Source organism: Mycobacteroides saopaulense (assembly GCF_001456355.1).
GTDB classification, from domain to species: domain Bacteria; phylum Actinomycetota; class Actinomycetes; order Mycobacteriales; family Mycobacteriaceae; genus Mycobacterium; species Mycobacterium saopaulense.
Genome location: NZ_CP010271.1, coordinates 228,571 through 284,341 on the forward strand (window position 1 = coordinate 228,571; position 55,771 = coordinate 284,341).

56 protein-coding genes, 2 tRNA genes and 1 other RNA gene (2 of these 59 running past the window's edge) are annotated in these 55,771 nt (G+C 65.4%); 35 read left to right on the forward strand and 24 right to left on the reverse strand.

Going from position 1 to position 55,771, the window contains the following annotated elements:
* The 3 genes in view from MYCSP_RS01135 to MYCSP_RS01145 are tightly spaced (at most 1 nt apart) and all read left to right on the forward strand, a layout consistent with a single transcriptional unit that may run on beyond the window.
* A protein-coding gene (locus tag MYCSP_RS01135; protein WP_070912214.1) for an ABC transporter ATP-binding protein crosses the window boundary here: on the forward strand, positions 1 to 404 show its final stretch. It extends 703 nt beyond the left edge of the window; 404 of the gene's 1,107 nt are visible here — the last part of the coding sequence; its start codon lies off the left edge, out of view; its stop codon occupies positions 402 to 404.
* Between the two features lies 1 nt (position 405).
* Positions 406 to 1,059, forward strand: coding sequence for an ABC transporter permease (locus MYCSP_RS01140; protein WP_083015281.1), 654 nt, complete (start codon positions 406 to 408; stop codon positions 1,057 to 1,059).
* Positions 1,056 to 1,814, forward strand: a complete 759-nt coding sequence (locus tag MYCSP_RS01145; protein ID WP_083015277.1) for an ABC transporter permease — start codon at positions 1,056 to 1,058, stop codon at positions 1,812 to 1,814. Before MYCSP_RS01140 ends, MYCSP_RS01145 begins: the two co-directional genes overlap by 4 nt.
* On the opposite strand, the gene MYCSP_RS01150 is transcribed toward MYCSP_RS01145, so the two are convergent.
* The gene (locus MYCSP_RS01150; protein WP_083015274.1) at positions 1,746 to 2,408 is read right to left on the reverse strand and encodes a winged helix-turn-helix transcriptional regulator; all 663 of its coding nucleotides are present in this window, start codon (positions 2,406 to 2,408) and stop codon (positions 1,746 to 1,748) included. The two genes, MYCSP_RS01145 and MYCSP_RS01150, sit on opposite strands and share 69 nt — an antisense overlap.
* Positions 2,409 to 2,502: 94 nt before the next feature.
* On the opposite strand from MYCSP_RS01150, the gene MYCSP_RS01155 reads away from it, so the two are divergent.
* Both MYCSP_RS01155 and MYCSP_RS01160 read left to right on the forward strand, forming a co-directional pair.
* Complete coding sequence (locus tag MYCSP_RS01155) at positions 2,503 to 3,312, forward strand: class I SAM-dependent methyltransferase (RefSeq protein ID WP_083015271.1); 810 nt, start codon at positions 2,503 to 2,505, stop codon at positions 3,310 to 3,312.
* A gap of 98 nt (positions 3,313 to 3,410) precedes the next feature.
* Positions 3,411 to 3,959, forward strand: coding sequence for a putative glycolipid-binding domain-containing protein (locus MYCSP_RS01160; protein WP_083015391.1), 549 nt, complete (start codon positions 3,411 to 3,413; stop codon positions 3,957 to 3,959).
* Here MYCSP_RS01160 and MYCSP_RS01165 read toward each other — a convergent pair.
* The gene (locus tag MYCSP_RS01165) at positions 3,956 to 4,915 is read right to left on the reverse strand and encodes a prephenate dehydrogenase (protein WP_083015267.1); all 960 of its coding nucleotides are present in this window, start codon (positions 4,913 to 4,915) and stop codon (positions 3,956 to 3,958) included. The genes MYCSP_RS01160 and MYCSP_RS01165 overlap by 4 nt on opposite strands.
* Positions 4,916 to 4,986: 71 nt before the next feature.
* Between MYCSP_RS01165 and MYCSP_RS01170 the strand changes: the two genes are divergently transcribed.
* Together MYCSP_RS01170 and MYCSP_RS01175 are read left to right on the forward strand one after the other, a co-directional pair.
* On the forward strand, positions 4,987 to 5,517 hold the full coding sequence (locus tag MYCSP_RS01170; protein WP_070912221.1) for a tRNA adenosine deaminase-associated protein: 531 nt from the start codon (positions 4,987 to 4,989) through the stop codon (positions 5,515 to 5,517).
* Positions 5,514 to 5,972, forward strand: coding sequence for a nucleoside deaminase (locus MYCSP_RS01175; RefSeq protein ID WP_070912222.1), 459 nt, complete (start codon positions 5,514 to 5,516; stop codon positions 5,970 to 5,972). Before MYCSP_RS01170 ends, MYCSP_RS01175 begins: the two co-directional genes overlap by 4 nt.
* A gap of 61 nt (positions 5,973 to 6,033) precedes the next feature.
* Here MYCSP_RS01175 and MYCSP_RS01180 read toward each other — a convergent pair whose 3' ends face one another.
* A complete protein-coding gene (locus MYCSP_RS01180) occupies positions 6,034 to 6,405 on the reverse strand; it encodes a hypothetical protein (protein WP_088413038.1) in 372 nt (123 codons plus the stop codon).
* Between the two features lie 187 nt (positions 6,406 to 6,592).
* On the reverse strand, positions 6,593 to 6,889 hold the full coding sequence (locus MYCSP_RS01185) for a hypothetical protein (RefSeq protein ID WP_083015264.1): 297 nt from the start codon (positions 6,887 to 6,889) through the stop codon (positions 6,593 to 6,595).
* A 295-nt stretch (positions 6,890 to 7,184) separates the two neighbouring features.
* Here MYCSP_RS01185 and MYCSP_RS01190 point away from each other — a divergent pair.
* A tRNA-Ser gene (locus MYCSP_RS01190) sits at positions 7,185 to 7,275 on the forward strand.
* Positions 7,276 to 7,299: 24 nt separating this feature from the next.
* On the opposite strand, the gene MYCSP_RS01195 is transcribed toward MYCSP_RS01190, so the two are convergent.
* Together MYCSP_RS01195 and MYCSP_RS01200 are read right to left on the reverse strand one after the other, a co-directional pair.
* Complete coding sequence (locus tag MYCSP_RS01195) at positions 7,300 to 7,680, reverse strand: hypothetical protein (protein WP_235629510.1); 381 nt, start codon at positions 7,678 to 7,680, stop codon at positions 7,300 to 7,302.
* 98 nt (positions 7,681 to 7,778) lie between these two features.
* The gene (locus MYCSP_RS01200; protein ID WP_070912225.1) at positions 7,779 to 8,330 is read right to left on the reverse strand and encodes a DUF4334 domain-containing protein; all 552 of its coding nucleotides are present in this window, start codon (positions 8,328 to 8,330) and stop codon (positions 7,779 to 7,781) included.
* Between the two features lie 52 nt (positions 8,331 to 8,382).
* On the opposite strand from MYCSP_RS01200, the gene tgt reads away from it, so the two are divergent.
* Both tgt and MYCSP_RS01210 read left to right on the forward strand, forming a co-directional pair.
* On the forward strand, positions 8,383 to 9,603 hold the full coding sequence (gene tgt / locus MYCSP_RS01205) for a tRNA guanosine(34) transglycosylase Tgt (protein ID WP_083015257.1): 1,221 nt from the start codon (positions 8,383 to 8,385) through the stop codon (positions 9,601 to 9,603).
* Positions 9,604 to 9,647: 44 nt separating this feature from the next.
* Positions 9,648 to 10,877, forward strand: coding sequence for a cytochrome P450 (locus MYCSP_RS01210; RefSeq protein ID WP_083015253.1), 1,230 nt, complete (start codon positions 9,648 to 9,650; stop codon positions 10,875 to 10,877).
* Here the strand turns inward: MYCSP_RS01210 and MYCSP_RS01215 are convergent.
* Genes MYCSP_RS01215 through MYCSP_RS01225 form a run of 3 tightly spaced genes read right to left on the reverse strand, consistent with a single transcriptional unit; the run spans position 10,874 to position 14,289 of the window.
* Entirely contained in the window at positions 10,874 to 12,307 is a 1,434-nt protein-coding gene (locus MYCSP_RS01215) for an ABC transporter permease subunit (protein ID WP_088413039.1), read from the reverse strand. The two genes, MYCSP_RS01210 and MYCSP_RS01215, sit on opposite strands and share 4 nt — an antisense overlap.
* 45 nt (positions 12,308 to 12,352) lie before the next feature.
* Complete coding sequence (gluQRS, locus tag MYCSP_RS01220; protein WP_070912228.1) at positions 12,353 to 13,228, reverse strand: tRNA glutamyl-Q(34) synthetase GluQRS; 876 nt, start codon at positions 13,226 to 13,228, stop codon at positions 12,353 to 12,355.
* Positions 13,225 to 14,289: an ATP-dependent DNA ligase gene (locus tag MYCSP_RS01225; protein ID WP_088413040.1), complete on the reverse strand. Its 1,065-nt coding sequence runs from the start codon at positions 14,287 to 14,289 to the stop codon at positions 13,225 to 13,227. The genes gluQRS and MYCSP_RS01225 overlap by 4 nt, the downstream gene beginning before the upstream one ends.
* A gap of 18 nt (positions 14,290 to 14,307) precedes the next feature.
* Between MYCSP_RS01225 and ligD the strand changes: the two genes are divergently transcribed.
* Genes ligD through MYCSP_RS01240 form a run of 3 tightly spaced genes read left to right on the forward strand, consistent with a single transcriptional unit; the run spans position 14,308 to position 17,092 of the window.
* Positions 14,308 to 15,336, forward strand: coding sequence for a non-homologous end-joining DNA ligase (gene ligD, locus MYCSP_RS01230; RefSeq protein ID WP_070912473.1), 1,029 nt, complete (start codon positions 14,308 to 14,310; stop codon positions 15,334 to 15,336).
* The gene (locus MYCSP_RS01235; RefSeq protein ID WP_070912229.1) at positions 15,336 to 16,595 is read left to right on the forward strand and encodes a glycosyltransferase 87 family protein; all 1,260 of its coding nucleotides are present in this window, start codon (positions 15,336 to 15,338) and stop codon (positions 16,593 to 16,595) included. The genes ligD and MYCSP_RS01235 overlap by 1 nt, the downstream gene beginning before the upstream one ends.
* Complete coding sequence (locus MYCSP_RS01240; protein WP_070912230.1) at positions 16,592 to 17,092, forward strand: hypothetical protein; 501 nt, start codon at positions 16,592 to 16,594, stop codon at positions 17,090 to 17,092. Before MYCSP_RS01235 ends, MYCSP_RS01240 begins: the two co-directional genes overlap by 4 nt.
* Here MYCSP_RS01240 and MYCSP_RS01245 read toward each other — a convergent pair.
* From MYCSP_RS01245 to MYCSP_RS01255, 3 genes are all read right to left on the reverse strand, one after another.
* Positions 17,089 to 17,766 carry a hypothetical protein gene (locus MYCSP_RS01245; protein ID WP_088413041.1) on the reverse strand — a complete coding sequence of 226 codons (678 nt, stop codon included), beginning with the start codon at positions 17,764 to 17,766 and terminating at the stop codon, positions 17,089 to 17,091. The genes MYCSP_RS01240 and MYCSP_RS01245 overlap by 4 nt on opposite strands.
* Before the next feature lie 25 nt (positions 17,767 to 17,791).
* Positions 17,792 to 17,880, reverse strand: a tRNA-Ser gene (locus MYCSP_RS01250).
* Between the two features lie 5 nt (positions 17,881 to 17,885).
* On the reverse strand, positions 17,886 to 19,064 hold the full coding sequence (locus MYCSP_RS01255; protein ID WP_088413042.1) for an MFS transporter: 1,179 nt from the start codon (positions 19,062 to 19,064) through the stop codon (positions 17,886 to 17,888).
* Between the two features lie 137 nt (positions 19,065 to 19,201).
* Between MYCSP_RS01255 and MYCSP_RS01260 the strand changes: the two genes are divergently transcribed.
* From MYCSP_RS01260 to MYCSP_RS01295, 8 genes are all read left to right on the forward strand, one after another.
* Complete coding sequence (locus MYCSP_RS01260; protein WP_322788552.1) at positions 19,202 to 20,581, forward strand: alpha/beta hydrolase; 1,380 nt, start codon at positions 19,202 to 19,204, stop codon at positions 20,579 to 20,581.
* 66 nt (positions 20,582 to 20,647) lie between these two features.
* Positions 20,648 to 21,622 carry an NADPH:quinone reductase gene (locus MYCSP_RS01265; RefSeq protein ID WP_088415351.1) on the forward strand — a complete coding sequence of 325 codons (975 nt, stop codon included), beginning with the start codon at positions 20,648 to 20,650 and terminating at the stop codon, positions 21,620 to 21,622.
* A gap of 124 nt (positions 21,623 to 21,746) precedes the next feature.
* On the forward strand, positions 21,747 to 22,295 hold the full coding sequence (locus MYCSP_RS01270) for an SRPBCC family protein (RefSeq protein ID WP_083015239.1): 549 nt from the start codon (positions 21,747 to 21,749) through the stop codon (positions 22,293 to 22,295).
* Positions 22,292 to 23,857 carry an AMP-binding protein gene (locus MYCSP_RS01275; protein ID WP_083015236.1) on the forward strand — a complete coding sequence of 522 codons (1,566 nt, stop codon included), beginning with the start codon at positions 22,292 to 22,294 and terminating at the stop codon, positions 23,855 to 23,857. The genes MYCSP_RS01270 and MYCSP_RS01275 overlap by 4 nt, the downstream gene beginning before the upstream one ends.
* On the forward strand, positions 23,857 to 25,062 hold the full coding sequence (locus MYCSP_RS01280; RefSeq protein WP_083015232.1) for an FAD-dependent monooxygenase: 1,206 nt from the start codon (positions 23,857 to 23,859) through the stop codon (positions 25,060 to 25,062). Before MYCSP_RS01275 ends, MYCSP_RS01280 begins: the two co-directional genes overlap by 1 nt.
* Positions 25,063 to 26,991 (forward strand): FAD/NAD(P)-binding protein, encoded by a 1,929-nt coding sequence (locus tag MYCSP_RS01285; protein WP_083015228.1) that lies wholly within the window; start codon positions 25,063 to 25,065, stop codon positions 26,989 to 26,991.
* Positions 26,988 to 28,370, forward strand: a complete 1,383-nt coding sequence (locus MYCSP_RS01290; RefSeq protein ID WP_083015225.1) for a lyase family protein — start codon at positions 26,988 to 26,990, stop codon at positions 28,368 to 28,370. The genes MYCSP_RS01285 and MYCSP_RS01290 overlap by 4 nt, the downstream gene beginning before the upstream one ends.
* A 190-nt stretch (positions 28,371 to 28,560) precedes the next feature.
* Positions 28,561 to 30,348, forward strand: coding sequence for a helix-turn-helix domain-containing protein (locus tag MYCSP_RS01295; RefSeq protein ID WP_070912242.1), 1,788 nt, complete (start codon positions 28,561 to 28,563; stop codon positions 30,346 to 30,348).
* On the opposite strand, the gene MYCSP_RS01300 is transcribed toward MYCSP_RS01295, so the two are convergent.
* On the reverse strand, positions 30,244 to 31,530 hold the full coding sequence (locus tag MYCSP_RS01300) for an IS701 family transposase (protein WP_070912243.1): 1,287 nt from the start codon (positions 31,528 to 31,530) through the stop codon (positions 30,244 to 30,246). The genes MYCSP_RS01295 and MYCSP_RS01300 overlap by 105 nt on opposite strands.
* 313 nt (positions 31,531 to 31,843) lie before the next feature.
* Between MYCSP_RS01300 and MYCSP_RS01305 the strand changes: the two genes are divergently transcribed.
* Genes MYCSP_RS01305 through MYCSP_RS01330 form a run of 6 tightly spaced genes read left to right on the forward strand, consistent with a single transcriptional unit; the run spans position 31,844 to position 38,894 of the window.
* Positions 31,844 to 33,469, forward strand: a complete 1,626-nt coding sequence (locus MYCSP_RS01305; RefSeq protein WP_088415353.1) for a carboxylesterase family protein — start codon at positions 31,844 to 31,846, stop codon at positions 33,467 to 33,469.
* Positions 33,470 to 33,485: 16 nt separating this feature from the next.
* Entirely contained in the window at positions 33,486 to 34,667 is a 1,182-nt protein-coding gene (locus MYCSP_RS01310) for a 3-deoxy-7-phosphoheptulonate synthase (protein ID WP_070912244.1), read from the forward strand.
* Positions 34,661 to 35,419: an SDR family oxidoreductase gene (locus tag MYCSP_RS01315; protein WP_070912245.1), complete on the forward strand. Its 759-nt coding sequence runs from the start codon at positions 34,661 to 34,663 to the stop codon at positions 35,417 to 35,419. The genes MYCSP_RS01310 and MYCSP_RS01315 overlap by 7 nt, the downstream gene beginning before the upstream one ends.
* A gap of 3 nt (positions 35,420 to 35,422) precedes the next feature.
* On the forward strand, positions 35,423 to 36,058 hold the full coding sequence (locus MYCSP_RS01320; protein ID WP_088413043.1) for an isochorismatase family protein: 636 nt from the start codon (positions 35,423 to 35,425) through the stop codon (positions 36,056 to 36,058).
* Positions 36,055 to 37,911: an anthranilate synthase family protein gene (locus MYCSP_RS01325; RefSeq protein ID WP_070912247.1), complete on the forward strand. Its 1,857-nt coding sequence runs from the start codon at positions 36,055 to 36,057 to the stop codon at positions 37,909 to 37,911. Before MYCSP_RS01320 ends, MYCSP_RS01325 begins: the two co-directional genes overlap by 4 nt.
* A gap of 5 nt (positions 37,912 to 37,916) precedes the next feature.
* A complete protein-coding gene (locus MYCSP_RS01330) occupies positions 37,917 to 38,894 on the forward strand; it encodes an amidohydrolase family protein (RefSeq protein ID WP_083015380.1) in 978 nt (325 codons plus the stop codon).
* Here the strand turns inward: MYCSP_RS01330 and MYCSP_RS01335 are convergent.
* Positions 38,885 to 39,349, reverse strand: coding sequence for an acyl-CoA thioesterase (locus MYCSP_RS01335; protein WP_209435422.1), 465 nt, complete (start codon positions 39,347 to 39,349; stop codon positions 38,885 to 38,887). The two genes, MYCSP_RS01330 and MYCSP_RS01335, sit on opposite strands and share 10 nt — an antisense overlap.
* 107 nt (positions 39,350 to 39,456) lie before the next feature.
* On the opposite strand from MYCSP_RS01335, the gene ffs reads away from it, so the two are divergent.
* Both ffs and MYCSP_RS01345 read left to right on the forward strand, forming a co-directional pair.
* An RNA gene (ffs, locus tag MYCSP_RS01340) (signal recognition particle sRNA small type) lies at positions 39,457 to 39,551 on the forward strand.
* 49 nt (positions 39,552 to 39,600) lie between these two features.
* On the forward strand, positions 39,601 to 40,884 hold the full coding sequence (locus MYCSP_RS01345; RefSeq protein ID WP_070912249.1) for an aminotransferase class I/II-fold pyridoxal phosphate-dependent enzyme: 1,284 nt from the start codon (positions 39,601 to 39,603) through the stop codon (positions 40,882 to 40,884).
* Here the strand turns inward: MYCSP_RS01345 and MYCSP_RS01350 are convergent.
* Together MYCSP_RS01350 and MYCSP_RS01355 are read right to left on the reverse strand one after the other, a co-directional pair.
* Positions 40,881 to 41,537, reverse strand: coding sequence for a hypothetical protein (locus tag MYCSP_RS01350; protein WP_088413045.1), 657 nt, complete (start codon positions 41,535 to 41,537; stop codon positions 40,881 to 40,883). The genes MYCSP_RS01345 and MYCSP_RS01350 overlap by 4 nt on opposite strands.
* Before the next feature lie 33 nt (positions 41,538 to 41,570).
* Positions 41,571 to 42,296: a hypothetical protein gene (locus tag MYCSP_RS01355; protein ID WP_088413046.1), complete on the reverse strand. Its 726-nt coding sequence runs from the start codon at positions 42,294 to 42,296 to the stop codon at positions 41,571 to 41,573.
* Between the two features lie 95 nt (positions 42,297 to 42,391).
* Here MYCSP_RS01355 and MYCSP_RS01360 point away from each other — a divergent pair, with 95 nt between their 5' ends.
* Positions 42,392 to 44,380: a DNA polymerase III subunits gamma/tau gene (locus tag MYCSP_RS01360; protein WP_088413047.1), complete on the forward strand. Its 1,989-nt coding sequence runs from the start codon at positions 42,392 to 42,394 to the stop codon at positions 44,378 to 44,380.
* Here the strand turns inward: MYCSP_RS01360 and MYCSP_RS01365 are convergent.
* The 5 genes from MYCSP_RS01365 to MYCSP_RS01385 all read right to left on the reverse strand — a co-directional run bounded on the left by MYCSP_RS01365 (position 44,377) and on the right by MYCSP_RS01385 (position 50,034).
* Positions 44,377 to 45,687, reverse strand: coding sequence for a class I SAM-dependent methyltransferase (locus MYCSP_RS01365; RefSeq protein ID WP_070912252.1), 1,311 nt, complete (start codon positions 45,685 to 45,687; stop codon positions 44,377 to 44,379). The genes MYCSP_RS01360 and MYCSP_RS01365 overlap by 4 nt on opposite strands.
* Positions 45,684 to 47,054: an FAD-binding oxidoreductase gene (locus MYCSP_RS01370; protein WP_088413048.1), complete on the reverse strand. Its 1,371-nt coding sequence runs from the start codon at positions 47,052 to 47,054 to the stop codon at positions 45,684 to 45,686. Before MYCSP_RS01370 ends, MYCSP_RS01365 begins: the two co-directional genes overlap by 4 nt.
* Before the next feature lie 76 nt (positions 47,055 to 47,130).
* Complete coding sequence (gene eno, locus MYCSP_RS01375; RefSeq protein WP_088413049.1) at positions 47,131 to 48,405, reverse strand: phosphopyruvate hydratase; 1,275 nt, start codon at positions 48,403 to 48,405, stop codon at positions 47,131 to 47,133.
* A complete protein-coding gene (locus tag MYCSP_RS01380) occupies positions 48,402 to 49,376 on the reverse strand; it encodes a phosphotransferase (protein WP_083015199.1) in 975 nt (324 codons plus the stop codon). The genes eno and MYCSP_RS01380 overlap by 4 nt, the downstream gene beginning before the upstream one ends.
* Complete coding sequence (locus MYCSP_RS01385) at positions 49,363 to 50,034, reverse strand: TetR/AcrR family transcriptional regulator (RefSeq protein ID WP_209435423.1); 672 nt, start codon at positions 50,032 to 50,034, stop codon at positions 49,363 to 49,365. Before MYCSP_RS01385 ends, MYCSP_RS01380 begins: the two co-directional genes overlap by 14 nt.
* Positions 50,035 to 50,125: 91 nt before the next feature.
* Here MYCSP_RS01385 and MYCSP_RS01390 point away from each other — a divergent pair, with 91 nt between their 5' ends.
* The 3 genes from MYCSP_RS01390 to MYCSP_RS01400 are packed head-to-tail and all read left to right on the forward strand — an operon-like array spanning position 50,126 to position 52,650.
* On the forward strand, positions 50,126 to 51,319 hold the full coding sequence (locus MYCSP_RS01390) for an acyl-CoA dehydrogenase family protein (protein ID WP_083015196.1): 1,194 nt from the start codon (positions 50,126 to 50,128) through the stop codon (positions 51,317 to 51,319).
* Positions 51,320 to 51,332: 13 nt separating this feature from the next.
* Positions 51,333 to 52,154, forward strand: a complete 822-nt coding sequence (locus MYCSP_RS01395; protein ID WP_083015193.1) for an enoyl-CoA hydratase/isomerase family protein — start codon at positions 51,333 to 51,335, stop codon at positions 52,152 to 52,154.
* Between the two features lie 49 nt (positions 52,155 to 52,203).
* Positions 52,204 to 52,650, forward strand: a complete 447-nt coding sequence (locus MYCSP_RS01400) for an SRPBCC family protein (protein WP_083015189.1) — start codon at positions 52,204 to 52,206, stop codon at positions 52,648 to 52,650.
* On the opposite strand, the gene MYCSP_RS01405 is transcribed toward MYCSP_RS01400, so the two are convergent.
* Positions 52,647 to 53,399, reverse strand: a complete 753-nt coding sequence (locus tag MYCSP_RS01405) for an Rv3717 family N-acetylmuramoyl-L-alanine amidase (protein ID WP_083015375.1) — start codon at positions 53,397 to 53,399, stop codon at positions 52,647 to 52,649. The genes MYCSP_RS01400 and MYCSP_RS01405 overlap by 4 nt on opposite strands.
* 205 nt (positions 53,400 to 53,604) lie before the next feature.
* Between MYCSP_RS01405 and MYCSP_RS01410 the strand changes: the two genes are divergently transcribed.
* Together MYCSP_RS01410 and recR are read left to right on the forward strand one after the other, a co-directional pair.
* Entirely contained in the window at positions 53,605 to 53,949 is a 345-nt protein-coding gene (locus tag MYCSP_RS01410; RefSeq protein WP_070912259.1) for a YbaB/EbfC family nucleoid-associated protein, read from the forward strand.
* Entirely contained in the window at positions 53,942 to 54,550 is a 609-nt protein-coding gene (recR, locus tag MYCSP_RS01415) for a recombination mediator RecR (protein ID WP_005063138.1), read from the forward strand. The genes MYCSP_RS01410 and recR overlap by 8 nt, the downstream gene beginning before the upstream one ends.
* Before the next feature lie 17 nt (positions 54,551 to 54,567).
* On the opposite strand, the gene MYCSP_RS01420 is transcribed toward recR, so the two are convergent.
* Complete coding sequence (locus tag MYCSP_RS01420) at positions 54,568 to 55,281, reverse strand: type 1 glutamine amidotransferase (protein WP_083015186.1); 714 nt, start codon at positions 55,279 to 55,281, stop codon at positions 54,568 to 54,570.
* Positions 55,278 to 55,771, reverse strand: partial view of a Mur ligase family protein gene (locus MYCSP_RS01425; RefSeq protein WP_088413051.1) — the 3' end only. Its footprint extends 775 nt past the window's final position; the window shows 494 of its 1,269 coding nt (coding positions 776-1,269); the start codon falls outside the window, past its right edge — the gene reads right to left on this strand; the stop codon is at positions 55,278 to 55,280. The genes MYCSP_RS01420 and MYCSP_RS01425 overlap by 4 nt, the downstream gene beginning before the upstream one ends.

Consider the following 55,771-nt stretch of genomic DNA (forward strand, 5'->3'; position numbering starts at 1 on the left):
GATTCATCGGGCGCGACCGCGGATATCGCGGGCTGCAGTTTCGGGAGGCGGGAGAGGTGCCGCTGCACGCGATCAGGCAGATCACCGAAACCGAGGTGCCCACCGCGATCATCGCACCGGGTGACTGGGTGCTTGTCTGCAACCCGGACGGCACACCGTTCGGGTGGATGGACGATGCCGGCGTAGACGTCTATCGGTCCGGGAAATCGTTGTACGACAGTGTGATCGCGGGCGGGTCGTTGTTCGGTCCGGACGGGACTCTGCGGCAGGCGCTCGATGCCGCGCTGTCCTCGCCGTCGGGCCTGGGTGTGGCCACCGACGAGGAAGGCCGGGTGCGCGGCGGTGTTCGCGGCGACGACGTGCTGATCGCACTGGACCGCCAGCGCCGTAACGGGCATCGCTGACATGCGCTATCTTTTCACGCACCTCGGCGACGCCTGGGAGCTGACACTGATCCACCTGCGGCTGTCGCTGGTACCGATTCTCATCGGCCTGGCCATCGCGATCCCCTGCGGTGCAATGATTCACCGGCGCCGAACCGTACGGCGGGTGACGACGGTGATCGCCAGCATCGTGTTCACCATCCCCTCGCTGGCTCTGTTCGTGGCGTTACCGCTGATCATCCCGACCCGGATACTCGACGAGGCCAACGTGATGGTCGCGCTGACGCTGTACACCACGGCGCTGCTGATCCGAGCGGTGCCCGAGGCGCTCGACGCCATCGCGCCGCAGATACGCGACGCCGCGACGGCGGTGGGATACCGCTCGCTGGCCCGTCTTGTCCGTGTTGAGTTGCCGCTGTCCATACCGGTCTTGGTGGCGGGCCTGAGAGTTGTGGCGGTCACCAATATTTCGATGGTGTCGGTGGGTTCGGTGATCGGCATCGGCGGCCTGGGCACCTGGTTCACCGAGGGGTACCAGGCCAACAAGAGCAGCCAGATCGTCGCTGGCATTGTCGCGATCTTTCTGCTGGCCGTGATCGTGGACTCGCTCCTGGTCATCCTGGGCCGCGCGGCCACGCCGTGGACCAGGGCGACGAAAGCCGTTGGTGCCGTATGAACTTTCTCTCCGATGCGCTGGGCTACATCTTCACCGCATCCAACTGGACGGGCAGCAGCGGCCTGGGCATGCGGATCGGGGAACATCTGCAGTACACGGTGATCGCCGTCCTGGCCGCGGTCGTCATCGCGGTGCCGATTGGTCTGCTCATCGGGCACACCGGGCGCGGAACCTTCCTGGTGGTCAGTGCGGTGAACGCCCTCCGCGCGCTGCCGACACTGGGTGTACTGCTGTTAGGCGTGCTGCTGTGGGGCCTGGGCCTGGTGCCTCCGACCGTCGCGCTGCTGCTGCTGGGCGTGCCGCCGCTGTTGGCGGGAACCTATTCGGGCATCGCGAACGTGGACCGCACCGTGGTGGAGGCCGCACGCGCCATGGGGATGACACAGCGCCAAGTGCTGTTCGGTGTCGAGCTGCCCAACGCGCTGCCGCTCATCCTGTCCGGGCTGCGTACGGCGACCCTGCAAGTCGTCGCGACCGCGACCGTCGCCGCCTACGCCAGCCTGGGCGGGCTCGGTCGGTATCTCATCGACGGCATCAAGGTGCGGCAGTTCCATCTGGCACTGGTCGGTGCCCTCATGGTGACCGCGCTCGCCCTGCTGCTCGATGCCGTCCTGGCCCTGGCGGTATGGCTGTCGGTCCCGGGTACCGGACGGCTGCGACCGGTACCGCGAGATCTCGTCGGCGATTCAGGGGCGCGCGACGCCGGCGTAGAGGGGCGGGTCGAACCAGCTCGGCACGCCGCGGCACAAACCTGATGGCCCGCTGAACGACACCTCACCGGATCTCATCACCTCCGACCATGTGGAGTCGCCGCGCCACACGCGGGTCAGGCTGCGCAGCCGGGCTGCTACGTCCACGCCGATTTCGAACCCCGGGTCGGCATCGCAGAGATCGGCGGCCTCGGGGGTGATGATCAGCCACCAGTGCCGCTTGTCGGGGGTCACGTCGTCGAAATGGAAGTGCAGCACGGTACGGCCCTCGGGAACCGCGCTGCCGATGACATGGCGACGCATGTCCCAGAGCAGCAGTTTCGGGTCCAGGTCCTCGTCCCCGATCTCGCCGATCCACCGGATTCCCCACTGGCTCAACATCTCGACCACGGGCCGGAGCTCGCTGCCGGCGGCGGTGGGCATGTACCGATTGCCGTGCCGTTCGGCGATGCCGGCCCGCACCAGCCGGTCCAGTCTCTTGGAGAGCAGAGTCGGCGACATGCGCGGCACGCCACGCCGTATGTCGTTGAAATGCTCACTGCCCAAGAGTAATTCGCGCACAATCAGAAGTGTCCAGCGCTCGTCGAGCAGCTCCATCGCCTTGGCGACGGGGCAGAATTGGTAATACGACGCACCCATGGATGAACGGTAGGCCGCCGACGTCGTCGTGAACAGCCCTAGTACAGATCTTGTACTAGCCAGCGGTGGCGCGATCTTCCTACCGTCTACAGGCATGAACACAGAAACAGCCCAAAGAGTTTCGCTGTGGGCATTGGGCAATTATGCGGCCGTGGCCTCCGAGGTGATCGCGTCGCTTGGTCCGGTGCTCGTTGAAGAGTCGGGCATCGTGTCCGGCATGCGGGTGCTGGATGTCGCGGCCGGATCCGGGAATGTGGCGATTCCGGCGGCGAACGCCGGGGCGACGGTGGTGGCTTCCGACATCACGCCCGAGCTGCTGGAGGCGGGGCGTGCGGCGGCCGGTCGGGTCGGGGCGGATATCGACTGGCAGGTGGCGGACGCGCAGGCGCTTCCCTTCGACGAGAACGAGTTCGATGCGGTGGTGTCCTGTGTCGGGGTGATGTTCGCTCCGCGTCACCAGGACAGTGCCGACGAGCTGATCCGTGTCTGTAGACCGGGCGGAACCGTCGGGCTCATCAACTGGACGCCGCAGGGCTTCATCGGGCAGATGTTCGCGACCATGAAACCGTTCGCGCCCACTCCGCCGCCGGGTGCCGGGCCGCCCCCGCTGTGGGGCGAGCCGGATCATGTCCGGGCGTTGCTGGCGGGCCGGGCCGTCGAAGTCACCGTGCAGCGGCGGATGCTGACCGTGGACCGATTCGCCACCGCAGAGCAGTTCCGCGACTTCTTCAAGGCCTGCTACGGACCGACGATCGCCGTCTACGCCGGTATCGCAGACGATGCAGCCAAGACCGCCGAACTCGACGAGGCGCTTGTGGAGCTGGCCCGACGGCACGATCGCGGCGACCGACATTTGGTGATGGAGTGGGAGTACCTGCTCTACGTGGCGCGCAAGCGGGACTGATCGGGGCATTCAGGGCTAACGCGGGCTCCATTTGCGCGGTCGCCTACGGTAGACGGGTGAGTAACCCCAGCCAGACCGACGCGGCGACCGGACCTGCCGTGCTGACCTGGCGCGCCCATGACGCCTCGCGCATGGAGTCGACGCGGGTCCAACTATCGGGCCGGCGCATCCGTGCGCACGGCCGTTTTGTGGCCGGCGCCTCCGATGCGCACCCGGCGTTCAGCGCCTCCTACGACCTGGTGACCGACGAGACCGGCTCCACGAACCGGTTGTCGCTGTCCACCACCGTCGCCGAGCGGGAACGGCAGCTGTCGATCGCCCGCGACGAAGAGGGCATGTGGACGGTACAGAACCACGAGGGCGCGAAGCGCTCCGCATTCGACGGTGCGCTGGACGTCGACGTGGTCTTCAGCCCCTTCTTCAATGCGCTGCCGATCCGCCGGACCGGCCTGTATCAGCAGGAAGGCAGCGCGGTGCTGCCCGTGGTCTACGTAACCCTGCCGGATCTGGTGGTCAGCCCCGCCACCATCAGCTACCGCAATGACGGCAAGGGCATCAAGGTGGTCTCGCCGGTCGCCGATACCACGGTCACCGTCGACGACGAGGGATTCCTGCTGGAATACCCCGGGCTGGCCATCCGGATCTAGGGCACCATCCGCAGTACGCCGCCCTGGCGGCCCGCCTCGGCCAGCTGTTCACGCCAATCGGCGTCCTGGCGGCTGATGCCTGTGATGTCGAACCGTTCGTGTGCCTCGTACCGCTGGCGCGCGGCGTAACCGGCCTCCACCAGCAGCTCCACCGAGTTCTCGGCATTGAGGGTGTTCCACGTCGCTGCCAGCAGGGTCATGGCCTCTTCCAGGGCCGGCAGCACCCCGTGCGGGTTCGACTCGCACATCGCGCGCACCAGTGAGGGATCGGTGGCGGCAACCCGGGTGCCGTCCCGGAACGACCCGGCAGCCAGCGAGTAGGCCAGCGGAACTCCGTCGGCGGTCACGGCGAGAGCCTCGGCAAGCAGATGTGGCAGGTGCGAGATGGCTGCCGCGGCCGCGTCGTGCTCATCTGAGCGCGCCGGAACCACGACGGATCCGCAGTCCAGAGCCAGCCGGGCCACCTGTGCGAACACCTGCGGGTCGACGTCGTCGTCGACGCTGACCACCCAGGTCGCATCGCGGAAGAGCTTCGCGTCTCCTGCGTCCCAGCCCGATTCCGTTGTCCCCGTCATGGGATGGCCGCCGACGAATCGCTGTGCCAGGCCGTGCTCGGATACTTCCTGCAGTACAGCGGATTTCACGCTGGTGACGTCGGTGAGCGGGCACTCCGGGGCCAGCTCCGCGATGCGGGTGAGCAGCGCGGGCAGGGCTGGGACCGGCACCGCCAGCACGATGAGTGCCTGCGCGTTACGGGCACGCCGCAGTGCCAGATCCAGATCGGTGGTGGCATCGAAACCGGCAGCCCTGGCGGCGTCGGCGCCGTCGGCCGAGCGGTTGTATCCCCAGACGTGTCGGCCCGCCGCGCTGGCCGCGCGAACGAGGGAGCCGCCGATGAGTCCGAGGCCAAGTACGCAGATCGGAGGGCGTTGGTGGTCGTGTTCGGCGGCGTTCACAGGTTCAGGTTGTCATACGTGACCAACTTCTTTGTGGTCACAACACGGGGTGTGGCATTACCGTATTGCCCATGGATGCACAGCGCGCAAAGGCCGTAGGGCCCAGTGCCGAGAGCCTTGAGGGCTTCGGTGTGGCCGTCGTGCGCGAAGAAGGCCGCTGGCGGTTGACATCGCTGAAGGCAACGGCACTCACCGATTTGGCCGCGGCCGAAACCGAGCTGCGTGAATTGCGCAGCGCCGGTGCGGTCTTCGGCCTGTTGGATGTTGACGAGGAATTCTTCATCATCATCCGGCCGGCGCCTTCGGGAACGCACCTGCTGATTTCCGACGCGACGGCGGCCATCGACTACGACATCGCCGCCGAGGTGTTGGACCGGCTGAATGTCCCTGTCCCGGAGCTCGATTCCGATGAGCTCGACGAGGTCGATCCGTGGGAGGAAGGCGATCTGGGCCTGCTCTCCGACATCGGTCTACCGGAGCCGGTGCTGAGCGTGATCCTCAGTGAGACCGACCTCTACCCCGATGAGCAGCTCGGCATGATCGCGGCCAGGATGGGCTTCGCCGACGAGTTCGGTGCGGTGCTCGACAAGCTGGATCGGTGAGTTTCCCGGACGACGAGGCGCTGATTCGCGCGGCACTCGAGGCTGCCGGGGATGCCGGTGTGGACGATGTGCCGATCGGCGCGGTGATTTTCGCCGCAGACGGAACCGAACTGGCCCGCGCCGCCAATGCGCGTGAGCGCCTTGGTGATCCGACCGCGCATGCCGAGGTTCTCGCGCTGCGAGAGGCCGCCGCGAAACATGGCGACGGCTGGCGGCTGGAGGGTGCGACGCTCGCAGTGACCGTGGAGCCGTGCACCATGTGCGCCGGAGCATTGGTTCTGGCGCGGGTAGGCCGGGTGGTGTTCGGGGCCTGGGAGCCCAAAACCGGTGCCGTGGGCTCGCTGTGGGATGTGGTGCGGGACCGGCGTCAGGCACACCGCCCGGAGGTGCGCGGCGGCGTGCTTGAGCAGGAGTGCGCGGCGCTGCTCGAAGAATTCTTCGCGGCGAAAAGGTAGGGGCCCGCCCGGCGCAGGCGAGGGGTCGGGGTCGCACGCCGGACGGGCCGATTCGGGAGGTTTAGCGGCGCCAGTCGTTACCGGGCCCGCGGTCCGGCCCACGATCAGGTCCACGGTCCGGCCCACGATCAGGTCCACGGTCCGGCCCACGATCAGGTCCGCGGTTGTCACCCGGGCCGGGGCCGTTGTTGCGCCAGCGGCCGTCATCGCCGCGCCAGTCGTCAGGACGGTCGCGGTCCAGAATGCCGTCGGCGTGGCATTCACCCCAGTTCATGTTGAATCCCCAGATCGGATTCCAGAATTCACCGGGGCACCAGTGGTAGGTGGGCGCGGAGGGTAGAGCCGGAGCGGGAGCCGCGTTGGCCGTCGCGGCCAACCCGAGCCCGCTCGCGGCGATGGCAGCGGATGCGGCAATGCCGTAGAGGATTTTCACACGATAAGCGAAACATTCGATGCTGTCAAAGAACCGCTTCCTCGCGTACAGAGCGCTGTAAATCTGCTGTCAGATAATAAATTTCGTTGATGTGGCGATTGGCTTACGTCGATCTGTATTGACACATGGCAAACCACTGCACCCGCCGATACGCGTCCGGCGGGTGCAGTGGTTCTCGACGAGAGGGCTAGGGCCGCCAGTCGCGGTCATGGCCGCGCCAGTCGCCGCCACGATCATGGTCATGCCAGTCGCCTCGATCGCCGTGCCAGTCGCGGTCGTGCCAGTCGCCGTCACGGTCGCGATGCCAGTCGTCGTGGCATTCGCCGAATTCCCAGTTGAATCCCCAAATCGGGTTCCAGAACTCGCCGGGGCACCAGTGATAGGTGGGGGCGGGCAGTGTCGGCGCCGCGTTGGCGGTCGCCGCCAACCCGAGTCCGCCGGCCGCGATGGCCGCGGATGCTGCGATTCCCACGAGAATTTTCATCGGTCAGGGCCTCCACATGTGATGGTGTCGATCTCTCTGGTGCCGATTCCCGCTGGGTGTTGATGGCCGGCAGCATCCGCCCGCCCCGACGAGGCGGATGCTGCGAGGCCAACGAGAACCTGCACAAGGATTATGAAAAGCCACCATCCTTGGAGCCACGCCGCTGAATTCGTAGAGCGAGCTGGGAGTTTTCTGTCAGCTATGCGGAATCACGCATATGGAAGACCTGCGTTGCCGCCGGTCGCCGGGTCAACCGATTGGGGGATAGGGGCGTGCTGCCTGTAGTCTTCTCGGCGGTGGCGTGTCCGAGCGGCCTAAGGAGCACGCCTCGAAAGCGTGTGACGGGTAACCCCCGTCCGAGGGTTCAAATCCCTCCGCCACCGCCATTACCCCCTGACTGTTAATACAGCTCAGGGGGTATTTTTATGGCCGCACAACCGTTCCGCCAACACGTGCAGCGACCGCGCGGTGCTGTCGACCACCACACGCATCAGCACCTTCTCGGAGTGATCGTTGATATCAACCCCGTCGAGATACGTGGTGAGGTCGGTGCCGCCGCCGTCTGTGGCGGTGAGGCCATGGCCGATGGTCCAGCGAGCGGGGTCACCCTCGCGTACCGCACCCACGAACTCGACTGCCAGCAGAGCGCCCGGATCGGCGGCGACAACGGTGCACTCACCGGTGCCCAATAACCGGGTGCCCATGATCGCCGGGTGCGTAATGCGGTACTTGCAACCGACCACCGGCCGGAACCCGCTGGTCTGCAGTGACCACAGATCGGGATCGACCATTTCCTGCCAGACCTGTTGCGGTGAATGTGCGAAAGATCGTTCAAACAAGATCATTTCGGCGCCCTCACCCGGGCAGCTTAGACGGTCGTCAGCACGCGTCAGTCTCGGCGCAAGGTGAAGAAGTACGGCTGGTCCATGTCGCGCAGATCCATGATGCCCAGCAGCGTCGCGTCATCGACCTTGCGGAAGTGGTCGATGATCGCCTTGTGGTCGTAGACCATGGCAGCGCTGACGGCGCCGCGGAACTCGATGTTGCGTAGCCGGGCGCGGTGCTTATTTGTCCTGATCAGCGGCTTGAGCGCGGACAGGGCTGTCGGTGAGGTCCGCTTGACCATCGGGGACTCGGTCAACCCGCTGATCCGGCCCGCCAGCCCCATCGGCGCCAGCATCGGATCGACCGCGAAGATGTCGCCGCCCCCGTCGCTGAACAGCAGCGGATGCACGTGGTCCACGTCATCGAATTGCTTGCCGTACCAGCCGGAGACGGTGAGGATGCCGTCCATCGAATGCCCGGTCGGCACCTCGCCCCCGTGCCATCGCTGACCGATCAACTCCTCTGCGCGCACCGGCTCCAGATTGTCGAAGAAGGTCAGTGCCTCCTGCGTGGTGGTGCCATGTTCCAGCGCGAGAAGATCCGACGTCGATGTCATGACCTGAGCCTACGACTCAGGGCCGCGACGCGCCCAGGCAAAATATCCCCAAATGACTGACCCGTATTTCTCCATCGATGCGACCCTGCCCGGCACCGCGGGACGGGCCGGCGTCATCCACACCCCGCACGGCGATATCCAGACCCCGGCCTTCATCGCCGTCGGGACCAAGGCCACCGTCAAGGCGGTGCTGCCGGAAACCATGGCCGCGCTCGGGGCGCAGGCCGTCCTCGCCAATGCCTACCACCTGTACCTGCAGCCGGGCCCCGACATCGTCGACGAGGCCGGTGGCCTGGGAGCCTTCATGAACTGGCCCGGTCCCACATTCACCGACAGCGGCGGGTTCCAGGTGCTCTCACTGGGGTCCGGCGCACGCAAGGTGATGGCGATGGAGGTCGACCGGGCGCGCGCAGACAACCATGTGGTCGCCGGTAAGGACAAGCTTGCCCACGTCGACGACGAGGGCGTCACCTTCACCTCACATTTGGACGGGTCCACGCATCGGTTCACCCCCGAAGTGTCCATGCGGATCCAGCACCAGCTCGGCGCCGACATCATGTTCGCCTTCGACGAGCTCACCACACTGATCAACACCCGCGAGTACCAAGAGGATTCGGTGCAGCGCACCCACGAGTGGGCGCAGCGTTGTCTCGACGAACACGAGAAGCTCACCCGTGAGCGCGCCGACAAGCCGTATCAGGCCTTGTTCGGGGTGGTGCAGGGCGCGCAGTACGAGGATCTTCGTCGTCAGGCGGCACGTGGGCTGGAAACCCTTGCCAGCGAGGAAGGTCGGGGTTTCGACGGCTACGGGATCGGCGGCGCGCTGGAGAAGCAGAACCTGGGCACCATCGTCGGCTGGGTGACATCCGAACTGCCCGAACACAAGCCGCGACACCTGCTTGGGATCAGTGAGCCCGACGATCTCTTTGCTGCGGTCGCCGCCGGTGCGGACACCTTCGACTGCGTGTCCCCCTCGCGGGTCGCGCGCAATGCCGCCGTCTACACCCGAGACGGCCGCGTGAACATCACCGGTGCCAGGTACCGCCGGGACTTCACCCCCATCGACGCCGAATGCGACTGCTACACCTGCACGCACTACACCCGGGCCTACATGCACCACCTGTTCAAGGCCAAGGAGATCCTGGCCTCGACACTGGCCACCATCCACAACGAGCGCTTCACTATCGGCCTGGTCGACCGCATCCGTGCCAGCATCGTGGACGGCCGCTTCGAGGAGCTGCGGGAAGACACCCTGGGCCGCTACTACCGCTGAGCGGAATTAAGGCAGATCTCAGCATCCGGGCGCACACTGAACAGATGCCTACTACGACCGACCCGGGCACGCTCTTGCTTCAGGTGCTCGACCCGGCCAATCGTGCGAATCCGTATCCGGTGTACCGGCAGCTGGTCGAGCAGACACAGCACGGGCCGGTGCACCCGCCTGGCATGGGAGTGAGCGTGCTGGCGACCTTCGCCGACTGCAATGCCGTGCTGCGCCATCCGCAGGCGTCCTCGGATCGCCGCAAGTCGAAGATCGTCCAGCGGCAGCTCATGCAGAACCCCAACCTGATCGCCAGGCCCTCCTTCTTGGGACTGGATGCACCCGATCACACCCGGCTACGCAAGCTTGCCTCAAAGGCATTCGCGCCCAAGGTCATCAACGCGATGGCCGAGGATATCCAGGCGCTCGTGGACCGGCTGCTGGACGACATCGCCCGGCGCGGCACCTTCAACCTGGTCACCGATTTTGCCTATCCGTTGCCCGTCGCGGTGATCTGCCGCATGCTGGGCGTGCCGATCGAAGATGAGCCTGAATTCGGCAGGGCCTCAGCACTTCTCGGCCAGGGATTAGATCCGGTGTTCGCCTTCACCGGGCAGGCCGCCGGGAACATGGACGAACGCATCAGGGCGAGCCACTGGATGTGGGACTACTTCATCGACCTCATCGCCGCCCGCCGCCGGAACCTGGGTGATGACCTGCTGTCCGCGCTGATTCAGGTGGAAGAGGGCGGTGATCAGCTCACCGAAGAAGAGATCATCTCCACCTGCACCCTGCTGCTCATCGCCGGCCACGAGACCACGGTCAACCTGATCGCCAACGCCTCGTTGGCGATGCTGCGTGCACCCCACCAGTGGAAACTGCTGGGAAACAACGCTGATCGCGCACCACAGGTCATCGAAGAGACGCTGCGTTACGACCCGCCGGTACACATGGTGGCCCGGGTTGCCGAGGGCGACATGCAGGTTCGTGACTTCACGCTGCCCCACGGCGAGTGGGTGCTGTTGATGCTCGCGGCCGCCCAACGCGATCCAGAGGTCGGTCCGGACCTTGAGGTCTTCGATCCCGACCGCGCCGAGATCAAGCACCTGGCCTTCGGGCACGGACCGCACTTCTGTCTGGGCGCGCCGCTGGCCCGGCTGGAGACCAAGTTGGCGTTGAGTTCGATCACCGCCCGGTTCCCTGGGGCGCGGCTCCTCGGCGAGCCCAGCTACAAGCCGAATGTCACGCTGCGCGGGCTGACCGACCTTCCGGTGAGCATCGGCTAGCGCGCGACGGATTTCTCCAGACGCTGTTCCAGCCGGTCCTGCACCACCGACATCGCCATGCAGACGATCCAGTAGTAGACGCCGGCGGTGACGTAGAGCGTGAAGAACTGAAAGGTCGGTGCGGCCGCGACCTGCGCGGTGCGCATCACGTCGGTCACCAGGATCGCCGAGGCCAGCGAGGTGTCTTTGACCAGCGAGATCAGCGTATTCGACAACGGCGGCACCGCGACCCGGCTGGCCTGCGGAATCACGATGCGCCACAGCGTGGTGCTGTAACTCATGCCCAGGCTCGAGGCGGCCTCCCACTGTCCGCGCGGGATGCTCAGGATGGACGATCGGATGATCTCCGCGGCATAGCCGCCGACGTTGAGGCTGAACGCGATCACGGCCGCCGGGAACGGGCTGATCTTCACACCGAACTCGGGCAGCGCGAAGAAGATCAGGAACAACTGAAGCAGCAGCGGTGTGCCCCGGATGATCGAGATGTAGATCCGGGCGAGGCCGGAGATCGCCCGATGTTCGGACATGCGGGACAGTGCCACCCCGAGGGCGATCACCAGTCCGATCGCGAAGCTGATGGCGGTCAGCGGAAGGGTGACCGTGAGCATCGCGCGTGCCATCGGCCACAGGTTGTCCAGCACCAGTTGGGTGTTGGATCTGCCCTGGGCCTCCGCTTCGGGTTGTGCCGTACCGCTGGCGTCTGCCTTGAGGTACTTCTCGGATATGCGGCTCAAGGTCCCGTCGGCCGAGAGCTGATCCAACGCCTTGTTGAGCTCGGGCAGCAGCCCGCTGTTCTTCCGGGCCGCGAAGCCCTGTTCGCTGCGCTCACCGGTAGTCCCCGCGATCTTCACGGCAGGATCGCCGGTGCTGGCCAAATAGGCGTAGACGGCGATGCTGTCGTTGATGACGACGTCGACCCGGCCCTGGCTCAGCAGCGTGATGGATTGGGTGAATCCCTCGACCGCCTCCACGCGACCTCCGGCGTCGCGGGCGATCTGCGACCAGTTGCTCGTCGCGTTCTCGGCGGCTACCTTGCCCCGGACATCGGCCAAACTGTGAATGGTGTTGTCACCGGCACGCGTGACGATCACGCCCTCACCCACCGCGTACGGTGTGGACAGGTCGTACTTGGCCCTGCGCTCGGGGGTGATCGTGACCTGGTTGGCCACCACATCGAAGCGCTCGGCGTCCAACCCGGCGAAGATCGCATCCCAGGGAATTTCGACGAATTCTACTGGGCGGCCTAGCTTCTCGCCCACGGCACGGGCGACATCGACGTCGTAGCCGGTCAGTTCCCCGGTCCGCGCGTCGTGAAAGCTGAACGGGGCATACACACCCTCGGTGCCGACCCGCAGCGGTTCTTGCGCCGGGCCCCCACAACCGGCTACCGCCAGCAGTGTCAGAAGTGCGAGCGCGAGGGCACGAAACACTGCGGGAGGCTAACACGATTCGGCCGGAACCCAGGCCTCTTCGGATCAGCCCGGGTATATCCAAGGCTCACGGGGGATGCGCCGCGCGTCGAACTGCTGCAGCAGGTCGGTGGCGTCGGTGGCCACGTAACCCAGTGAATCGCAGATCAACCGGAAGGCGGGTTGTGCACCCAGGTCGGCGATGGTCACCGCCCCATCGCGTTTGGCCAGCCGTGCGCCTGCGGTGTTGAGCACCAACGGGACATGGGCGTACGTCGGTACCGGATACCCCAGCAGTGTGGCCAAGTACGCCTGCCTCGGCGTGGAGGCCAAGAGGTCGTCGCCGCGCACCACCTGGTCAATGCCCTGTGCGTGGTCGTCGATCACCACTGCCACGTTGTAGGCCGTCACGCCATCGCCGCGGCGGACCACGAAATCATCGACCAGGCCGGTGTATTCACCGTGCAACAGATCCTGCACGGTGCAGGGCGAGTTCTGTGTGCGCAGCCGCAGTGCGGGCGGGCGCTGAGAACGGTCCAGACGGCGCTCTGCGCGTTGTGATTCCGACAGGTCGCGGCAGGTGCCCGGGTATGCTCCGGGTGGGGAATGTGGTGCAGTCGGAGCCTGGGCGATATCTTTTCTGCTGCAGTAGCATTCGTAGAGTAGTCCGCGAGATTCCAGCGATGCGATGGCGTCGCGGTAGGCGGCGGTGCGGTTGGACTGCCACATCACCGGTGCATCCCACCGCACACCGATCGCGGCGAGATCCGTCAGCTGGCGATCGGCCACCTCGGCGCTGGTGCGGGTATCCAGATCCTCCACCCGCATCAGGAACCGGCGCCCGCTCGACCGCGCGAGTAGCCACGCCAACAGCGCCGTGCGTAGATTGCCTACATGCAGGTCGCCTGACGGGCTCGGCGCGAATCGCCCCGCACCCGTCACACCAGGCCCGGAACAATATCGTTGAGACTGAACTCAATTGGCCGTTCGAGTTGCTCGTAGGTGCACGAGCGCGGATCGCGGTCCGGACGCCAGCGGTTGAACTGTGCGGTGTGACGGAACCGCACCCCCTCCATGTGGTCGTAGCGGACCTCGACCACCCGCTCGGGTCGCAGTGCGACAAATGACAGGTCTTTACCGGCATTCCAGCGGGAGCCGGCGTTCTTCTGCGGGGTGCGCTCACCGGCCTCATGGGCGGCCCAGTTCCAGGGGTGATCCTCCAGGGGCGTGACGAGCGGCTGCAGTTCCTGGAAGAGCCGCTTACGCTCGGCCATCGGGAACGCCCCGATCACGCCGACCGAGGCGAGTGCGCCATCGTCCTGGTACAGGCCCAGCAGCAGCGATCCGATCGCGTCGTCACCCGACTTGTGCACCCGATATCCCGCGACCACGCAATCGGCGGTTCGCTCCGGCTTGATCTTGAACATCACCCGCTTATCGGGTTGATAGGCGATGGCCAACGGTTTGGCGATGAGGCCGTCGGTGCCGGCACCCTCGAACTCCTCGAACCAGCGCTGGGCGGTGTCCTGATCGGTGGTGGCGGGGGTCAGATGTATCGAGGTCCCGGCACCCGAGAGCGCGTCCGTCAGCGCGGCGCGGCGCTCGCTGAACGGCCGATCCGTGTAGTCCGCGTCGTCCAGCGCCAGCAGGTCGAACGCGACGAACGAGGCGGGGGTCTGCTCGGCCAGCAGACGGACCCGGGAATCGGCCGGGTGGATCCGCTGCTGTAGCGCCTCGAAATCCAGGCCGGCTTCGGTGGCGATCACGATCTCCCCGTCGATCACGCACCGCTGCGGCAGCTCGGCCAGCACCGCCGCGACCAACTCGGGAAAGTACCGGGTCAGCGGCTTCTCGTTGCGGCTGCCCAGTTCCACCTCCTCGCCATCCCGAAAGATGATCGACCTGAACCCATCCCACTTGGGCTCATATGAGGCGTCTGCGGGGATTTTCGCGACAGGTTTCGCGAGCATTGGTGCGATAGGAGGCATGACGGGCAGGTCCATTCCCATATGATGACGGTAATGCCCACGCCCGCCGAGGAACTGGATGTCGACGGCATCGCCGTCCGGCTGAGCAACCCTGACAAGGTGTATTTCCCCCAGTTGGGGGCTGACGGCGGCACCAAGCGCCACCTCGCCGAGTACTACCGCACCGTTGCCGCCGGGCCGATGATGAACGCGCTACGCGACCGGCCCACGCATCTGCAGCGTTTCCCCGACGGCATAGACGGTGAAGAGATCTATCAAAAGCGGCTGCCCAAGCACTATCCCGACTACCTGGACAGTTGCGAGGTCACCTTTCCGTCGGGCCGAACCGCAGAAGTCCTGCGGGTGACCAAACCCGCCGCCATCGTATGGGCAGCGCAGATGGGCACCGTGACCCTGCACCCATGGCAGGTCAGGTACCCCGATCTGGATCACCCCGACGAGCTGCGCATCGACTTGGATCCACAGCCGGGAACCGGATTCGACGAGGCCAAGGCGGTGGCTCTCGATGTGCTGCGTCCGTTGCTCCACGAGTTGGGCTTGGTCGCCTACCCGAAAACCTCGGGCGGCCGCGGCATCCACGTCTATCTGCGCGTCGAGGCCCGTTGGGACTTCATCGAGGTGCGCCGGGCCGGCATCGCGCTGGCACGTGAGGTGGAACGACGGGCACCGAAGCAGGTGACCACGTCCTGGTGGAAAGAGGAGCGCGGCGAGCGCATCTTCATCGACTTCAACCAGAACGCGCGCGATCGCACCATGGCGTCGGCGTACTCGGTGCGGCGCACCCCGATCGCCACCGTCTCCACCCCGCTGACGTGGGACGAGCTCATCGATGCCGAACCTGACGACCTCACCATCGCGACCGTGCCCGGGCTGCTGCGGAAACGCTCAGACCCCATGGCCGAGATGGACGACGCACCGCAGTCGATCGAGCCGCTGCTTGAGATGGTAGAACGGGACGAGGCCAACGGACTGGGCGATATGCCCTATCCGCCGAACTACCCGAAGATGCCGGGAGAACCGAAACGCGTTCAGCCGTCCCGGGATACCGATAGGAAGCAGTAGTGACAGTCCGCAGCATGTCCTGGCGGACGGCTGTCGCGTGGTTGGCGGCCGGGGTCATCGCGGTGCTGCTGCAGCATTGGCTGATACCGCTGAATGCCCCGAACAGCTTCGGGTTGTTTAGCAACGGCGGCGATCTGATGACCTACCGGTTCGGCGGTCTGCGAGTGTTGCATGGCGAGCCGTTGTACGCCACGGAGATTCCGGACGCGGGATGGTTCACCTACACCCCGTTCGCGGCGATGCTGTTCGCGCCGTTGGGTTTTGTGTCGCTGGGTACAGCGAAGATCATCTGGTTCCTGGTGAATCTGTCGGCGCTCTTCGCCATCATCTGGCGGTGCTGGCGCGTTCTCGGATTCTCGGCCAATGGCCCCCTGGCCGTCGCGTGCGCGGGAATGAACTTGGTGGCCTGGGATATTCAGCCGATTCACGGCACCCTGTGGCAGGGGCAGGTCAACCTTGTACTGGCTGCGATCATCATTTGGGACCTCACCCGGCCGCAGGGAGCCCGCTGGCGCGGCTGGTCGGTGGGTGTGGCTTCCGGTGTCAAGCTCACCGCCGTCATCTTCGTCCCGTACCTGTTGATTTCCCGTCAGTGGCGGGCGGCAATTGCGGCGGTGACCGCGGCGGTCGGCACCGTGGCATGGGGGTGGATCGTGTTGGCATCGGATTCCTCCGACTACTGGTTGGGTGCGGTGCGCACCACCGGCCACATCGGCTCGTTGGACCATCCGGCCAACTCGTCGATTGGCGGCATGTTGTCGAATATATCTACGCCGCAACCCATGCCGACGTGGTTGTGGGTTCTGCTTGCGGGCGCCGCGGCGCTGCTGGGGATGGCGGCCGCGTGGCGTGCGCACCAAGCGGGCCGAGAGCTGTTGGCGGTCACCGTCGTCGGGATGGTCGGCTGTGTTGTGTCGCCGCTGGCCTGGACCCACCACTGGGTGTGGACGGTGCCGCTGATGGTCCTGCTGGTCAACCAGATCATGACTGCGGTCGGCACGGCGCGCTGGCGGTGGGCAACCGTGACCGCCGTGATCGCGGCACTCGTGTCCATGTGGTGGTACTGGGGGCTGTACGTGCGCGCGATGAGGATCGACCCCCACTTCGGTTCCTACATCACCGCATGGGACGCCGTCATCGCGCACATGTCCCGCGCGGAACGGGTATTCGACACCGGGCTCTACCCGTTGCTGTTCTTTGCGGTGGCGATTTGGGTGCTCTCCAGCACGTCGCGGCGCGGCGGTACCGTGCAGGAATGAAACGGTGGGTTGTTGCGACGCTGATGTTCAGCTTGTGCGGCTGCTCGTCGTGGGACGAACCCACGTCCACCCAGACGTCGTACACACCGCAACAGACCGGAGCGTCGCCGATCCGCTATGACTCCGAGCCGCTGGAGCAGCGGTTCCCCAAGCTGCCCAAGCCGGTGACCGGTGAATGGGTGCAGGGGTTCTTCAGCGACGAACCCCTGCCCGGGCCCGACACCACATATTGGGTAGACGCAATCATCGAAATGCCGCCGCAACAGCTGGCCGCTTACGTGGCGCCCTTCCGTTCCAGCATGGTGCTCGCAACACGACCCCGGCTGTGGAAGACGCTCGACACCGGCGTGCCCGCCGCGGCCCAGTTCGAACGCAGCGATGAGCTGGACCGGATGCTGTCCACCAAGACAGACAAGGGCGGCTGGGAGGTCAAGGCCTTCGCACCCAAGGACGGTTCGGTGCTGGTCCTGTCGGCGCGGGGCAAGGACGCGAGCTAGGAACGACGGGTGCGGCGGTTCCGCAGGCCGCGGGCCGGTTCGAGTGCGTCCTCACCCTCGGGCTTCTCGGAGGACTCTTCCGGTGTCTCGGTTGTCTCCGCGGCGTCAGGTTCCTCATCAGCCGTGGTCTCGTCGGACGTTCCGGTCTCGTCGGTCGCGTCCGTATCCGTATCGGATGCGCCCTCGGCCACTTTCTTCTTGGTCTTGACCGGCCGAGGCTTGCGTTCCTTTTCGGGGAGCTCGGCCACAAATGCCAGCGGATAGGCCGCGAAGGCCAGGAGCCCGATGGCCGCGGCGGCGCCGTACACCCCGAACTCCCAGATGCCGAAGCGATCCAGGTTCAGCCAGATCTCGGTGACCGCCGTGCCGACAATCAAGGCTCCGGCCAGGAAGTGGCCGGTGAAGGCCGCCGCACGCAAGGTCAGCGCCAGCTGCGGCGTCGCGAACTCGGGTCGTCGGGTCCGCCGCCAGGACATGAGGGCCGGGATACCCGCTGCCGCCAGCAGAACACCGGCGGTGATGCGCATGGCGGTACCGAAGGCGTGGCTGGTGGCACCGTTCAACTCGGGCCAGCGGGGCAGCACGAAAAGAAAGAAAAGCAGTCCCGCGATCAAGGAGAGAGCGGCATGGCTGCTGGTCAGAACGATGGTCGCCGTCCGGCGTCCGGCAGCCATTGCCCTCCTTGATGCGGTCCTGCAGTGGCGGAGGATAGGGGATTTGAACCCCTGAGGGCTATTAACCCAACCCGCGTTCCAGGCGAGCGCCATAGGCCACTAGGCGAATCCTCCGTCGGTCATGGTAGCGGACTGGGCTGGGTGCCTATGTCCACCGTCGCCTTGACCGGCCCCGATGCACGCCGTGAGCTGGCCACGAGCACCGCGCCGCCGACCAAAGCGGCCACCAGCAGGCCCAGCAGCGGGCGGAATCCGAGGGCATGTGCGAGGTACGGCGCGGAGCTGGCGCCGAGAAAGACGGTGAATCCGTACAGGGCGGTACCGGCCCCGCGCCGGGGCGCCGCCCTATCGCCGAACATGGTGACCATGGCCGTCGAGGCGACGGCGATACCGGCGACGAAGATGTTGCTGCCGATGATGATGACTGGAATGGAGTTGGCGCCGAGGGCCTCCACCGTCAGACCCGCTGCGGCCAGCGCGTAGCCGGCCAGCGCGCCGGTCTCGGTGCCGACCTTGCCCACCCATGACCCCACGAACGGGGCCACCAGCATCCCGGGGATGCCGGCCAGCCGAATGGTGGTGCCCATGGATTCGGGCAGATGCAACGCATCCACCAGCTGTGTTGCCAGGCTGGCGTACATCGCCACGAACGACAGCATCAGCACGAAGACGGCGGCCAGTGGTACCGCGATGTCCGCGCGAGTGAGGAGCCGGGCTTGTGCGGTGAAGCCGGACACCACCCGCGCCGAGGAATCCCCGCTGGGCTCCTCGCGCATGACCACCGCCAACAGGGCGACATTGCCAGCGAGCCCGATCGCACTGACCCAGAACAGCCACTGCCAGCCCCAGGCGTCCGTGACGACCGAGGCCAGCACCTGTCCGAGCACCCCGGCCATCAGATACGCGGTGGACACCGCGCCGATCGCGGTGGTCGCGGTGCGCCGAGGCAGTACCTCTCCCAGGTAGCTCAGTGCCGACGGCGAGAACGCACCGCCGGCGAAACCCTGCAGCACACGGAGCAATCCGAACAGCGCGGGTGTGGGGGCGAACGGAAGCAGAAGGGTCAAGATGGCCATGGCGGACACGCCGGCCAGCAGTACACGCCGGCGACCGAACCTGTCGGTGATCGGACCGAACAGCAGGAATCCCGCGGCGTAACCGAAGAGTGCCGCGGAGAGGGCGGGCGTCATGTTCTGTCCGCCGTAGGACGACGACACCACATCGTGGATCGGAATCCACACGTAAAGCTGCATGGTGACCTGCAGCGCGCACAGCACGATCAGGACAACCCGCGTCATTTCTGCACTATTGACAGGGCTCGGGTGTATCGGCAACCAGCGGCGCGATTGTCCGTCACCTCCGAGATGCGCTGATTCCCAGTGATTCTCCAGAATGTGTGAAACCTGTTTTCAGGAATCGTAGGGACAATCGGGGCGTGCCGCCGTCGGGGACATGGGTGCTGGCCGAGCTGCCTGCATATGCGCGCAACAACCCGCTGTACGCGGGGCCGTCGCTCATCCATGGCTGGCTTCCGGTGACGATGCAGGTGCTGGCCGCGCTGGCGGTGATGGCGGGCCTCTATCGCCGCCCGCGGGGTTGGCTGCGGGTCTGGGTGCCCGGTGCCGTGTTGTGTGGTGTGGGTGTCGGCGCTGTGGCGTACTGGTACATCACCTCACAAGGAATGGCGGACAACCCACCTCCGCTGCTGCTGTGGGTTTGGATCGGTGTGGCCGCAGTGGCATTGGTCGTCCTGATCGTGGGCTGGCTGCACACCCGGTGGCTGCGGCGCGGCGCGATGATGCTGGCGGTGCCGCTGTGTCTGCTTGCCGCGGCGACGGTGCTCAATCAGTGGATTGACTACTACGACACGCTGCGGCTGGCGTGGGCCGCCGTGACGGCGGGCCCCTTGCCCGACGAGGCCGACCTGAATGCGGTACGAGACTTGAAAGGCAAGGGTGTCACGACAACCGGGCGTGTGGTCCCGGTCGAGATTTCCGCGGATGTCTCTGGGTTCACCCACCGTACGGAGTACGTGTACTTGCCGCCCGCCTGGTTCGCACGGCCCGCACCCCCGGAACTTCCTGCGGTCGTGATGATCTCCGGGGCCTGGTCGACACCCGCGGACTGGCTACGCCAAGGCGATATCGCGGGTGCGATGGATCGTTTCGCGCAAAACCACGATGGAGTGACACCGGTGCTGGTGTTCGCCGACACCGGAGGGACCTTCAACAACGACACCGAATGCGTGAACGGTCCCCGGGGCAATGTGGCCGATCACATCACCAAAGAGGTTGTTCCATATGTGAATTCCGAGTTCGGGACGAGCACCGGCCCCGACAACTGGGGCGTCGTCGGATGGTCGATGGGCGGAACGTGCGCGGCCGATCTGACGATCACCCACCCCGACCTCTTCCATGCCTTCGTCGACATGGCCGGCGACCTCACTCCCAACGCGGGCACCAGGGAGCAGACCGTGGAGCGGCTCTACGGTGGTGACGAAAAACAGTGGGCGCTGTTCGACACGCTATCCGTGATACACGACCACGGACGGTACCGGGATGTGGCGGGCTGGCTGGACGTATCGACTACCGCGAAGATCAGGGCGGGGCAGGAACAACTCACCGGACCGATCGCAGCGAGTCGGTTGTGTGACGCCGCACTGCAGGCAGGGATCGAGTGCGCGGTAGTCAGACGCGCCGGTAATCACGACTGGGCGTACGCGCAGGAGGCCTTCGCACAGGCGTTTCCCTGGATCGCCGGTCGGCTCGGTAGTCCGGGGGTCGACCGGCTCCCATTGCCCCCGGCCTCGTCGTGAATGGCAAGCATTCGCAACGCAATCCGTCACGTTGTGAGGACCGCGGGCATGCCGCAAGATATGCGCATGCGCGCCGCCTACATCGAGCAGCGGGGTCCCGCCGAAAACATCCGGTACGGCACGCTTCCTGAACCTGTTGCCGCTGTGGGTGAGGTACTCGTTCGGGTCGAGGCGGTGGCGGTGAATCCGGTCGACACCTTCGTACGGTCGGGCTCCTATCCGACGGCAATCCCGTTGCCGTTCGTGGTGGGGCGCGACTTGGTCGGCACGGTGGTAGAGGGCGCCGCGGGATTTCGGGCCGGCGAGCGGGTATGGTGCACCAGCCTTGGGTACGACGGAAGGCAAGGTGCCACAGCCGAATTAGCTTCAGTTCCCGCTGAGCGGCTCTACGAGTTACCGGCGGATGTGGATCCGGTGGCTGCCGTCGCGGTGGCGCATCCGGCCTCTACCGCCTATCTGGCGACCGTCGAATACGGTGAAATCAAGGCGGGCGAAACGGTGCTGATCGTCGGCGCGGCCGGAAATGTGGGCTCGGCCGCCGTCTCACTGACGGCGCGTTCCGGCGCAGCGGTCATTGCGGTGGCCTCGGGCCGGAGCCTGGACAGGTGCCTGCAATTGGGCGCCTCCGAGGTGTACGACTACACCTCGGACTGGGTTCCGATGGTGAGCAAGGCGCATCAGGGCGCAGTAGACGTCTACCTGGATACCTCGGGCCTCAACGACATCGCTGCGGCGGTGGATCTACTTGCACCGCACGGTCGGATCGTCCTCGTGTCGGGAGACGGAACCCCGGAAACCCAGCGACCGGTTCCGCTGGGTCCGCTGTACCGCAAGAGCGGGTCTATCCGAGGGTTCGTCATGTCCAGGGCATCCACCCGCCAGCTCGCCGATGCGGCCCAGCGCGCCGCCGTGCTGCTCACCAGTGGCGAGCTGGCGCCGAAAGCCATTGATTTGATGCAATTTTCGGAGACGGCGCGGGCGCATCGACGCATCGAGAACGAAGTCATGGGCGGTACCCGCCTCGTGCTTCTCCCCGCCTGATTCCTCGCCGCAACCAGGCGTTTGCCGTCTGCGGCAGGCCGACTTGACGGACCCGAAAACCAACTTGACGGACCTTTCGCGGATACGTCGCTGCCGGCCGAGCGCCGGTGCCAGCCTTTGATGCGTGAGCCTCTTCGAAATCGAAACCAGCGCCTTCTGCAACACATCCCCCGACGAGCTGTACGCCTTGGTCAGCGATCTCCCCGAAAGCGGACGCTGGAGCCCTGAATGCATTGGTGGACAGTGGATATCCGGTGAGCCCGGCCAGGTGGGTGCTCGCTTCCGCGGTAACAACAATCGCGCGACCGATGTTGTCGCCTGGGCGCCGGTGGTGCGCGGCGGCTGGCAGACGGAGAGTGAAATTGTGGCCGCCAATGCGCCGGAACAGTTCAGCTGGTCGATCCTGAACCGTTCCGGTGAATTACAGGAGAGCGTCTGGAGCTACTTCGTCGACCCGGCCGAGGGCGGATCGATCCTGAGGCACCACTACCGGATGGGCCAGCCCACCGAGGGCATCACCGAGATCATGTCCCACCTCGATGAGGAGGGTAAGCAGCGTTTCGTCCGCGAATGGGGCGACAAGCTCCGCACCGACATGCAGGCCACCGTCGACGCGATCGCGCGCATCACCGAGGAAGCCCGCGCTGGCCGGAAGGCTGGCGTACCCCAATGATTCTGCAGCGCATCGGAAACCGCGGCATCAAGCTGGGCACGCTCTTCGAGCGTGCGGCGCGAAAGCACCCGTCGAATACCCTGACCCTGGATCACCGGCCCTCGCTGGCTCCGCAGTTGGAGGGCACGTCTTCCATCGCCGACGTGGCCGACGCCGTCGATGACATCTCGCGCCGGCTTCGCGCCGCCGGTGTTGCACCGGGTGAGAAGCTGGTGATCCACAAGTCCGACGGTTTCGACATCACCCTGGCGGCCTGCGCCGCCGCACGCGTGGGTGCGGTGCCGGTGTTGTTGTCCCCCAAGCTTGACGGCGCGACAGTGGCCACGCTCATCGGTCGCGTGGGCAACCCGACCCTGCTGACCGATGCGGCAAAGCTGGACGGCGAATTGGCCGGTGAGCCTATCGCCGAGCTGACCTCCCGCATCCTGCTCGCCGAGGGTGAGCACCCGCAGGCCGTGACGCTGTCCGGGTTGACTCCCGCCGCTGCGGCTCCTGCCGTGGTACCGAGCCCACATGATCCGGCGTTGATCACTCACACCTCGGGTACCACCGGTGTGCCCAAGCTTGCGGTGCACACCAACTTCACCTTCGAGGCACGGTATCGTCCACAGGCCGCTGTCGCCGCACTGGTGCGTCGCCGGGAACCCATTGTCATCCATGTGTCCTTCGTGCACTCACGCTTGGTGACCGCGCTGGCCATCGCGATCCTGCGGGGGTTCCCCGTGGTGGTCCTTGTCGACGACGAACCCGAGCACGCCGCGGAGATCTTCCTGCGTGTGAAGCCGGGAATCCTTGAGGCTCACCCGAACACGTTCATCAACTGGGAGGTGCTCGCCGAAGACCCCCGCCGGCCCCTGGCCTCCGTCAAATACTTCAGCAGCACCTTCGACGCCATCCACCCGCGCACCGTACGCACTCTGCTCGCGGCCTCGGGGCGGCGGCGGCCGCTCTTCGGACAGTTGTACGGTCAGAGCGAGGTCGGTCCTATCGTCGCCCGCGGCTTCAGCCGACTTCGGTCCGCGGATTCCGATGGGCGTTGCGTCGGTTACCCGTTCCTCGGGATGACCGATGTGCGGATCGTGTCCCGGAACGGGCAACCGCCGTCGTCGGAGAATCCCGGGTACATCGAGGTGCGCACCGACGGCAGGATCCGCACTTACCTGGGCGAACAGGAGCGCTACGACAAGCAACTCGATGACGGCTGGTGGCGGATGGGAGATGTCGGCTACCGCACCCGGTGGGGCTGCATTCACCTCCTCGACCGAGAGGTCGACCTCATCGACGGCTTTGGCAGCACCCTGGCCGCCGAGGATCGGCTGTTCCTGGCGGTGGACGAGCTCACCGAGGTGATCATCGTCGCCGGCCCGGGCGGCCTGGCCCAGCCGGTCGTGTGCACGAAAAACGATGTGCCACTGAATCTGAACGCCTGGGATGCGGCTGCAGCTCAGCTGCCGCCGATGGCCCCGCCGCTGCAGCTGCGTCTCGATGAGCTCCCGCAGACGGCTACCACCAAGATCAAGAGACTGGAGCTGTCGGCGCGGATCGGGGCGGGGGCCATCTGATGTCGCGGCTCATTGTCGTTGGCGGCGGCATCGGTGGGCTTGCCGTGGCGTTGAGCGCGGCCTCCTCCGGCAACGACGTGGTCGTGTTGGAACGAGCACGCGAGTTCGCCGAGATCGGAGCCGGTATACAACTCGCGCCCAACGGATTACATGCTCTGGATCTGCTGGGAGTGGGCGACGAGGTTGCCGGTATCGGAGTGCGGGTGGACTCGTTGCGGCTCTTCGACGCCACTGTCGACCGCCTGATCAACACCATGAGTCTGGGCGTGGACTATCAGCATCGATTCGACAGCCCGTACCTGGTGGTGCACCGCGCCGAGTTGCATCGCATCCTGGTCGACGCGTGCACCGCGGATGGCCGCATCGAGCTCCTCAGCCGCAGTGAGGTATTCGGATACCGACAAGATGGTGCCGGAGTGCGGGCTCTGCTTGCCGATGGCACCAGTGTCGAGGGCGATGGCCTCATCGGCGCCGACGGCATCAATTCGGCGATCCGGCGCACCCTGCTCGACGACGGAGAACCGCGGGTCGCGGGGATCACCGTGTATCGCACCACCGTGCCGATCGAGCAGGTCGAGGAGAGCCTGCGGTCCAACTCGGTCACCTGGTGGACCGGGCCCGGATGCCATTTGGTGACGTACCCCATCGCCGGCGGTTCACTGCTGAACCTGGCTGCCAGCCGCACCGATGGTGCTGCACAGGCCTTCTCGGGGGTGTCGGTGAGCGAGGCCCGAGTGCTAGGTGAGCTGTCCCCGCTGCGGGGGACCGCACGCAGGCTACTTGAGCTGGGTCGGGACTGGAGGTCCTGGGCATTGGTGGATCGTGACCCGGTGCGGCAGTGGTCGGACGGTCGCGTGGTCCTGTTGGGCGATGCGGCCCACCCCATGCTGCATTACGCGGCGCAGGGTGCCAGCCAGGCGCTCGAAGATGCCGTCGTGCTCGGCGGGATCATCGGCGCCGATCCCGACCGCATCCCCGTCCGGTTCGCCCGGTTTGTCGAGGCGCGGCGTGACCGCACGGGCGATGTGACCTTGGCAGCCCGGGACAGCATCGGCATCTGGCATGCCGCGGGTGGCGCGGCCACGGTACGCAACGAGAAGCTGGGCGCCATGCGCGATGCGGACCTGCATGAGGCGTTGGCCTGGATGCACGGCGACACCGATTTCGGGTTGGCCGCGGTCACGACGGCGGCGGGGGTGCGCTAGATGTCCGATCACCAGATTTGCATCATCGGAGCGGGCCCCCGCGGTCTGGCGGTACTGGAGCGGCTGTGCGCCAATGAACGCCACGCTCCCAGCGCGGATCGGATCGTCGTGCACGTCGTCGACCCCTACTCCCCGGGCGCGGGATCGGTGTGGCGCACCGACCAGTCCTGGCATTTGTTGATGAATACGGTGGCCTCTCAGATCACCGTGTTCACCGACGACAGCGTGGCCATCGAGGGCCCCATCGAGCCGGGCCCGACACTCTACGAATGGGCACAAAGCCTTGCCCTGCTGGGCGATCCCTCGCGCAGCGGAGAGAAGGCGATTGCCGAGGCGCGCACGCTGCGGTCCAATTCCTACCCCACCCGCGCGCTGTATGGGCATTACCTCAGCGATAGTTTCGCGCGCGTGGTCGGCTGGGCACCCGAGCACATGTCGGTTCGGGTGCACCGTTCCCGCGCGGTGGCGCTGGCCGACACCCACGGTGATATCGATGGCCCGCAAGGGGTTCGGTTGGAGAACGGGACTCGCCTGCACGATCTCAAGGCCGTGATCCTCGCGGTGGGGCATGTGCCCGCGGGTCTGCGTCCCGGTGAGGCTCGTGCGGCCTCGTTGGCACGTATCCACGGATTGACCTACGTCACGCCCGCGAACCCCGCTGATATCGATCTGTCGGCGATCAAAGCGGGTGAGCCCGTGGCCGTTCGAGGGCTGGGACTGAACTTCTTCGATTACATGGCCCTGTTGACCGTGGGGCGAGGCGGACGATTCGTGCGAGAAGGCGAGCGCCTGGTCTACCAGCCTTCTGGCCAGGAGCCCGTCCTGTACGCCAGCTCGCGGCGTGGCATCCCGTATCACGCGCGCGGGGAGAACCAGAAGGGATCATCGGGGCGCTACTTCCCCCGGCTGCTCACCGTGGAGCGGATTGCGCAGTTGCGTGAGGATCTCGGCGGCCTTCTGCAGTTTCGGCGGGACCTCTGGCCGCTCATCGCGCGTGAGGTCGAATGTGTCTATTACGAAGGACATCTGACTCAGCGCGGACTGCCGGAGCAGGCATTCGCCGAACGGTACCTTCATGCGCCGGAGCGCGACCTGGAGGCGCTCTTGGCGGAATTCGATCTGCTCGACATCGCCTGGAAATGGGACGATCTGGACCGCCCGTGGGGTGAGCGTGAATTCACCGGACCCGAGGACTTCACCGCGTGGATTCTCGAACACCTGCGTGCCGATGTGGTGATGGCGCGGGAGGGCAATGTCGACGGGCCGGTGAAGGCGGCACTGGATGTCTTGCGGGACCTGCGCAACGAAATCCGGCTGGCGGTGGATCACGGGGGTTTGGACGGCAAGTCATACCGCGACGAGCTGGAGAGTTGGTACACACCGCTCAACGCCTTTCTGTCCATCGGCCCCCCGGCCCAACGGATCGAGGAGATCATCGCGCTGGTCGAGGCGGGGGTCATGCATCTGGTGGGACCGCGGATGCAGGTGCGTTTCGACACCCACGACCCTGCCGTGGTCATCGAGTCGCCACTCGTTCCGGGATCGGCGGTCCGAACACGCAGCCTCATCGAGGCACGACTGCACGAACCAGATCTGCGCCGCAGCAGTGACCCGCTGCTGATCTTCTTGCAGGAGACGGGGCAATGCCGCCCCTACGAGATCCCCACGGATGACCACAAGGCTTACCAGACAAGGGGATTGGCCGTCACTGAGCGTCCGTACCGGTTGATCGGTGCTGATGGGCGCGTACATCCGCGCCGGTTCGCCTATGGCGTTCCCACCGAATCGGTGCACTGGGTGACCGCGGCGGGAATCAGACCGGGGGTGGATTCGGTCACGCTGGGCGACGCCGACGCCATCGCCAGGGCCGCGTTGGCGAGCGCGCCAAGCCCGGCAGCGGATGTGGGTGATCACGGGGTGCTGGTGTGAGCGGTTTCCTGGAGACCGGACTGCTCTCACCGGTCAGTGCCGGCACCGTTGCCGAGGGTGAATTGACCGATGCGGCCTGGCTGCAGGCGATGCTCGATGCCGAGGTCGCGCTGGCTGCCGCGCAGGCGGATATCGGTGTGCTGCCCAGGGATGCGGCCGATGTCATCGCCAAGGCGGCGGCCGCGCACGATATCGACGCCCGCACGGTGGCCTTGTCGGCGCGCGAGACGGCCAACCCCGTCGTCGGCCTGATCAAGGAACTGACCCGGGTGGTGGGTGAGATCGATCCGCGTGCGGCCGAATACGTGCACCGCGGGTCGACCAGCCAGGACATTCTCGATACCGGGGCGATGATTCTGGCCAAGAGGGTGTTGGAGCTCGTCGCCACGGATCTGGGTTATGTGGGTGAGGCGCTGGCGGATCTGGCCGCCGAGCACTGCGGGACGGTCATGGCGGCGCGCACGCTGGCGGTGCAGGCGGTTCCGACGACTTTCGGGCTCAAGGCATCCGGCTGGCGAGAACTCGTCCTCGATGCACGAGCTCGCGTGCTCGCGGTTGCCGATGCACTGCCGGTATCGCTCGGCGGTGCTGCGGGCACCCTTGCCGGCTATCTCGAATACGCAGGACCGGAGGGTGCCGATCCCGGCGCATTCGTCGAGAAGCTGAACGCGGCCTTCGCACGGAGGACGGGGCTGGCCGAGTCGGGGCTGCCCTGGCATGCGCTGCGTGCCCCGATAGCCGATATCGGCAGCACCACGGCCTTCGTCGCGGGAGCTCTCGGCAAGTTCGCAGTCGACGTACTGACGTTGAGCCGCACCGAGATTGCCGAGTTGGCCGAACCCGCGCCACCGGGCCGGGGTATTTCCTCGGCTATGCCGCACAAGCGAAATCCGGTGTTGGCGACCATGATTCGATCGGCTGCGTTGCAGGTTCCGGCCCTGAGCGTCATCCTGACGCAATCCTTGCTCAGCGAGGACGAACGCTCGGCCGGTGGCTGGCATGCCGAATGGTTGGCGTTGCGGGAGTGTCTGCGGCTCACCGGCGGTGCAGCCCAAACCGCCGTCGACCTGAGCCGCGGGCTGCAGGTGCGTCCGGAGCGTATGTCGGACAACCTTGCTCTGCTCGGCGGACAGCCGTCGGCCGAGCGGCTCTCGGCGGCCCTCACCCCGCGGTTGGGCAAGGGCCCGGCGAAGTCCGTCGTCTCCGCAGTCGTCGATCATGCCGTCACAGCCGGTCTGAGCCTGCGTGACGCGAGTGCCGCCCACCCGGAGATCGCCGCATGCCTCAGCCGGGCCGAAATCGACGAGCTGTTGAATCCTAAGACCTATGTAGGAGCTGCCGGTCAGCTTGTTGAGGCCGCAATCACCCGCCTGATCTAGAAGCCACCTGGGGAAACTTTCCCTCATATCGATTCTTTGCGAACTGTTCGCGCGCGAGAATCTTGACGCGCCGGTACCCCACATTTACCGTTGCCACGCACACACGGCAGACGGGTAGTTGATATTGGCTGAGATACAGGTCGGCGGAGCGCGCGAAGGGGCTGCCAGTGCGGGCCACTCAGCGCTATCTGTGCTGCGACTACTGGCATCGGGAACAGCACCCGATGTCTTCGAGGCCAGGCTCAAAGAGATCGCGCGCGAGTCCTCTCCACCCTGGAGCGCTGCGGATTTACACCGCGCCCGCGGATACGCCGAACGCATCTACGGACTTATCGAAACGCAGAACCAGCGTGAGGCCCGGCTCTCGAATCTCGTGGGTGTGGGCATCGAACTACTGGGGTGCCTCGACATCGACGAGGCGTCGAGCACTCTGGTCAAACGCGCGCGGATCATGCTCGACGCGGACTTCGCATTCATTTCCGTGCGGGATGAATCCGGCCCGGATGTGCGCCATCACGTCCGCTACGTCGACGGGCCGACCACCGCCATCAACCATGGCCTGTACTTCCCGATCGGTGACGACATCGGATTGGTGAGTCTGTACCGCCCCGGACACGGCCCGGTGTGGACCGCTGACTACCCGTCCGACACCAGGTTTACCCGAGCCAGCGACGGCGACGCGGCCATGCGATCCGAAGGCGTGCACAGCCTGATGACCATGCCGATGGAGCATGAGGGCAGGCACTTCGGAAACCTGTACGTCGGTTCACGCACGGTGCGCAGCTTTACCGCCGCCGAACGGTCTCTCTTTGCCAGCCTGTGTTCCTTCGCCAGCATCGCACTTTCTAGTGCCGACGAACTGTCAAGGCATTCAAGGCGAATCGCCGAACTTGAGCAGCGGATCGCACTGCGCACCCTGCTTCTGGACACCGGTTCCGGGCCGGCGGGGATGGACGGATTCGTCGTCACCGTCGGCGAGCAGCTGGGTGTGGCGGTGCGTGTGACGGGGCATGACGGAGCCGAGATCGCTTCCTACAAATGGGAACCCGACGCGCAGAGCATATTGTCGACCGCGCTCACGGTCGGTGACGACTATCACGGCGAGTTGTCCGTCGCCGGGCTGGGCGACGGACCGGTCTCGGTGTATCCGTTGCAAATTCAGGATCTTGCCACCACTGCGGCGGTGGTCATGTGCGGAGACAATCGGATGTCGCTGTCGGTGTCGCAGTTGCGCAATGACCTGCTGCATGACGTGCTGGATTACCGGCAGCGAGACAGTCGCCTCGTTCAGATCTATGCCCGCCGTTTGGCTTTGGATCTCAACCAGCCGCACATCGTGGTCATCGTCAGGCCGGAGCGCGGTGGACTGGACCGGGCGGCCCTGTGGTCCGCATCGTTCGCCTCGCGGGTGGGTGGGCTGCGCGCCACCCAGGACGAGGTGGTGGTTCTGCTCATTCCCGGTTCCGACCCGGGCAGGATCGCTCAGTCGGTGTGGAACGAAACGACTGCGCACCTGCGGATGCCAGTGACGGTTTCCTCGGCCGGACCGTCGGAGCGCATCGAGTCCATCGAGGAGACATACCAGGATGCGATGCGCTGCCTGGATGCGATGAGCGCGTTGGGTGCGCTCGGAACAGCGGCTGCCGCAAATGAATTGGGTTTCCTTGGGGTGCTGCTCTCACGCCATCAGGATGTGGAGGGTTTCGTCAGGTCGATGGTCGGTCCCGTCATCGATTACGACGAGGGCCGCGACACCGACCTGCTCCAGACGCTCGATGTGTACTTCACCGTCGGTGCCAGCCCCACGCGGGCCGCGAAGATCCTGCACACGCACCCCAACACCGTGGTGCGTCGCCTCGATCGGGTGAACGAGCTACTTGGTGACGGGTGGCAGGATGCCGAGCGGCTCCTGGACACGCAACTCGCCATCAAACTGTGGAAAGTGAGAGGTTCGCTGCTCACTCGCCAGACCGGGTGACACCAGGCACCCCACCGTCGCCGCGATGGACACCAGAGTGGCGTGACGATGCCAGCCGGTGAACGAGCGGCCCGCGAAGTCCTGCATGCCCATGCGGTTTGCCAGGTGCAGGTATCCCTGTTGCACGTGGTCGGCCAGCGCCACCTGGTGCGCCTGCGATGAGGTGGAGAACTCGGGGTCGTTGGTCAGCCAGAGCTCGGTGCGTGCACGCGGATGATCCAGGGGCGTCATGCCGACGAGGGTCAGCGGCGTCCGTGAACGTGCCGCCGAGGGATCGGCCAGCTGGACCTTCGCGATGCTGATCAGGTGACGCCGTCCCTGGTAAACGTACTGCTCGGTGCGCCGTGAGCCCTTGGTGGCCTGCACGATCTGCGCGGCGGGGAGTACGCGCCCCTGGTATCCGGCGAACGCCGGATCGACAACCTGAAGCTGCAGGTCGCTGGGAACACGGGTGGTCGCCACCTGGTGAGAGAGAGTTCCGAAGACCTGTGCCAGGTCGGCACCGTTGGCACCCAGCAGATCGAAGATCACCGGCGCTTTCGAGGGACGTGCCACCCGAACGAATTCCTGGAACGACGAGAGCGCGCATCCGCTCACCGATTCCAGCGGGTAGTCCTCGGGGATCGAGGTCTTGGACTTCTTGGTGGTCGACTCCAGCCAGGGCTGCGACAGATGCAGCCGCCAGCTCACCGGAACCGCGAAACCGTCGGCAGCGAGCCACACGCTGAGGGCCAGCTGGCCATTGACCGCGCGCCCGGCACGTGGGCAATAGCGCCGGTCCACCCCCACGGAGTGGACGCCCGCCTTGGGGATCAGCATGGGGGTCACCACCCACGCCGCCGCGTGGTACGCGCTGGTGAGATAGGACGTCAGATCCCGCCGCACGGCCCACCAATCCCAGGTGGAGCTGTTCACGAAGTGATGCAGGTTCTGCTCGCTCACCTCTCTGCCCATCGACTGGCCCATCGTGGCGGCCATGTTGCGTGCGGACTTGCGTCCGCGCACCTTCAGCAGGCCGGTGACGTAGTCCTCGCCCTTGGCACGCTGGTCGCAACGCGGCAACGATCGCAGCACTTCGGGGCATACGTGCGCGGCTACGGACGCCATGGCGTCGACCGAACTAACGCGGGAGCGCGTGTCAAACAGCTCGGTCGCGGCCTGAGTCTTGGTCGCAGAAGTCATGCTGAAGCACCTCGATGAGTTAGCGGATGTTCAATGTCGACCCAAGAATGGGCCAGATGCGGGCCGGGGACCAGGTATTGGCACCACACAAAGTGACGGACTATGCGGGTGCCCCGCTACACCAACACTGGTGGACTAATGCGAGATGACAGATCGATGAACAACCCTATGACCTGCGAATCATCGTTTGCAGTGTGACTGCGTAGGTGGCGCAATGGGGTGCCGGCGGGTTCAACTTGACGGATTGTCTCCGAACTGACGAATTGAATTCGCGATTGTTTGGTGCGCGATGCCGCATCCCGAAGATAGAGAGGTGATCACCCGGCGGGCGTTGCTAGGAACAACTTTTGCGTTGGCTGGTGCCGCGGCGCTGGCCGGTTGCGGCTCGCAGGCAGGTGCGGCTGACCCGCAAGTCTCCGTGACCGGAGGCGCGATCCGCGGGGCAGCCACCGGCAAGGTGCACGTGTTCCGCGGCATCCCCTATGCGCAGTCGCCGACGGGGCAGAACCGATTCAGGTCACCGCGTCCGGTGACGCCGTGGCGGGACACGTTGAACACCACGCGGTTTGGATCAGATTTCATTCAACCGGCAGGCGGTGACCCGGTACGCCAGGAAGACGCGCTGTACGCCAATGTCTGGACCCCTTCGGTCGACAGCTCAGCACTACTGCCCGTGATCGTCTACATCCACGGCGGTGGCTGGTCGCGGGGAGCGGGGAGTCTTCCGGTCTACGACGGAGCGGCACTTGCCGAGCGTGCCGGTGCCGTCGTCGTCAATTTCAACTACCGGTTGGGCGCCTTCGGCTTTTGCGGTCACCCTGCCCTCGAGGACCCCGAAACCGGGCTGCACACCAACTGGGGTTTGCAGGATCAAATCGCCCTTCTCCGTTGGGTTAGTGAGAATGCCAGGGCTTTTGGCGGTGACCCGGGCAACATCACGCTGGTCGGGACTTCGGCGGGTGGCGCCAGCACCTGGCAACTTTCTCTGCATCCGCAGACGCGGCCCCTGCTGCGCCGGATCATCAGCGTCAGCCAGGCGCACGTCTGGAGCCCATATCTGAGCCTGACCCCCGACGACGCCACGGCGACGTTCGATGCCTTGGCGGCCGCTCAGGGGGTGTCGGTGAAGAACCTGAAAGATGTGCCCGCGGATCGGATTCGTGATTGGTGGGTGGCGCAGTTCGCCCAACCCAGAGCGCAGCGTGTGGTCGAGAGCGGCCGCCAGTACCGGGGGCCGGTCCTGGATCCGGTGCTCCTTCCGACCTTCGACATCAACCAACCGCTGCCCGACATCCCCGCCATCTCCATCTACACCAGCACGGAGGGCTCGTTCTTCACCGGCCCCGGCGCGCCCGAACCGCAGTCGCCGCCCACCGATGCCGCCACACTGCACGCCGCCTTCCGTGACATCCTCGAGCAGGGCGTGCCGTCGATTCCGGAGTCGACGGTATCCGATGCCGTTGCGTTGTATAGAGATTCGGCGAAGCAGGATGGTCGTCCATCGGATCCGCTGTCACTCTGGACCGAACTGTGGGGCGACGCCCTGATCCGCCACGGCGTACTGGCCTTCACTCGTCGTGCGACGGTCGAGCATCGTGCGCCGCTGTATCTGATGGAATATGCCCACCCCGTACAGCCGCCGTACTTCGGGGTGCCCCACGAGTCGACATCGCCGTTCCTCTTCGGCACCTACGCGCACCCGTCCAATGTGGCCAAGTTCGGCGACGGGCCCAAGGAACGTGAAACCTCGGCCGCTTTTATGGATCTGGTGACCGAGTTCGCCCACGGCCGGCCACCGGCGAGTTCACGGCTTCCGCGATGGGACCCGGTGGGCAACGATCTGCGGCAGCTGGTGCTGCGCGACGGGGCCGGAACAATCACCACTCCCACCAAGACCACACAGCTGGGCGTTCTCGACGCAGTCCAGTGGGGCAAGTGAATCAGAAATCAATCGAATGGAGATCACGGGAATGACTGCGCCATCACTGCTGCTCGATACCGGACACGCTGTCCAACAGCCGGTCTGGGAGAATCGCGTGCACCTGGAACGCGTGCGCGCGGAACTCAGCGAGCTGCCCGCATTGGTCGGAGCCGACGAGATCAGGACGCTGCGCACGCTACTGAGCACCGTCGCCCAGGGGAGGGCCACCATCATCCAGGCGGGCGACTGCGCGGAGGACCCACAGGAGTCGACCGATGCTCACGTCGCCCGCAAGGTGGCGCTGCTGAACGTGCTCGCCGGCACCATGCGGATGAAGACCCACCGCCCGGTGCTGCGCGTCGGTCGCATCGGCGGGCAGTACGCCAAGCCGAGGTCCAAGCCCACCGAAACCATCGACGGTGTCGAACTGCCTTCTTTCCGAGGGCATCTCGTCAACGGACCGCAGCCGCACCCGGTGCATCGGCGTGCCAACCCAGACCGGATGCTGGCCGGATACTGGGCCGCGAATCGAGTGATGGGTCACCTGGGATGGCGCGTGCCGTCCTCGCTTTCGGTCATCGAACCGCCGGTGTGGACATCCCACGAGGCGCTCCTGCTCGACTACGAGGCGCCGCAGCTGCGTCGCGACGGTGAGAACCGCATGGTGCTCACTTCCACACACTGGCCGTGGATCGGGGACCGGACCCGGCATCTGGATGGCCCGCACGTCGAACTGTTCTCGCGTATTGCCAATCCGGTGGCATGCAAGGTGGGTCCGTCGATGACCGCGGAGGACCTGATCGCGCTCGCCGATAAGTTGGATCCGGAACACGAGAGCGGGCGGCTGACGCTGATCGCCAGGTTGGGTGCCTCCGCAGTGCGTGGCAAGCTCCCCGAACTGGTTGCAGCAGTCCGCGATTCCGGACACCCGGTGATCTGGATGTGCGACCCGCTGCACGGCAACACGGTGTCCACCGATTCGGGGTACAAGACGCGGCACGTCCAGACCGCCATCGACGAGGTACGCGGCTTCCGTGAGGTGCTGGACGAGGCCGGCGTGCACGCGGGCGGCCTGCATCTGGAGGCCACCCCGGACGACGTGATCGAATGCGTCTTCGATGTTTCGCAGAATCACGAAGTGGGCGAGCGGTATTCGACTCTTTGCGACCCGCGCCTCAACACCGCTCAGGCCGCCGAGGTGGTGTCGGCATGGTAGCGGTGGTCACCGGCGCGGGAGGCGGGGTGGGTTCTCGCGTGGTGACGACACTGGCCCGTCGCGACGAGCGGGTGGTCGCGGTGGACATCGACGAGGTCGCCATCAAGCAGTTGGTCGAGTACGCCGCCGATGAGGGGCTGGATGTCATCGGTCAGGTCCTCGACATTACCGACGACACCGCGGTCGCGGTGGGCGTGGCCGACATCGAGTCCCGTATCGGGCCCATCACCTCATTGGTCAACGGTGCCGGTGTGCTGAGAACAGGAGCGGCGGTGGACTTCTCCGACGCCGACTGGGCGTTGACCTTCGACGTCAATGTGCGTGCGCCCTTCGTGCTGAGCCGGGAAGCGGCACGGTACATGATTCCTCGGCGCGCGGGATCGATCGTGACGATTGCCTCCAATGCCGCGCTGGTGGCGCGCAAGGGCATGACGGCGTACTCCGCTTCGAAGGCGGCGGTCAATGCCTTCACCAAGAGCCTGGGATTGGAGCTCGCCGAGTACGGGATCCGTTGCAATGTGGTGGCTCCGGGATCCACGGACACCCCCATGCTGCGGGCCATGCTCGGTGATTCCTCCGATGCCGGCCTGGTCGCCGGAAGCCTCGGCGACTACAAGCCCGGAATTCCACTGGGGCGTGTCGCCCAACCGCACCACATCGCCGACGCTGTGGCTTTTCTGCTCTCCGACCAAGCTGCCCACATCACCATGCAGACGCTGGTGGTCGATGGCGGCGCGACGCTAGGAGTTTGACCGATGACCACCGTCACACCCGGTATCCCGATCATCGCCGAGTACGATCTGCCGACCGCCGACCTGCTGCCTGCCAACACGGCGACCTGGCAGATCGATCCCGATCGTGCGGTGCTGCTCATACACGATATGCAGCGTTATTTCCTTGCCCCGTTGCCAGTTTCGTTACGTGCCGAATTGGTGAGCAACGCGGCGGCCATTCGCGGTCGAAGCGTGGAGGCGGGCATCCCCGTGGCCTACACCGCCCAACCCGGCAGCATGACTCAGGAGCAGCGTGGCCTACTCAAGGACTTCTGGGGGCCGGGGATGCGCGTCGATGAGGAACATCGTCAGATAGTCGACCCCATCGCGCCCGAGCCGGGGGACTGGGTCTTCACAAAGTGGCGGTACAGCGCCTTCCATCGTTCGGCGCTGCTGGAACGCATGCGTGCGGCAGGGCGGGATCAGCTGGTGATCTGCGGGGTCTACGCGCATGTCGGGGTGCTGATGACCGCGGTGGATGCGTTCACCAACGATATCGAGACCTTTCTGGTTGCCGATGCTATCGCCGATTTCGAAGACGAATCGCATTGGATGGCATTGGAATACGCCGCGCGGAGGTGCGCCGTGCTGACCGTCACGGATGAGGTGCTGACATGAGTGGGCTGCTTGGGCGCGTCCTGACCGGTGACGCCGGTCCATTCGCACTGTTGTACCGGCCGGAATCCGGCGTGCCGGAGACCGTCGACGTCTTCACCGGTGAGGTGACCTCTGTCGACCGGATTGCCGACCTGCCCTTGCGTGACAACCAGGTTGGGCATGATCTGCTTGCCCTGGTGCCCTATCGGCAGATCGCGGAGCGGGGATTTGTGGCTCCCGACGACGGCGCGCCGCTGCTGGCACTTGCGATCGAACAGCAGGAGCGTGCGCCGTTGTCCGAGGTGCTGGATCGTATCCCGGAAAATCCAGTGGTGGTCGGCCACAGCGACTTCGATATCGACGATGACGAGTACGCCCGGCTGGCCGCGGGGATCATCTCCGAGGAGATCGGCCAGGGAGCCGGCGCTAACTTCGTGCTCAAGCGCAACCTGCTGGTCCAGCTGCACGATTACTCGATTCACACCGCACTGACGCTCTTCCGCAGGCTGCTGGAACGTGAGAAGGGCGCGTACTGGACGTTCCTGGTGAGCACCGGAGAACAGGTCTTCATCGGCGCCACGCCCGAACGGCATATCAGCGTGCAGGATTCGTTGGCGGTGATGAACCCGATCAGTGGGACCTACCGATATGACGCCAACGGCCCGAGCCTGGATGCGGTGATGGAGTTTCTCGCCGACACCAAGGAATCCGATGAGCTGTACATGGTGGTGGACGAGGAGCTGAAGATGATGGCTCGCATTTGCCCCGACGGTGGTCAGGTGCACGGGCCATATCTGAAGGAGATGGCCCGTCTCGCGCATACCGAGTATTTGATTTCCGGTGTGACGGATCGAGATCCACGCGAGATTCTCGCTGAGACCATGTTCGCGCCCACCGTGACGGGAAGCCCGCTGGAGAACGCGTGCCGTGTCATCCAGCGGTATGAGCCCCAGGGCCGCAGGTACTACAGTGGAGTTGCGGCGCTGATCAGTACCGATACAGCCGGTGTGCGGCAACTGGATTCGGCGATCCTGATTCGTACCGCCGAGATCTCACCGGACGGAGCGCTGACCGCCGGTACCGGTGCGACCATCGTCCGCCACTCCAATCCCGTCAGCGAGGCCGCCGAAACACGCAGTAAGGCAGCGGGGTTGCTGTCCGTATTGACAACCCGACGTGAGCTACGCAGTCATCCCCGGGTGACGGAAGCCTTGGCCAGCCGCAATACCGGCATCGGAACCTTCTGGTTGGGGCACGAGTCAGGTGAGCGCGCGGCGAATCTGGCGGGACGTACCGCGCTGGTGGTCGACGCGGAGGACACGTTCACGTCGATGATCGGACTTCAGCTGCGGGCATTGGGGCTGCGCGTGGATATTCGCCGGTTTGACGAGGACATCGATCCCGGATCTCATGATTTCTTGATCCTGGGTCCGGGTCCTGGCGATCCCACGGCGATCGATGTACCGAAGATCGCGGCTCTTACCGCTTTGACGAAGAATGCTCTCACCCAACGTGTTCCGTTCCTGTCGATCTGCCTGAGTCACCAGGTGCTGTGTCGGCAACTCGGTCTGCCGATCCGGCGCAGGGAGCAGCCGAATCAGGGTGTTCAGCGGCCGATCGACCTGTTCGGCACCGAACGGCACGTGGGGTTCTACAACACCTTCGCCGCGGTGACCGGTGGCGAGTGGGTGGACACTCCGGCAGGACGGATACAGATCAGTTCCGACGCCGTGACGGGCGAGGTGCATGCGTTGCGCGCGAAGCGGTTTGCTTCGATACAGTTCCATGCCGAGTCCATCCTCACCAGAGACGGGGTAGGGATCTTCGGCGAGCTCTTGACGCCTCTGGCCACGGGGGTGCCGGTACTAGCATGACCGGTGTGCGCATCGATATCCACGCTCACCTATGGTCCGACGATTACCTCGCACTGCTCGACGGATACGGGAGGGCGGGCACGGACGTGCACCGTCGTCTCGGAGCCGGCGCCACCCGGGAGGACCTCGACGGGCGTTTCGCTCTGATGGATGAGGCCGGTGTCGACCTGCAGGTCCTCACCGCGACGCCGGCATCGCCGCATTTCGAGGACGAGGCGGCAGCCACGGAGAGTGCACGGTTCGTGAACGACGAGTACGCGAGGCTCGCGAGTGAGTACCCCGGGCGGTTCCGTGCGCTGGCGTCACTGCCGCTACCGCACATCCCGGCCGCACTGGAGGAACTGGCGCGTGCGATCGACGATCTCGGCATGTACGGCGCGGCAATCACCACCTCGGTGCTGGGGAGATCGATCGCCGACCCGATCTTCGATCCGGTATACGAGGAGCTGAACCGCAGGGGTGCAGTACTTTTCGTACATCCTGCGGGGTGCGGCGCGGAGTCGTCACTGATCACCGATCACTCGCTCACCTGGTCGATCGGTGCGCCGATCGAGGACACGGTCGCGATCATGCATCTCATCGTCGCGGGTATTCCGTCGCGGTATCCGGACATGAAGATCGTGACATGCCATCTGGGTGGTGCACTGCCGATGGTGCTGGAGCGTGCGCACCGGCAGGTCACCGAGTGGGAGGCCACACACTGTCCGGAGGCGCCCAAGGACGCCGCCCGGCGGATTTGGTACGACACGGTCGGACATGACCACACCCCGGCACTACAGGCGGCCGTCGCGTCGTTGGGTGCTGATCGGCTGGTCTTCGGATCGGACTTCCCCTACCAAGGCGGCCCGCGGTACGTCAGCTCGGCGACCTATATCCAGGAAGGCCTGTCCGCCGACGAGGCGTCACTCATTCTCGATCGCAACGGCGCGCAGTTACTGGGACTGACTGATTGGGGCACGGGGCGCAACGCGGATCACTCGTGAGCACCCTGTGCCACAGCGATATCTGTGGGCGACAAAAGGCAGGCGCGAGCTTCCTCGGAGAATGGTGTCGAGCGGCGTGACTTTTCGTCCATCAAGACAATGACGGAGCGGGCTTGTGCGACACAGCGATCTTCCTGAAAAATAGCCTGACGGAGTTTGAGTGAGCTGCGTCCGACGGAATCCACGGTGGTACCGATAGTTACTTGGCCCGGCCACAGCATTTCGCCCAGGAAGTCGATTTCCAAACGAGCAATGACAAATGCGGTGTTCGGATCAAGGATGGGCCTGGCACTGTTGTGGAGAAACTCGACTCGCCCGGTTTCCAGCAGAGTGGAGAAGACGGCGTTATTGACATGCCCCTGCCGGTCTGTGTCGGCGTAACGCAGCTTATCGTGTGAATGCAGCGGAAATTCTGCAAGAGTTGGAATGCCTTCCATATCCGGCAGTCCTTTCATATACGAATTCGAGGGCACGGGGATCTTGCCTCAATCCGATGTGGAGGATATCGGCAGGCAATACCTACCACGGTCACGGCCGGCCTGGCCCACCCACTAGACTGGTCGGCGGACCCCGCGCGGCGTCTATCCTGTGAACTCCCCCAGGGCTGGAAGGCAGCAAGGGTCAACGGGCTCTGTCGGGTGCGCGGGGTCCCCTTTCCGAAGATCGCGACCTCCAGATGCCCCGCAGGGGCGAATAGGGGAAAGCCGTGTCGTTCCTGTCGCTCGGACCCGACGAACTCGCAGCTCAGCATCGCTTGCAGCAGGAGAACTACAGCCGGCTCAAGGCCAAGGGCCTGTCGCTGGACCTCACCCGCGGCAAGCCCGCGCCCGAGCAGTTGGATCTGGCCAACGGGCTGCTCGCGCTGCCCGGTGAGGGTGACTATCTCGATGGCAACGGCACCGATACGCGCAACTACGGTGGCGGTAACGGACTGCCGGAGCTGCGTGCCATCTTCGGCGAACTACTCGGCATCGCGGCGCCCAACCTGATCGCCGCGAACAATGCCAGCCTCTCGCTGATGCACGACGTGATCGTCTATTCGCTGCTGCACGGAACCGTTGACTCGCCTCGTGCCTGGAAAGACGAGCCGGTACTGAAGTTCTTGTGCCCGGCGCCCGGGTACGACCGTCACTTTGCGATCACCGAATCCTTCGGCATCGAGATGATCCCGGTCCCGCTGCGCGAGGACGGCCCCGACGTCGACCTCATCGAGGAACTCGTCGCCTCGGACCCCGCCATCAAGGGAATGTGGAGCGTTCCCGTCTTCTCCAACCCGACTGGAACCGTCTACTCCTGGGAAGTTGTGCGCCGGCTCGCCCAGATGAATACGGCCGCACCGGATTTCCGGCTGTTTTGGGACAACGCCTACGCCGTGCACACACTCACGCACGATTTCGTCAGGAATGTCGACCTGCTCGGTCTTGCGGAAACCGCCGGACACCCCAACCGCCCGTTGGTCTTTGCCTCCACCTCGAAGATCACCTTCGCCGGGGCGGGCGTCAGCTTTATGGGCGGATCGTTGGCCAACATCGCGTGGTACTTGCAGCACGCAGGCAAGCGCAGCATCGGGCCGGACAAGGTGAACCAGTTGCGACACCTGCGCTTCTTCGGCGACGCCGAGGGCGTCAAGCTGCACATGCAGAAGCATCAGCAGATTCTCGCGCCGAAATTCCAACTGGCGCTTGAGATCCTGGATGATCGGTTGAGTGATAGCAAGATCGCGTCCTGGAGCGAGCCCAAGGGCGGATACTTCATCAGCCTCGATGTTCTCGACGGCACCGCCAAGCGCACCGTGGCCCTGGCGAAGGAAGCCGGGATCGCGCTCACGGAGGCGGGCGCGACCTTCCCGTATCGAAACGACCCGCACGACAGAAACATTCGGCTGGCACCGTCATTCCCGCCGCTGGAGACCGTCGGCGCCGCCGTCGACGGCCTTGCCACGTGCGCTCTGCTGGCGGCAACCGAGAAGCTGCTGGAGCGCGACGGCTAGGGTGCGTTTTGCACCTTGGCGATCTGCTTGTTGAGCAGCGTCAGCGCCAGCTTGTCGTTGTCACTGGTCCAAGGCTCCATGGCGTGCAGCACCTTGACCGTCACCGTGGCACCGCGCAGATGTGCGGTGAGCGTCTTGATGGTGATTTCGACGGTCTGCTCACCGCCGATGCCCAGGCCGCCGGTGAAAACGCTTTCCGTCGCTTCGGCGGTGGCCCCGGGGACCCGCTCCATCGTGACGGTACCCGTACCGTCGACTCCGTCGAGGTCCAGCGTCACTGAGCCGCACCGCGCGGCCTTGTCCTCGATGGACTTGAATGAGTCGGCAATGCCCTTGCCGACCACCACGTCCACGCGCAGCGCCCCGTCCTCATACTGCGCGGCCGCCTGGTCAAAGCCCACGGTGTCGTGATTGACGAAGATGTTGCACTCGGTGGGTTTGACGGTGGGGCCGTCATCGCCCGGTTGTGCCAGCACCTCGTACGTCCCCGCGCCGTCGGGGAAGTCCTGGCGTGGCAGCAGGAGCGAGGAGGGGTCGCCCTTGGGCAGCCCGGGAGAGCCATCCGTTCTCGGTTCGCCGTCGATGACACTGGTGCACCCCGGGGCCAGGATCAGCGCAGCGGATATCGCGCCGAGGGACAGTATGCGAGCCACGGGATTTCCCCCATCCGTTGTCTGCGGATTCGCCTACGGCGCCTTCTGCACCTTGGCGATCTGCTTGTTGAGTAGATCCAACACCAACGCGTCCTGTTCGGGGGTCCACGGATCGATGAATCGGTCGACCTCGATTCGGACGGTCGTCCCGCGGGGATGTGCGATCGCGATGTGCGACTCGACGCCTATCTGGTCGCCCTCGGGTCCGAGCAGGCCGCCGACCTTCACCAACTTGGACTCCACGGAGGCGCGCGGCAAATCGGCGACGGAGACGTTCGCCTTCATCGCCACTCCGTCACCCTCCATCTGAACCGAGGCACATTCCTTGGCGCGCCGCGCGAGCTCGTCGAACGACTGCTTGATGCCGAGCCCGACGCTGCTCTCTGCCGTCACGGTGTCCGCGTCGTACTTGGCTCGCGCCCTGTCGTAGTCGCCGTCGCCCTCGGAGATGAACTCGTAGCATCCGGGCGGGTCGACCTTCTCCGGCTTGGACTTGTCCGTCTTTTCCTTGTCGAGCTTGAGCTTGTCTTCGACGGTGAACGTCCCATTGCCCGGGGGGAAGTCCTCACGGGTCAGCAACAGCGCAGTCGCGGGGCCCTCGGGCAACTTCGCGCTGGGTTCGTCCGGCTTCTGAGAACTCGACGACGGCGCCGGTGGATTGTCCGGCGATTCCTTGGAACAAGCAGAGGTGAATGCGAGTGCAATGACACTCGCGCCTACCGCCAACACAGTGTTCATATCAACGCGACGTGTCTTCATGCGCGGACTTTAGCGAACAAGATCACACAATGTGGCAGTTTGTTCGTCAGGTGGGCCACCGAGGGAGTCCGGGGTCGCCGGTACCCTTGCTCTCCGTGGCCCTGTACCGCAAGTATCGCCCGGCGACCTTCGCCGAAGTTGTCGGCCAGGAGCATGTCACCGGACCGTTGACCACTGCCCTGGACGCCGGCCGGATCAACCACGCCTACCTGTTCTCGGGGCCCCGTGGCTGCGGTAAGACATCTTCCGCCCGCATCCTGGCCCGCTCGCTGAACTGTGTGCAGGGGCCCACCTCGACACCCTGTGGGACCTGCGAATCATGTGTTGCACTGGCTCCCAACGGCTCGGGGAACGTTGACGTCATCGAACTCGACGCCGCCAGCCACGGTGGTGTCGACGACACCCGCGAGCTGCGTGACCGTGCTTTCTATGCGCCCGCCCAGTCGCGCTATCGCATCTTCATCATCGACGAAGCGCACATGGTCACCACTGCCGGCTTCAATGCGCTGCTCAAGATCGTCGAAGAGCCGCCCGAACACCTGATCTTCGTCTTCGCGACCACCGAACCCGAGAAGGTGTTGCCGACCATCCGGTCGCGTACTCACCACTACCCCTTCCGGCTGCTGGCGCCCAAGACGATGCGCACCCTCGTCGAGGGCATCTGTGCCCAGGAGAATGTCTCGGTCGACGACCCGGTGTATCCGCTGGTTATCCGTGCCGGTGCTGGGTCACCTCGTGACACCCTGTCGGTGCTTGACCAGTTGCTTGCCGGTGCGGACGAGGAGCGCGTCACCTATCAGCGGGCGCTCTCGCTGCTGGGTGTCACCGATATCGCGTTGATCGACGACGCGGTAGACGCGCTTGCCGCCGGTGATGGCGCGGCGGTGTTCGGAGCGATCGAAGGTGTGATGGATGCCGGGCACGACCCGCGGCGCTTTGGTACCGACCTGCTGGAGCGCTTCCGCGATCTGATTGTGCTGCAAGCTGTTCCAGATGCCGTGGAACGCGGTGTGGTCGACGCTCCGCAGGATGTGCTCGAGCGTATGCGTGAACAGGCCGAGCGCATCGGTCCGGCCACATTGACTCGCTACGCCGAGGTGTTGCATGCCGGGCTGGGTGAGATGCGCGGTGCCACGGCGCCGCGGCTGCTGCTGGAAGTGGTGTGTGCCAGACTGCTGCTGCCCTCGGCTACGGATGCCGAATCGGCTGTGCTGCAACGTGTCGAGCGCATCGAGAAGCGATTGGACATGTCGGTCCCTGAGGCTGCGGGCGTGGGTGCGGCACCGAGGTTTGTGCGCAAGTCGCAGGCGCCCGCTGTCGCCCAGGCGCAGGAATCTGCTCCCGAGCCCGTAGTGCCGGATCTCGTGCCAGCTCCGGCACCGGAGCCACCGGCCCCCCCACCACCGCAGGCACCCGCTCCCGCTCCAGAACCAGCCCCTGGTCCCGAGCCAGAACCAGCACCCCCGGCTCCGGAGCCAACGCCGGAGCCCCCCGCGCCGCCTGCGCCTGCCCCGGAACCGGAACCGGCCCCAGAACCGGAACCAGCTCCGGCGCCCGAGCCGCGTCAGCCCGGCGCTCTCGACACCACAGCCGTACGCAACGCCTGGGCTGAGATTCGTTCCAAGGTGAGAGACCGCAGTCGCACCACCGAGGTCATGCTCTCCGGTGCCACCGTTCGGGCAATCGAGGGCAAAACCCTTGTGCTGTCCCATGATTCGCCGCCGTTGGCTAAGCGCATCACCGAGTCGCGTAACGCCGAGGTGATCCGGGAGGCGCTCAAGGACGCACTCGGTGTGGACTGGGAGATCCGTTGTGAGGCCGGCAGCGCGGAGGCAGCGGCGCCCGCGGCCGCCTCTCGGCCGGCCAAGGCCGCCCCGCGGGTGGTCACCCGGCCCAGCCGCCCGACGCCCGAACCGGCGCCAGAACCCGAGCCGGAGCCGGAGCCTTCGTCACCCGAGGATGACGAAGAGCAGATGCTCGCCGAGGCGGGACAGAGTGAGGCCGGCCCGCGACGCGACCCGGAAGAGGTTGCGCTGGAACTACTTCAGAACGAGCTGGGCGCGCGCAAGATCGATCCCAACTAGGGCTGCCACCAGGGGCGTAGCGGCAGCGCGGAGCCGCCGCGCTCGTCCAGCTTCGTGGCGAGCACCTGGTGCAGCTGCACGACATTGCGTTCGAAACCGAGCCGCGAACCGGCCATGTACAGGCCCCACACCTTGGCGGTGGCCTCGCCCACCTCGGCGACCGCTTCATCCCAGTGCTCGACAAGGTTGGCGCACCACTCCTTGAGCGTCAGCGCATAGTGATGTCGCAGGTTCTCCTCATGCAGCACCTCCAGGCCGACGTTCTGTATCTCGGTGATGATCTTGCCCGAGCCCGTCAGCTCACCATCGGGAAACACGTAGCGGTCGATGAAATACCCGGCGACGGCCGATGTTCGGTTGTCGGGTCGGGTGATGCAGTGGTTGAGCAGCAGGCCACCTGTCTTCAGGCGTGACTGCAGGAAACGGAAGTAGGCAGGGTAGTTCGCGATGCCGATGTGTTCGGTAAGCCCGATCGAGGACACCGCGTCGAACTCTCGTTCGGTGGTATCGCGATAGTCGGCGTGGCGTACCTCTGCCAAATCCGAGAGTCCTTCGTCGGCAATGGCCTTTTGCGCCCAGGCGGCCTGCTCTGCTGACAAGGTGACTCCGATGGCTCGCACGCCCCGCCGGGCCGCGTACCTGACCATCGACCCCCACCCACACCCCACATCCAGCAGCCGGTCCCCGGACGTGAGCGCCAGTTTGTCGAACACCAGTCGGTACTTGTTCTCCTGCGCTTCTTCCAGCGTGGCCTCGGGGTGCGGATAGCAGGCACACGTGTAGGTCATGGACGAGCCAAGCACCCACTCGTAAAACGCATTCGACACGTCGTAGTGATGGTGGATGGCTTCGGAGTCACGCGTCTTGCTATGACGGAATCCTTCTACGACGCGACGCCATCGCGGCAGCGCTTCCTGTGGCGGCGGTGCGATGGGGCGCAGGTGCTCGAAACCGATCGACCTGACGATGTTGGCCAGCACCCGTGCCGGTGGCCGTTTGAAGTCAAGTCGGTCGGCCATGGCTTTCAGCAGTTCATAGGGGTCGCCCGGATGTACCCCTTGCATTTCGATATCGCCGGAGACATACGCGCGTGCCAGCCCAAGGTCACCGGGCGCGGTCGCCAAATACGTTGTGCCGCGCGGTGTCAGTAGGTCGAGTCCCAGTTCGGCATTCTCCGGGCCGGCAGTGCTGCCGTCGTACGCGCTGAAGCGCAGGGGCAGATCGCCGGCTGCCATGATCTCGAGAATCTCGGCCAGCGAGAGTCTGCCGTTCTCGCCGCGCTCGTTCTTGGCCTGAGTTGTGGTCATTGTCGCCGTACCGCCTTCGCGTAGAGATCCAGCAATCGGTTATCGGGGTCGTACGTCTTCTTCAAGGTCCGGTAGTGCTCGCCGCCGTATAGCGACTCGAACTCTTCACGTGGATAAAAGGATTCGGAGTACAGCGACTTGTGTCCGCCCAGTTCGCTGACCTTGTGCTCGATGAGCCGGTTGGTGGCTCCTTCGGTAGAGCCGACGGGCACCGATGACCAAAAGCCGACGTTGACGTACGTCTGTTCTGATCGTATCGGGTACAGCGGCCAGCCCTGGCTGTCGCGTAACCTCAACGGACACAGCCATACCGGCTCAATCGGTACCTCGTCGAGGAACCATCGCAGGAACTGCCCGGTGTGTGACAGCGGTACCTCGACATCCTGCACGACGCGTTCCCGGACCGGGCGACCGTTAAACCTCTCGATGCGGTCGGCGATGTCGTAGCGCTGGTCCAGGCCGATCAACTTCCAGTACACGCTGCTGCGCCGATACTTTCGCGGCCACAGCCTGCGGATACGCGGGTTCTGTGCACCGAAGGCCCGTGAGCACCAGAACCAGTCGGTATCCCAGCGCCAGAGATAGTCGTGGATGGTCAGCCGGTCGTTGCCGATTCCGTCCGCATGCTGGATCGACCGGTAGTAGATCCGCTGTCCGGTGTAATCGCTCACCGGGCCGGACACCTCTGTCTGTGTGCCCAGACAGAGGTAGGACTCGTCGGCGCTGAACACGACGCCGTCCACGTAGTCCACGCGCTCGTCCTGGAAGGAGGCTGAGTTCACGATCGATTCCATGACGGCTACCAGCTCATCGAGACTACGGAATCGAATGTGCCGCAGGGCAACGAACGGCCGTACGGGCTCGAGTTCGATGCGCAGACGCACCGAGTAGCCCAGTGTGCCGTACGAGTTGGGAAATCCCCGGTACAGGTCCGGATGGTGATCCGGCGACGCGGTGATGATTTCGCCTGAGCCGGTGAGGATATCCATTTCGAGAACCGACTCGTGGGGAAGTCCGTTGCGGAAGGAGGCGGATTCTATGCCGAGTCCGGTAACCGCCCCACCCAGCGTGATCGTCTTGAGTTGTGGCACCACCAAAGGCGAGAGCCCGTGTGGAAGGGTCGCCGCGACCAGGTCTTCATAGGTGCACATGCCGGCCACATCGGCCGTCTTACCGACGGTGTCCACGCCGAGGACACCGGTGAGCCCCGAGGTATCAAGGCCCGGTGCGGTCGACTTTGCCCTTGCGCGGAACAGATTTGACGTGGGCTTAGCCAAGCGGACGGTCGACGTCGCGGGAATGGCCCGGTAACTCCGCAGTAGCCGGTTCACTCCCTCGCCGTGCGCCGATCCCGATGCGATAGGCACAATTCCTACGCTAGCCCCGTTCCGGGCGGGGCGCACCCGAGATCTTGATTCGGTGACGAACTGAGACCAGCGGGGACTAACCCAGGGTCAATCGCCCTAGCCGGATCGATGCTCCGCCAAGCTGTTCGTCGATGCGAAGCAGCTCATTCCACTTCGCGGTCCGCTCGGATCTGGTGATCGAGCCGACCTTGAGTTGCTCGGCGCCCCAGCCCACCGCCAGGTGCGCGATGGTGACATCCTCGCTCTCACCCGACCGGGCGGAGACGATGGTGTCCCATCCGCAGTCGTGAGCGGTATCGTGCGCGGCCTTGGCAGCGCTGAGTGTTCCGGCCTGATTCGGCTTTACCAGCAAGCCGTTGCACGCGCCGATCTCGGTTGCTCGACGCACCCGATCGGCGTTGGTCACCGTGAAATCGTCGCCGACGACCAGGACACGGTGTCCCACTGCTTGAGTGAAGGCCGCAAGAGCCGCCGGATCGTCCTCGGCCAGCGGGTCTTCGATGGAGGCGATCGGGTACTTATCGATCCAGCCGATCAGAACCTCGGACCATGCATCGGAGTCGAGTTCGGTGCCATCCAGCCCGAGGCGGTAACGGCCGCCGCTACCGAACTCACTCGACGCGATGTCCAGCGCGATCGTGACCTGGGAGCCGGGCTGCAATCCGGCCCGCTCGATGGAGGAGACCAGCAGCTCCAACGCATCCTCGTTGGAGTCCACCACCGGCCACCAACCGCCCTCGTCGGCCACGCCGGACAGCCTTCCTCGCTCGGAAAGTATTGCCCCGCAGGCACGATGGATCTCCGCCACCCAGTTGAGCCCCTGCTCGATGCTGTCGGCGGCGGCGGGTACGACCATGAAATCCTGGACGTCGGTGCGGCGCGCCGCGTGGGCGCCCCCGCCGATCACCTGGATCTCGGGTAGGGGCATCGCGGGCGTTCCATCGCCGATCAGATACCGCCACAACGGGATTCGGTGTGCTTGGGCTGCGGCGTGCGCGGCGGCCATCGACATTGCCACGGAGGTGTTGCCGCCGATGGCCGCGAACTCCGCCGAGCCGTCGGCCGCGGCCAGCGCGGAATCGACCTGCTGCTGGTCTGCGGCATCGACGCCGACGAGGTGCTCCGCCAGGTCACGGGCCGTGGCGACCGCGGACGTCACGTCATACCCGGCGAAGGGCCGGCCACCGTCCCTCAGATCGGTTGCCTCCCCGCTGCCCCGTGAGGCGCCGGCGGGGGCAATCGCCCGTCCGATGCTGCCATCGGCGAGGAGTAGCTCCGCTTCGACGGTCGGCCGTCCCCGCGAGTCCCACACTCGTCGCGCGTGCACACCGCTGATCTGTGTTCCGGTCATAACCCTTCCAACTGTTGTGCCATGGCCAACGGATCGGTGGCCGATTGATACAGGGCCTGCCCGGCGCGAATGCGCAATGAATCGCGTTGGCCGGTGGACAAGTAATCCACGGGGGAGCGTCCGTCAACGCGCGCCAGCGCCAACGCGGGCAGTAGCCTTGCGGTCCGTGCGGCCACGGCACTCGATGGCTCCCAGGAGACGCCCCCTAGATACGCGGCGAGGAACCGCGCACTGGTCTCCCGCAGCAGATCCCGGTGCTCCGGCTTCCATATCCGCTTGAGCAGCAGGTGGTTGAGGCAGAACGCCAGGTCGAAGGCGGGGTCGCCGTACCAGGCGCATTCGGCGTCGGTCAGTACTGGGCCAGCGGCGGTGACGATGATGTTCTTCGGGCTCACGTCTCCGTGTGCCAACGCGGTGTGCGTGTCGGCGAGGTCGTCGGCCAGCTGTGTCAGCACTCCCGCGTGTTCCGGTAGGTGCCGCGCCGTGTAGCGCAGGTACGGCTCGGTCCGTAGCGCCTCGAACAGGTCATCGGATGCGAATTCGCTTGCCGTCGTGGCATCACCGGCGGTGCGAGAGTGAACAGCGACAAGGCGTGTCCCGAGTTCCGCGCCTACCTCGGGATCGATGCGACCGTTGGCCAGGTCCTCCCGCCAGGAAGGGATGGGCCCCAGGTCGATCATGGCGAACGCGTTGAGATCTTCGTCGGCGACCACAACGTTTGGTGTGAACGACGGCACGATTCGTGATACGCGCGTTAGGTAGCGTGCCTCGAAGGCGTTGCGCTCCAACGGCACCACCCAGCGCGCTTGCACGCGAAGTTGTTCGACGGCCCTTTTGGCCACCACCGATTCACCGGAACTCAACCGCACTCGCCACACGTCGGAGGACACCCCTCCGGTCAAGGGCTGTGCTTGCAGTGGCACGAGTGCGGCCCGGGAGAGGAGGGTGACCACCCAGTCAGGTGGCTCCATGTGCGCCTTCGGATTTCCACCACAGCGCGTTGAACCAGATGCGGGCCAGAGTGTCGATGGCCTCTTCGTCGCTGACCGAGCTGCGTCCGGTCTCGCCACCCTCGACCAGCCAGACGTAACAGAAGTAGTCCATCATCGCGCCGATGGCGGAGGCGGTGATGTCGGGATCCATTCCCGGGCAGTAGTCATGCGTTTGTAGACGCCGAATGTTGTTGGCGATCATCGTGCGTGCCGGAGCGCGCAAGTCTCGCCAGTAGGCCACGAATGTGGGGTCGATCTGGGCCGCTTGGAATACCCCGGAAAGGACCGGTGCGTGCTCGCGATAGGTGGTCCAGTACACGGTGACGATGTCGCGGATCACGTCGTACGGGGCGCGATCGTCGGTCGCGACGGTGTCCCCGCGGGTGTAGGCCTGGTCGCGGAACTCGTCGACCATGGTGCGCAGCAGCTCGGCCTTGTCGGTGAAGTAGTTGTAGAACACCCCGACCGACTTGCCGGCCTTGGTGGTGATGTCGATGACCCGCGTTTCGGCGTAACCGACCCTGGAGATGACCTCACGCGCGGCATCCATCAAGGCGCGACGCGTGCTGCGCCCGCGTTGTGTCGAGGGCTGATCGGCGGGCATGGGCCGGATCTCTGAATCGCTAGACATCACCACGCCGCCAAGGCTACATTAAACCTGAATCGAGATTCAGTTTCAGTCCGATCGCGTGTCATTCCCTAATGATTGCGCAGGTTGCGAGGTTTTGATGACGAGTTCGACAGCAGTACAGACCGACGCCGTGCAGCGTGCTCGCGAGCTTGCACCCGCCATCGGCGCACGGGCGCTGGAGGCGGAGCGCCTGCGCCGGATGCCCGACGAGACCATTGCCGAGCTGTCCCGGTCGGGTCTGTTCAGCCTGATGGCCCCGCGGAGATACGGTGGCGACGAGGCCAGCCTGGAGACCTTGGTCGGTGCGGTCATCGAGGTGGGCAAGGTCTGCGGATCGACCGCCTGGACGTTCTGTATCTACGGAATTCACAATTGGCTGGCCGGATTGTTCCCCGAGAAGCTGCAGGACGAGATGTTCGGCTCGGTGCCCGCCGGCTCTCCCTTGCTGTTTCCCGGCAGCTGGTCGCCCTCCGGTGTGGCCACCCCCGTCGACGGCGGCTACAAGATAAGTGGGCGTTGGCAGTTCGGTAGTGGTGTGTGGCACTCGTCGTGGGCTTCCGTGGCGGCGATCGTGCAACACGAGGAGCCGCCGAAGTACCCCGATCTGCGCACCTTCATGATCCCCCGATCAGATCTGGAGGTCATCGACACCTGGTTCACTTCCGGCTTGCGGGGCACCGGAAGTATGGACATTGCCGTCGATGACGTCTTCGTTCCCGAACACCGAGTGCAGGAGTTCGGTCCGCTGGCACGCGGGCAGTCGCCGTCCGCGGAGCTGCACGGCGCCGCCATTTACCGCATACCGCTGTTCTGTGCCCTCTCCAATGTCGCCGCCGCGCCTGCGGTGGGTATGGCCTTGGGCACTGTGGAGCTGTTCACCGAGAAGATCAAGACCAGGGTGATGCGGTATTCGATGCAGGAACAGTCCAAGCTCGCCACCGCACATCGCCGTATGGGACATGTTGCTGCGCAAGCGGAGTCCGCTCGCGCGCTGCTGTTGAAGACGGTGCGGGATGTGGAGGACAAGCTGCGTTCAGGCGAGGGGCTGACCACCGAGGACCGGGTGGCCGTGCGCCGTAACTGTGCCTACGTGGTGGAGGTCTGCAAGCAGGCGATCGCCGAAGCTGTCGAGGCATCCGGGGCTTCGGCCCAGTACGAGGATTCACCGTTGCAGAGGCACCTGCGCGACGTGAACACGTTGTCCACACACGTTGTCTACGACACGGATTCGGCCTACGAATTGTTTGGGCGGGTGGCGCTTGGGCTCCCGCCCGGCTCTGTCGCGTTCTGATAGCCGCCAAACGATGAGCACCGATGTCCCCGAACTCGCCGGATTGCGCTGCGAACGCGATGATCGCGTTGTCACCGTTCTGATTGACCACGGGCCGCTCAATCTTCTCGACGGGCCACTCATGTCGAGCCTGTCACGCCTGGCCCGATGGCTCGCCGATCGAGACGACGTGACGGTGGTGCTGTTCGGCAGCGCCAACCCGGAGTTCTTCATCGCCCACTTGAATGTTGAGATTCTGCAAACCGACTCGGCACGCACGGCCGAGTCGGTCGAATCCTTTCAACGGCTGGTCGGCAGGTTCCGTGCACTGCGGCAGGCGACCATCGCCCTGGTGGAGGGCCGGGTAGCGGGTGGGGGCAGTGAGTTTCTGCTGAACCTGGACATGCGCTTCGCGGTACGTGGCCGGGCCATCTTCAATCAAGTGGAGACGGGGTTGGGCATCGTCCCGGCCGGCTCGGGCCCGCAGCACCTGGTCCAGAGCATGGGGCGAGCGCGCGCACTCGAGGTGATTTTGGGTCACGACGATTTCGGTGCGGACCTGGCGGAGCGATACGGCTGGGTGAACCGTGCCCTGGACCCCGATGAGGGGTGGCGGTTCGTGAATCGGCTCGCCCGGCGTATCGCAGTCAATCCGCTCGCGTTGATCGCGGGTGCCAAGAGTACGGTCGATGCACAGGCGACGGACCTGGAACCGGGATTGGCCGCCGAGCGCGCAGCCATTGTCGAGGCATTCGCCGACGAACACAGCACCCACCGCATTGCGCGCTTCCTGCGGCATGGCGGCCAGACCGTGGAAGGCGAACGTAGCCTGGGCGATCTGGTGGGTGACCCCTAGACTGCGACTACGACCAGTAGTAGAACCAAATAGTAGCGAGGGAGAACTCATGGGTCAGGTCAGTGCGTCCAGTTCGGTGTTGATCGACGCGGCGCCCGAGGCAGTGCTCGCCGCGGTAGCCGACTACCAGAATGTGCGCCCGAAGATCTTGTCCGGCCATTACCGCGATTACCAGGTCCTCGAAGGCGGTCAGGGTGAGGGCACCGTCGCATCCTGGAAGCTGCAGGCCACCGAGTCGCGCGTGCGAGACATCAAGTCCACTGTGAGCGTGGCCGGCCACACCGTCATCGAGAAGGACGCCAACTCCACCCTGGTGACCAGCTGGACCGTGGCGCCCGCCGGAACCGGCTCCACCGTTACCACCAAGACCGCGTGGACCGGTGGCGGCGGCATCAAGGGCTTCTTCGAGAGGACCTTCGCGCCGTTGGGGCTCAAGAAGATTCAGGCCGAGGTGCTGGCCAACCTGAAGAAGACCGTGGAGGGTTCGGCGGCCTAACCGCCGGGTGCTGGTGCCGCCGCCGGGTCAACCCCCGGCGCCGGTGCCGTGCCGCTGAGGTAGGCGACGATGCCCTGGACCACGGCCTGCGCGTACTTGGCTCGGCCCTCGGGGCTCGTCATCATCGCCGCGTCCTGGGCGTTCTTCATGTTGCCGAGTTCGACGAGCACCTTGGGGTGCTGGGCCAGGTTGAGGCCGGCCAGGTCGGAACGTCCGTAGAGGCCGCCGGTGCCGATGTACGTCGAGGGCGTCAGGCCCGCGGCCTGCAGGCTGTCGCGCATGGTCTTGGCAAAGCGCAGCGTCGGCTCGCCCTGCACGGCGTTGACCGGAGGGCTCGAGTAGTTGACGTGGAAGCCGTGGCCGCTGGCGGGGCCGCCGTCGGCGTGGATGCTGACCACCGCGTCCGGGTTGTAGCCGTTCTCGATTTCGGCACGCTTGTCGATGCACGGTCCGAGCTTGTCGTCATCGCCACGGGTCATGGCGGTGCGGACGCCGAGCTGGGTCAGCTGCTGGCGGATGAGCAGCACGGTGTTCCAGGCGAAGGTGTGTTCCGGGTATCCGCCGTCGGTGACGGTACCGCTGGTCTGACAGCTCTTGGTGCCGCCTCGGCCGTCGGGCACCTGGTTGTTGATCGAACTGTCGTTGGCGCCGTTGTGCCCGGGATCCAGCACGACGATGCGTCCGGCGATGCCGGGGGCCGCGGCGGCGGTGACGGTGGTGGGGGCCGACGGCACGCCGATGGGCAGCACCGTGACCGATGCCGCCGTCAGTAGGGCCGTCCCAGCCATGGCCATGGCACGGCGGCGCGGGACGGGCCGCGACAGATGCTGGCCGAAACTCACTCGCACCTGGCCACGGTAGCCCGGACGGCGGCTACCCTTGTTGACGACCCGCCGAGGCCCGGCGAGCGTGACCAAGTTGATACCCGGTCGCTTCGAGCGAGAAGGAGAGTCCATGCAACCCGGAGGCGCCCCGGATATGTCGGCCCTGCTCGCGCAGGCACAGCAGATGCAGCAGCAGCTGATGGCTGCTCAGGCGCAGATAGCGGCAGCGGAGGTCACCGGTGAGTCCGGTGGCGGCTTGGTGCGCATCACCGGCAAGGGCAGTGGCGAAGTGACCAACGTGCAGATCGACCCGAAGATCGTCGATCCAGAAGATGTCGAGACGCTGCAGGACCTGATCATCGGCGCGTTTGCCGATCTGACGTCGAAGACACAGGAACTCGCAAGTCAGCGGCTGGGTCCGCTCGCGGGCGGCCTCGGCGATCTTGGTGGAGGGCTGGGATTGCCCGGTGTTTGAGGGCCCGGTCCAGGACCTCATTGACGAACTGGGCAAGCTGCCCGGGGTAGGACCCAAGAGTGCACAGCGCATCGCCTTCCATCTGTTGGGTGTCGAGGCGCCCGATATCGATCGACTGACCGCGGCTCTGACCCGGGTGCGTGACGGTGTGCAGTTCTGCGAGGTCTGCGGGAACGTCTCCGACAAGGAGCGCTGCCGCATCTGTGCCGACCCGCGACGCGATATCGCGTTGGTCTGCGTTGTCGAGGAGCCCAAGGACGTGCAAGCGGTCGAGCGCACCCGCGAGTTCCGCGGCCGCTATCACGTACTCGGTGGGGCACTTGATCCGCTCTCGGGCGTCGGTCCCGATCAGCTTCGTATCCGAGAGCTGTTGACACGCATAGGAACCGAGGAAGACGGCGTCTCCATCTCGGAGGTCATCATTGCCACCGACCCGAACACCGAGGGGGAGGCGACGGCCACCTATCTGGTGCGGATGCTGCGCGATTTCCCCGGGCTCACCGTCACCCGGCTGGCTTCCGGCCTGCCGATGGGTGGGGACCTGGAATTCGCCGACGAACTGACCCTGGGACGCGCCCTCTCCGGACGACGCCCCCTCTAGTTCGCTCCGAGCTGGAACTACTTGGCGGACAACCGCTCCCGGCGCAGTCGCGCCACCTCGTCCAGATCCAGCGGGGTCAGCTGCTGTACACCCATGGCGCGTGCGAGCAAGAGATCCGCGAGCTCGGGGTTGCGTGCCAGACACGGACCGTGCATGTACGTGGCGATCACGCTGCCCTGCACCACCCCGTCGGTGCCGTCACCGGCCCGGTTTCCCGCGCCCCGGGAGACGGTGCACAGCGGCGCCGCCGCGGGGCCCAGAACCGTTCCGCCACGGTGGTTCTCGAATCCAGTCAGGGTGTCTTCGAGCTCGTCCATGATGGGCACACCGGCCAACTCCCCGATGGTGCGTTTCTCTTGCGGACTGGTCGTGACGTCGAGCAGGCCGACACCCTCGACACGTTCACCGGAAGAGGTTTCGTACCAGTGGCCGAGCACTTGGATGGCCGCGCAGATCGCCAGTACCGGTGCGCCGCGCTCGACGGCACGCTGTAGGCCGGGGTGCGCGATGAGATGCCGGGTGGCCAGTCGCTGCGCGTAATCCTCGGCTCCGCCCAGTGTGTAGACATCCAGGGAATCGGGTACCGGATCTGCCAGGGTGATCTCCACGATGTCGGCGTCGATACCGCGCATTCGCAGTCGCTGCCGCAACACCACGGCATTGCCCGAATCGCCGTAGGTGCCCATCACATCGGGAAGCACCAGGCCAACCCGAACGGTGGATTCACTCATGCCGCACCACCTTTGGCCAGCACACGGTTGAGGTTGAGGAAGGCCGTGTAGTTCGCGATCACGTCGACCCTGCCGGGCGGGCAGGCATTGATGGCCTGCACCGGGTCGTGATGCAGGGTGTGCGTGACGCTGGCGTAGGTCAGCCGGACTGCCAGATCGGTGCCGCGCTCTCCTGATGCGACGACGGGTGGCACAGTGGTCGCCTCGTTGTCGCAGGCGAAGTGTTCGAAGTTCACATCCCACAGCCAGGACAGGTCCTCACCGTCGGGCACCTGGCCGTTGACGGCGATGACCAGCCCGTCGGCATCGGTATCGACCATCGACAGTGCCTCCTGCCAGCCGGCCGGATTCTTGGCCAGCAGCAGCCGGACCGTGTGGTCGCCCAGGTCGATGCTGCGATAGCGGCCCGCTACTTGGTCGACGGCGGACACGGCATCGACTGCCGGGCCGGGGCGGGCGCCGAGTTCGATGGCGGCGGCTACCGCCAGGG

What these genes read in the sequence shown, in the direction of transcription:
- MYCSP_RS01285 (WP_083015228.1), top strand. Translation starts at nt 25,063, where the DNA reads ATGTCCGATCACCAGATTTGCATCATCGGAGCGGGCCCCCGCGGTCTG.
- MYCSP_RS01400 (WP_083015189.1), top strand. Translation starts at nt 52,204, where the DNA reads ATGGGTCAGGTCAGTGCGTCCAGTTCGGTGTTGATCGACGCGGCGCCC.
- MYCSP_RS01335 (WP_209435422.1), bottom strand. Translation starts at nt 39,349, where the DNA reads ATGAAAGGACTGCCGGATATGGAAGGCATTCCAACTCTTGCAGAATTT.
- tgt (WP_083015257.1), top strand. Translation starts at nt 8,383, where the DNA reads ATGACTGACCCGTATTTCTCCATCGATGCGACCCTGCCCGGCACCGCG.
- MYCSP_RS01420 (WP_083015186.1), bottom strand. Translation starts at nt 55,281, where the DNA reads ATGAGTGAATCCACCGTTCGGGTTGGCCTGGTGCTTCCCGATGTGATG.
- MYCSP_RS01150 (WP_083015274.1), bottom strand. Translation starts at nt 2,408, where the DNA reads ATGGGTGCGTCGTATTACCAATTCTGCCCCGTCGCCAAGGCGATGGAG.
- MYCSP_RS01365 (WP_070912252.1), bottom strand. Translation starts at nt 45,687, where the DNA reads ATGACCACAACTCAGGCCAAGAACGAGCGCGGCGAGAACGGCAGACTC.
- MYCSP_RS01265 (WP_088415351.1), top strand. Translation starts at nt 20,648, where the DNA reads ATGCGCGCCGCCTACATCGAGCAGCGGGGTCCCGCCGAAAACATCCGG.
- MYCSP_RS01225 (WP_088413040.1), bottom strand. Translation starts at nt 14,289, where the DNA reads ATGGACCTGCCCGTCATGCCTCCTATCGCACCAATGCTCGCGAAACCT.
- MYCSP_RS01320 (WP_088413043.1), top strand. Translation starts at nt 35,423, where the DNA reads ATGACCACCGTCACACCCGGTATCCCGATCATCGCCGAGTACGATCTG.
- MYCSP_RS01200 (WP_070912225.1), bottom strand. Translation starts at nt 8,330, where the DNA reads ATGACATCGACGTCGGATCTTCTCGCGCTGGAACATGGCACCACCACG.
- MYCSP_RS01275 (WP_083015236.1), top strand. Translation starts at nt 22,292, where the DNA reads ATGATTCTGCAGCGCATCGGAAACCGCGGCATCAAGCTGGGCACGCTC.
- MYCSP_RS01315 (WP_070912245.1), top strand. Translation starts at nt 34,661, where the DNA reads ATGGTAGCGGTGGTCACCGGCGCGGGAGGCGGGGTGGGTTCTCGCGTG.
- MYCSP_RS01300 (WP_070912243.1), bottom strand. Translation starts at nt 31,530, where the DNA reads ATGACTTCTGCGACCAAGACTCAGGCCGCGACCGAGCTGTTTGACACG.
- MYCSP_RS01210 (WP_083015253.1), top strand. Translation starts at nt 9,648, where the DNA reads ATGCCTACTACGACCGACCCGGGCACGCTCTTGCTTCAGGTGCTCGAC.
- MYCSP_RS01410 (WP_070912259.1), top strand. Translation starts at nt 53,605, where the DNA reads ATGCAACCCGGAGGCGCCCCGGATATGTCGGCCCTGCTCGCGCAGGCA.
- eno (WP_088413049.1), bottom strand. Translation starts at nt 48,405, where the DNA reads ATGACCGGAACACAGATCAGCGGTGTGCACGCGCGACGAGTGTGGGAC.
- MYCSP_RS01185 (WP_083015264.1), bottom strand. Translation starts at nt 6,889, where the DNA reads ATGAAAATTCTCGTGGGAATCGCAGCATCCGCGGCCATCGCGGCCGGC.
- MYCSP_RS01355 (WP_088413046.1), bottom strand. Translation starts at nt 42,296, where the DNA reads ATGAAGACACGTCGCGTTGATATGAACACTGTGTTGGCGGTAGGCGCG.
- MYCSP_RS01170 (WP_070912221.1), top strand. Translation starts at nt 4,987, where the DNA reads ATGGATGCACAGCGCGCAAAGGCCGTAGGGCCCAGTGCCGAGAGCCTT.
- MYCSP_RS01255 (WP_088413042.1), bottom strand. Translation starts at nt 19,064, where the DNA reads ATGACGCGGGTTGTCCTGATCGTGCTGTGCGCGCTGCAGGTCACCATG.
- MYCSP_RS01155 (WP_083015271.1), top strand. Translation starts at nt 2,503, where the DNA reads ATGAACACAGAAACAGCCCAAAGAGTTTCGCTGTGGGCATTGGGCAAT.
- ligD (WP_070912473.1), top strand. Translation starts at nt 14,308, where the DNA reads ATGCCCACGCCCGCCGAGGAACTGGATGTCGACGGCATCGCCGTCCGG.
- MYCSP_RS01240 (WP_070912230.1), top strand. Translation starts at nt 16,592, where the DNA reads ATGAAACGGTGGGTTGTTGCGACGCTGATGTTCAGCTTGTGCGGCTGC.
- MYCSP_RS01380 (WP_083015199.1), bottom strand. Translation starts at nt 49,376, where the DNA reads ATGGAGCCACCTGACTGGGTGGTCACCCTCCTCTCCCGGGCCGCACTC.
- MYCSP_RS01390 (WP_083015196.1), top strand. Translation starts at nt 50,126, where the DNA reads ATGACGAGTTCGACAGCAGTACAGACCGACGCCGTGCAGCGTGCTCGC.
- MYCSP_RS01325 (WP_070912247.1), top strand. Translation starts at nt 36,055, where the DNA reads ATGAGTGGGCTGCTTGGGCGCGTCCTGACCGGTGACGCCGGTCCATTC.
- MYCSP_RS01310 (WP_070912244.1), top strand. Translation starts at nt 33,486, where the DNA reads ATGGAGATCACGGGAATGACTGCGCCATCACTGCTGCTCGATACCGGA.
- MYCSP_RS01395 (WP_083015193.1), top strand. Translation starts at nt 51,333, where the DNA reads ATGAGCACCGATGTCCCCGAACTCGCCGGATTGCGCTGCGAACGCGAT.
- MYCSP_RS01245 (WP_088413041.1), bottom strand. Translation starts at nt 17,766, where the DNA reads ATGGCTGCCGGACGCCGGACGGCGACCATCGTTCTGACCAGCAGCCAT.
- MYCSP_RS01145 (WP_083015277.1), top strand. Translation starts at nt 1,056, where the DNA reads ATGAACTTTCTCTCCGATGCGCTGGGCTACATCTTCACCGCATCCAAC.
- MYCSP_RS01140 (WP_083015281.1), top strand. Translation starts at nt 406, where the DNA reads ATGCGCTATCTTTTCACGCACCTCGGCGACGCCTGGGAGCTGACACTG.
- MYCSP_RS01195 (WP_235629510.1), bottom strand. Translation starts at nt 7,680, where the DNA reads ATGGTCGATCCCGATCTGTGGTCACTGCAGACCAGCGGGTTCCGGCCG.
- MYCSP_RS01280 (WP_083015232.1), top strand. Translation starts at nt 23,857, where the DNA reads ATGTCGCGGCTCATTGTCGTTGGCGGCGGCATCGGTGGGCTTGCCGTG.